48 protein-coding genes and 2 riboswitches (1 of these 50 running past the window's edge) are annotated in these 57,671 nt (G+C 64.9%); of the genes, 25 read left to right on the forward strand and 23 right to left on the reverse strand.

The features are described 5' to 3' along the window. The first annotated feature begins 779 nt into the window (after positions 1–779). Entirely contained in the window at positions 780–2,075 is a 1,296-nt protein-coding gene (locus ACT6QG_RS03570; RefSeq protein ID WP_444976233.1) for a carbohydrate porin, read from the forward strand. 83 nt (positions 2,076–2,158) lie between these two features. On the opposite strand, the gene ACT6QG_RS03575 is transcribed toward ACT6QG_RS03570, so the two are convergent. The 11 genes from ACT6QG_RS03575 to cobO form a co-directional block, all read right to left on the reverse strand. Then, entirely contained in the window at positions 2,159–3,199 is a 1,041-nt protein-coding gene (locus ACT6QG_RS03575; RefSeq protein WP_444976234.1) for a glycosyltransferase family 2 protein, read from the reverse strand. A gap of 119 nt (positions 3,200–3,318) precedes the next feature. Beyond that, a complete protein-coding gene (locus tag ACT6QG_RS03580; RefSeq protein ID WP_444976235.1) occupies positions 3,319–5,526 on the reverse strand; it encodes a 3'-5' exonuclease in 2,208 nt (735 codons plus the stop codon). Further along, entirely contained in the window at positions 5,523–5,912 is a 390-nt protein-coding gene (locus tag ACT6QG_RS03585; protein ID WP_444976236.1) for a response regulator transcription factor, read from the reverse strand. Before ACT6QG_RS03585 ends, ACT6QG_RS03580 begins: the two co-directional genes overlap by 4 nt. A gap of 93 nt (positions 5,913–6,005) precedes the next feature. Continuing rightward, a complete protein-coding gene (locus tag ACT6QG_RS03590; protein WP_444976237.1) occupies positions 6,006–8,732 on the reverse strand; it encodes an ATP-binding protein in 2,727 nt (908 codons plus the stop codon). A 42-nt stretch (positions 8,733–8,774) separates the two neighbouring features. Then, on the reverse strand, positions 8,775–9,194 hold the full coding sequence (locus ACT6QG_RS03595) for a hypothetical protein (protein ID WP_444976238.1): 420 nt from the start codon (positions 9,192–9,194) through the stop codon (positions 8,775–8,777). A 26-nt stretch (positions 9,195–9,220) separates the two neighbouring features. Then, on the reverse strand, positions 9,221–10,678 hold the full coding sequence (locus ACT6QG_RS03600; RefSeq protein WP_444976239.1) for a DUF294 nucleotidyltransferase-like domain-containing protein: 1,458 nt from the start codon (positions 10,676–10,678) through the stop codon (positions 9,221–9,223). 109 nt (positions 10,679–10,787) lie between these two features. Beyond that, positions 10,788–12,515 carry a cation acetate symporter gene (locus ACT6QG_RS03605; protein WP_444976240.1) on the reverse strand — a complete coding sequence of 576 codons (1,728 nt, stop codon included), beginning with the start codon at positions 12,513–12,515 and terminating at the stop codon, positions 10,788–10,790. Further along, positions 12,512–12,820, reverse strand: a complete 309-nt coding sequence (locus ACT6QG_RS03610) for a DUF485 domain-containing protein (RefSeq protein WP_444976241.1) — start codon at positions 12,818–12,820, stop codon at positions 12,512–12,514. The genes ACT6QG_RS03605 and ACT6QG_RS03610 overlap by 4 nt, the downstream gene beginning before the upstream one ends. Before the next feature lie 518 nt (positions 12,821–13,338). Further along, on the reverse strand, positions 13,339–14,121 hold the full coding sequence (cobF, locus tag ACT6QG_RS03615) for a precorrin-6A synthase (deacetylating) (protein WP_444976242.1): 783 nt from the start codon (positions 14,119–14,121) through the stop codon (positions 13,339–13,341). Continuing rightward, entirely contained in the window at positions 14,121–15,590 is a 1,470-nt protein-coding gene (locus ACT6QG_RS03620; protein ID WP_444976243.1) for a cobyric acid synthase, read from the reverse strand. Before ACT6QG_RS03620 ends, cobF begins: the two co-directional genes overlap by 1 nt. Further along, positions 15,590–16,210, reverse strand: coding sequence for a cob(I)yrinic acid a,c-diamide adenosyltransferase (gene cobO / locus ACT6QG_RS03625; protein ID WP_444976244.1), 621 nt, complete (start codon positions 16,208–16,210; stop codon positions 15,590–15,592). The genes ACT6QG_RS03620 and cobO overlap by 1 nt, the downstream gene beginning before the upstream one ends. 94 nt (positions 16,211–16,304) lie before the next feature. Further along, positions 16,305–16,489, forward strand: a riboswitch (cobalamin riboswitch). A 181-nt stretch (positions 16,490–16,670) separates the two neighbouring features. On the opposite strand from cobO, the gene cobW reads away from it, so the two are divergent. The 6 genes from cobW to cobJ all read left to right on the forward strand — a co-directional run bounded on the left by cobW (position 16,671) and on the right by cobJ (position 24,989). Then, positions 16,671–17,705, forward strand: coding sequence for a cobalamin biosynthesis protein CobW (gene cobW / locus ACT6QG_RS03630; protein ID WP_444976245.1), 1,035 nt, complete (start codon positions 16,671–16,673; stop codon positions 17,703–17,705). 269 nt (positions 17,706–17,974) lie between these two features. Further along, the gene (cobN, locus tag ACT6QG_RS03635; protein ID WP_444976246.1) at positions 17,975–21,319 is read left to right on the forward strand and encodes a cobaltochelatase subunit CobN; all 3,345 of its coding nucleotides are present in this window, start codon (positions 17,975–17,977) and stop codon (positions 21,317–21,319) included. Further along, positions 21,316–22,764 (forward strand): precorrin-3B synthase, encoded by a 1,449-nt coding sequence (gene cobG / locus ACT6QG_RS03640; RefSeq protein WP_444976247.1) that lies wholly within the window; start codon positions 21,316–21,318, stop codon positions 22,762–22,764. Before cobN ends, cobG begins: the two co-directional genes overlap by 4 nt. A 4-nt stretch (positions 22,765–22,768) precedes the next feature. Then, entirely contained in the window at positions 22,769–23,422 is a 654-nt protein-coding gene (locus ACT6QG_RS03645; RefSeq protein WP_444976380.1) for a precorrin-8X methylmutase, read from the forward strand. 5 nt (positions 23,423–23,427) lie between these two features. Beyond that, on the forward strand, positions 23,428–24,192 hold the full coding sequence (locus tag ACT6QG_RS03650) for a precorrin-2 C(20)-methyltransferase (RefSeq protein WP_444976248.1): 765 nt from the start codon (positions 23,428–23,430) through the stop codon (positions 24,190–24,192). Then, positions 24,189–24,989 carry a precorrin-3B C(17)-methyltransferase gene (cobJ, locus tag ACT6QG_RS03655; protein ID WP_444976249.1) on the forward strand — a complete coding sequence of 267 codons (801 nt, stop codon included), beginning with the start codon at positions 24,189–24,191 and terminating at the stop codon, positions 24,987–24,989. The genes ACT6QG_RS03650 and cobJ overlap by 4 nt, the downstream gene beginning before the upstream one ends. 23 nt (positions 24,990–25,012) lie before the next feature. Here the strand turns inward: cobJ and ACT6QG_RS03660 are convergent, their stop codons facing one another. Continuing rightward, positions 25,013–25,756 carry a cobalt-precorrin-6A reductase gene (locus ACT6QG_RS03660; protein ID WP_444976250.1) on the reverse strand — a complete coding sequence of 248 codons (744 nt, stop codon included), beginning with the start codon at positions 25,754–25,756 and terminating at the stop codon, positions 25,013–25,015. Between ACT6QG_RS03660 and cbiE the strand changes: the two genes are divergently transcribed. The 5 genes from cbiE to ACT6QG_RS03685 are packed head-to-tail and all read left to right on the forward strand — an operon-like array spanning position 25,755 to position 30,572. Further along, the gene (gene cbiE / locus ACT6QG_RS03665) at positions 25,755–27,044 is read left to right on the forward strand and encodes a precorrin-6y C5,15-methyltransferase (decarboxylating) subunit CbiE (RefSeq protein WP_444976251.1); all 1,290 of its coding nucleotides are present in this window, start codon (positions 25,755–25,757) and stop codon (positions 27,042–27,044) included. The two genes, ACT6QG_RS03660 and cbiE, sit on opposite strands and share 2 nt — an antisense overlap. Next, positions 27,031–27,495, forward strand: a complete 465-nt coding sequence (locus tag ACT6QG_RS03670; RefSeq protein WP_444976252.1) for a cobalamin biosynthesis protein — start codon at positions 27,031–27,033, stop codon at positions 27,493–27,495. Before cbiE ends, ACT6QG_RS03670 begins: the two co-directional genes overlap by 14 nt. Next, positions 27,492–28,307: a precorrin-4 C(11)-methyltransferase gene (cobM, locus tag ACT6QG_RS03675; RefSeq protein WP_444976253.1), complete on the forward strand. Its 816-nt coding sequence runs from the start codon at positions 27,492–27,494 to the stop codon at positions 28,305–28,307. The genes ACT6QG_RS03670 and cobM overlap by 4 nt, the downstream gene beginning before the upstream one ends. Positions 28,308–28,321: 14 nt before the next feature. After that, positions 28,322–29,146 (forward strand): uroporphyrinogen-III C-methyltransferase, encoded by an 825-nt coding sequence (gene cobA / locus ACT6QG_RS03680; protein ID WP_444976254.1) that lies wholly within the window; start codon positions 28,322–28,324, stop codon positions 29,144–29,146. 52 nt (positions 29,147–29,198) lie between these two features. Beyond that, the gene (locus ACT6QG_RS03685; RefSeq protein WP_444976255.1) at positions 29,199–30,572 is read left to right on the forward strand and encodes a cobyrinic acid a,c-diamide synthase CobB; all 1,374 of its coding nucleotides are present in this window, start codon (positions 29,199–29,201) and stop codon (positions 30,570–30,572) included. A gap of 95 nt (positions 30,573–30,667) precedes the next feature. Here ACT6QG_RS03685 and ACT6QG_RS03690 read toward each other — a convergent pair whose 3' ends face one another. The 4 genes from ACT6QG_RS03690 to ACT6QG_RS03705 form a co-directional block, all read right to left on the reverse strand. Beyond that, positions 30,668–31,801 carry a ribonucleotide-diphosphate reductase subunit beta gene (locus tag ACT6QG_RS03690; RefSeq protein WP_444976381.1) on the reverse strand — a complete coding sequence of 378 codons (1,134 nt, stop codon included), beginning with the start codon at positions 31,799–31,801 and terminating at the stop codon, positions 30,668–30,670. 22 nt (positions 31,802–31,823) lie between these two features. Continuing rightward, entirely contained in the window at positions 31,824–34,703 is a 2,880-nt protein-coding gene (locus ACT6QG_RS03695) for a ribonucleoside-diphosphate reductase subunit alpha (RefSeq protein WP_444976256.1), read from the reverse strand. Positions 34,704–34,803: 100 nt separating this feature from the next. Beyond that, a riboswitch (cobalamin riboswitch) is annotated at positions 34,804–34,982 on the reverse strand. A 388-nt stretch (positions 34,983–35,370) separates the two neighbouring features. Further along, positions 35,371–36,747, reverse strand: a complete 1,377-nt coding sequence (gene mgtE, locus ACT6QG_RS03700) for a magnesium transporter (RefSeq protein WP_444976257.1) — start codon at positions 36,745–36,747, stop codon at positions 35,371–35,373. A gap of 129 nt (positions 36,748–36,876) precedes the next feature. Next, positions 36,877–37,494, reverse strand: coding sequence for a carbonic anhydrase (locus ACT6QG_RS03705; RefSeq protein ID WP_444976258.1), 618 nt, complete (start codon positions 37,492–37,494; stop codon positions 36,877–36,879). A gap of 342 nt (positions 37,495–37,836) precedes the next feature. Here ACT6QG_RS03705 and ACT6QG_RS03710 point away from each other — a divergent pair, with 342 nt between their 5' ends. Beyond that, positions 37,837–39,258: a transporter substrate-binding protein gene (locus ACT6QG_RS03710; RefSeq protein ID WP_444976259.1), complete on the forward strand. Its 1,422-nt coding sequence runs from the start codon at positions 37,837–37,839 to the stop codon at positions 39,256–39,258. A 170-nt stretch (positions 39,259–39,428) separates the two neighbouring features. After that, positions 39,429–39,965, forward strand: coding sequence for a Dps family protein (locus ACT6QG_RS03715; RefSeq protein WP_444976260.1), 537 nt, complete (start codon positions 39,429–39,431; stop codon positions 39,963–39,965). Positions 39,966–40,043: 78 nt separating this feature from the next. Here the strand turns inward: ACT6QG_RS03715 and ACT6QG_RS03720 are convergent, their stop codons facing one another. Next, complete coding sequence (locus ACT6QG_RS03720) at positions 40,044–40,877, reverse strand: class I SAM-dependent methyltransferase (protein ID WP_444976261.1); 834 nt, start codon at positions 40,875–40,877, stop codon at positions 40,044–40,046. 166 nt (positions 40,878–41,043) lie between these two features. Between ACT6QG_RS03720 and ACT6QG_RS03725 the strand changes: the two genes are divergently transcribed. After that, positions 41,044–41,766: a TlyA family RNA methyltransferase gene (locus tag ACT6QG_RS03725; RefSeq protein WP_444976262.1), complete on the forward strand. Its 723-nt coding sequence runs from the start codon at positions 41,044–41,046 to the stop codon at positions 41,764–41,766. Between the two features lie 5 nt (positions 41,767–41,771). Next, positions 41,772–43,025 carry a class I SAM-dependent RNA methyltransferase gene (locus ACT6QG_RS03730; protein ID WP_444976263.1) on the forward strand — a complete coding sequence of 418 codons (1,254 nt, stop codon included), beginning with the start codon at positions 41,772–41,774 and terminating at the stop codon, positions 43,023–43,025. A 47-nt stretch (positions 43,026–43,072) separates the two neighbouring features. Here ACT6QG_RS03730 and ACT6QG_RS03735 read toward each other — a convergent pair whose 3' ends face one another. Next, entirely contained in the window at positions 43,073–43,255 is a 183-nt protein-coding gene (locus ACT6QG_RS03735; RefSeq protein WP_444976264.1) for a hypothetical protein, read from the reverse strand. Here ACT6QG_RS03735 and cysD point away from each other — a divergent pair. From cysD to ACT6QG_RS03765, 6 genes are all read left to right on the forward strand, one after another. After that, a complete protein-coding gene (gene cysD, locus ACT6QG_RS03740) occupies positions 43,239–44,147 on the forward strand; it encodes a sulfate adenylyltransferase subunit CysD (protein WP_444976265.1) in 909 nt (302 codons plus the stop codon). The two genes, ACT6QG_RS03735 and cysD, sit on opposite strands and share 17 nt — an antisense overlap. Then, positions 44,147–46,042 carry a sulfate adenylyltransferase subunit CysN gene (gene cysN / locus ACT6QG_RS03745; RefSeq protein WP_444976266.1) on the forward strand — a complete coding sequence of 632 codons (1,896 nt, stop codon included), beginning with the start codon at positions 44,147–44,149 and terminating at the stop codon, positions 46,040–46,042. Before cysD ends, cysN begins: the two co-directional genes overlap by 1 nt. 177 nt (positions 46,043–46,219) lie before the next feature. Continuing rightward, positions 46,220–47,299 carry an aminotransferase class V-fold PLP-dependent enzyme gene (locus ACT6QG_RS03750; RefSeq protein ID WP_444976267.1) on the forward strand — a complete coding sequence of 360 codons (1,080 nt, stop codon included), beginning with the start codon at positions 46,220–46,222 and terminating at the stop codon, positions 47,297–47,299. A 34-nt stretch (positions 47,300–47,333) separates the two neighbouring features. Next, the gene (locus ACT6QG_RS03755; RefSeq protein WP_444976268.1) at positions 47,334–47,954 is read left to right on the forward strand and encodes a YcgN family cysteine cluster protein; all 621 of its coding nucleotides are present in this window, start codon (positions 47,334–47,336) and stop codon (positions 47,952–47,954) included. Positions 47,955–48,184: 230 nt separating this feature from the next. Beyond that, entirely contained in the window at positions 48,185–49,423 is a 1,239-nt protein-coding gene (gene fmdA, locus ACT6QG_RS03760) for a formamidase (RefSeq protein ID WP_444976269.1), read from the forward strand. 68 nt (positions 49,424–49,491) lie between these two features. Beyond that, positions 49,492–49,848: an FmdB family zinc ribbon protein gene (locus ACT6QG_RS03765; RefSeq protein ID WP_444976270.1), complete on the forward strand. Its 357-nt coding sequence runs from the start codon at positions 49,492–49,494 to the stop codon at positions 49,846–49,848. 117 nt (positions 49,849–49,965) lie between these two features. On the opposite strand, the gene ACT6QG_RS03770 is transcribed toward ACT6QG_RS03765, so the two are convergent. From ACT6QG_RS03770 to ACT6QG_RS03790, 5 genes are all read right to left on the reverse strand, one after another. After that, complete coding sequence (locus tag ACT6QG_RS03770; RefSeq protein ID WP_444976271.1) at positions 49,966–50,838, reverse strand: transporter; 873 nt, start codon at positions 50,836–50,838, stop codon at positions 49,966–49,968. A 109-nt stretch (positions 50,839–50,947) separates the two neighbouring features. Further along, positions 50,948–51,997, reverse strand: a complete 1,050-nt coding sequence (gene dmpG / locus ACT6QG_RS03775) for a 4-hydroxy-2-oxovalerate aldolase (RefSeq protein ID WP_444976272.1) — start codon at positions 51,995–51,997, stop codon at positions 50,948–50,950. Next, entirely contained in the window at positions 51,997–52,914 is a 918-nt protein-coding gene (locus tag ACT6QG_RS03780) for an acetaldehyde dehydrogenase (acetylating) (protein WP_444976273.1), read from the reverse strand. The genes dmpG and ACT6QG_RS03780 overlap by 1 nt, the downstream gene beginning before the upstream one ends. Positions 52,915–52,937: 23 nt before the next feature. Then, positions 52,938–53,726 (reverse strand): 2-oxo-3-hexenedioate decarboxylase, encoded by a 789-nt coding sequence (gene dmpH, locus ACT6QG_RS03785; protein ID WP_444976274.1) that lies wholly within the window; start codon positions 53,724–53,726, stop codon positions 52,938–52,940. After that, positions 53,716–54,522 (reverse strand): fumarylacetoacetate hydrolase family protein, encoded by an 807-nt coding sequence (locus tag ACT6QG_RS03790; RefSeq protein ID WP_444976275.1) that lies wholly within the window; start codon positions 54,520–54,522, stop codon positions 53,716–53,718. Before ACT6QG_RS03790 ends, dmpH begins: the two co-directional genes overlap by 11 nt. 242 nt (positions 54,523–54,764) lie before the next feature. Between ACT6QG_RS03790 and ACT6QG_RS03795 the strand changes: the two genes are divergently transcribed. The 3 genes from ACT6QG_RS03795 to thmT all read left to right on the forward strand — a co-directional run. After that, a complete protein-coding gene (locus ACT6QG_RS03795; RefSeq protein WP_444976276.1) occupies positions 54,765–56,225 on the forward strand; it encodes a 2-hydroxymuconic semialdehyde dehydrogenase in 1,461 nt (486 codons plus the stop codon). 96 nt (positions 56,226–56,321) lie between these two features. Beyond that, positions 56,322–57,233 carry a LysR family transcriptional regulator gene (locus ACT6QG_RS03800; protein WP_444976277.1) on the forward strand — a complete coding sequence of 304 codons (912 nt, stop codon included), beginning with the start codon at positions 56,322–56,324 and terminating at the stop codon, positions 57,231–57,233. 220 nt (positions 57,234–57,453) lie between these two features. Then, positions 57,454–57,671, forward strand: the 5' portion of a protein-coding gene (thmT, locus tag ACT6QG_RS03805; RefSeq protein ID WP_444976278.1) for a 2-hydroxymuconate tautomerase. It continues 31 nt past the right edge of the window; 218 of the gene's 249 nt are visible here — the first part of the coding sequence; its start codon is at positions 57,454–57,456; the stop codon falls past the right edge of the window.

The following is a 57,671-nucleotide window of genomic DNA, read 5'->3' on the forward strand; positions in this document are numbered from 1 at the left end:
AGACGCGCTGCGTGAGACGCTCGCGAAGGGCTTCACCGATGTCGATATTCTTTCCGGACACGCGTAGGGCCATATGATCTGATCCCCCTTGAGCTCTGGCTGCGGGACAGCACAAACTCTGTTTTTACAAGCCGGCCGGCACCTTAAGAGGTAGGGTTGCTTGAGCGAACTGTCAACGCACTTGCGCAGGCCCGCTCTTGTGCAATGCAAAACATAGAGTATACACCATTTGATATAATCCAGACTGCAACAGGCACCGGGCATCGCCTCCAACACCTTGGGAATGCCCTCTCACGCCCCACCATTACCGGTGCCGGGACACCATGATGACACTTCAATGACCCCGTAGGCAAGCAACCGGCAGATCAGAAGCGCTCTAAACTGCCATAATGAGGAAGCAGATTCCCAATAGGGAATATTTCTCATCATTACAGTCTGAAATCAGGATTATACCTTTAGCCATTACAACATCATTCGTCACACCGCACACCCGTACCACTTGTATCAATTTCAAAATCAATGTGACGTAATTTCCTTGTTCTCGGACGAAGACAGCGATATGCGAAAACCTGGAGGTGCAAGACGCACTTTTCCGGGAATGTTGAAGAGATGACGCGGGGGCGGCAATGGGCTTGCAGTTTTCAAGGGGCAGTGCAGCACCATATGAAATCAGGCCCCGCACCCGCAGTTCCTGGGCACTGCTCACTGGCGCCAGCCTGATTGCTCTCGGCTGCGCAGTCTCGCCGGCCCTTGCACAGGAGCAGGCCTCCTCCCGCCCCATGACCTCCTTCACCCTGCCGCCTTCCGCCAAGGCGCTGCTGGCGCAGGACCAGCTCTTTGGGGACTGGGGCGGCCTGCGCACCCTGCTGGCGGACAAGGGCATCACCTTCAACATCACCCAGACCATGGATATTCTGGGCAATCTCAATGGCGGAACGCGGCAGGGCGGCGCCTATGACGCCGCGTTCGAACCCGAGATGACGATTGATCTCGACACCTTCATGGGCTGGAAAGGCGGCACCTTCTATGCCGCCGGCTATGTCATTCAGGGCCATGGCCTGTCGACCTACTATCTCGACAATATCCTCACCATCACCTCGATCGAGGCCGATCCGCAGGTCCGTCTTGGTGAAATCTGGCTCCAGCAGAGCCTGTTCGATGGCAAGCTGAAGCTGAAGGTCGGCCAGATTCTGGGTGACCAGAACTTCACCATCAGTGATACCGCCGGCCTGTTCATCAACTCCACCTTTGGCTGGCCCGGCAGCTTTGCGGTGGACCAGCCCGGCGGCGGCCCGGCCTACCCTATGGCCACGCCCGGTGTGCAGATCATTATCCAGCCGGATGATGCATGGCTGTTCCAGGCCGCCATATTCAATGGCAACCCCACCGGAAACGGCAAGAACGAGAATGGTCTGGCCTTCCCCATCGGCAATGGATACTTTGCCATTGCCGAACTGGCCTATACATATACTCCGGAAGGAGCGCAGGAATTCCAGTCCAGCACCTACAAGTTCGGTGCCTATTATGATTCAGAAGAATTCGACAATCTGAACATCTCCGAAAATGGCTGGCCGCTGGGCACCCCCAAGGCCTCTTCAGATCCCATGAAGGAGAAGGGCAACTACGCCATCTATGGCATCATCGATCAGGCCCTGTGGACCGAGCCGGGCACGACCGATCAGGGCCTGCGCGGCTTTTCCCGCTTCACCTTCGGCCCCCAGCAGAACCGCAACCAGGTGAACTGGTATTTCGATGTTGGCCTGGCCTATACCGGCCCCCTGCCGGGGCGGGATCAGGATGTGTTCGGCGTGGCCTTCGCCTATGCCAATATCAGCCCCTCACTCGCCAAAAATGCGCGGATCAACAATCTGCTTTCCAATGCGCATGATCCTGTGCCGAATTATGAGGCGGCGCTTGAAATCACCTATCAGGCGGCCGTTGCGCCCTGGCTCTCGGTGCAGCCCTTCTTCCAGTATATTTTCCATCCGGGCGGCAATATCGCCAATCCGCTCAAGCCCAACAGCACCATTCCGGATGCCGCCGTCGTCGGCACCCGCGTGGCGATGACCTTCTGAACATCCCGGGCAGGGCGGGCATCCAGCATCGCCCCTGCCCGCCCGTTTCAGGAAGCCGGACAGACGCCCTCAGACATCAGGCGTCAGGCGTCAGGGGCCTTTTGCGTCATCTTTCTCCAGCGCCGGGCAATAGAGCGGAAGTTCTTTTCCAGAAACCGCGCCCATGGAGACAGGTTTGCCCGCTCGGCGGCAAGCAGTTCATTATTCTGAACCGCCGCCCCCACCCGCGCCGCATCGATCAGCCCGTCAACGGCACACAGAATGCTCCTGTAGGGATAGAAGCCTGCCAGATCGAGATGGCGCATGGTGCCGCGGCATTCGCGGAAGGGCCGCTTCACCAGCTCTCCTGCCGCGCCGGCATGGTAGCTTGCATAGAATGAGCTGAAATCATCGACAGTCAGGCTCTTCTCACGCCGCAGGAAATCCGCGGCCCGGATCGGCCATTGCGCAAACTTGTCATTGTAATCGTGGCGCGATTTCCAGCGCATATAGGCGCACAGGCATTTCGCCACGAGCTGCTCGCGCGAGCGGACGGGGAAATGTGCAAGAGCAATGGTCTTCAGCACGACATCGGGGATCTTGATGCCATTTTGCGTTGCCGAATGGCTGCCATCGGCAATCAGCACATCGGCCGTGCGCGCCAGCTTGCGCGGCAGCGCAACCTTGAACACGGTGCCGGCGCAAGGGGCCGTATAATGCATGCGTGTCAGCGGATTGGGATCGGACAGATCATCCTCCGCCGTCATGATGTAATCAATATTTGTCAGGCCGGCGACGCGGCCTTCGCCGATCCCCGAAAGCTCCTGCTCCAGCGCTTCCCGGCTTTCCGCAATCAGGCACTCATCGCCATCGAGCGGGAAGATGAAATCCCAGTCCTGCTCGGCATAGGCATGGGCCATCAGCCGGGTCATGCTCCTGCCCTGATAATAGCTGCGGGCCGGCGCATGGGGCACAAGTTCCACCGGCAGCCCTTCCGCGCGCAAGGCTTCCAGTATTTGCGGTGTGGAATCGCTGCTTTGATCGTCGATTACGAAGATCTTGTCAAAGAAATGAAGATTATGCCGCGCCCAGGCCTCGATGATGTCCCCTTCATCACGAACGATGGAGATTGCGGCGATTTTCATTCTGAATCCATTTTGCTTGGCTTTTCACGGCGGAAGCGCAGGCCGCCTATAGCAACAAGGCTTTGCCTGCGCAACGCCGCGCCCGGCCCCATACAGGCCCGGGCGCATGGCCGGCTGCCTCAGTAGCGCAGGCGCGCATAATAGCTTTCAGCCGCCGCCTCCCGCGCCTGCCGCAGGGTGAGAATGCCCCGCTGGCGCAGCAGCGGCACCAGCTTCAGGAAAACCTCACCTGTCATGATCGCATCGCCCAGTGCCCGGTGGCGCGCCTCCACCCGGATGCCGAGCCGCTCGGCCAGCGCCTCCAGCCCGTGACGCTCCTCATTGGGATAGACAACGCTCGCCAGCAGCAGGGTATCGAGCACCGGCTGGTCGAACACGATACCGGTGCTGTCCTCCTTCAGCTTGAGAAAGCGCATGTCGAACGCCACATTGTGCCCCACCAGAACCGTATCGGCCACATAGGCGCGAAAGCGCGGCAGCACTTCCGCAATGGTCGGCTGGCCGCGCACCATCTGCGGCGTCACCCCATGCACCGCAATTCCGGCCTCCGGTATGGAGCGCTGCGGGTCCACCAGCTGGTCGAAGCTTTCCCCGCGCAACAGCTTGCCATTGACGATGCGTGTTGCCCCGATCTGGAGGATTTCATCTCCCCCGCGCGGGTCGAGGCCGGTGGTTTCGGTATCGAACACCGTGAAACTGATCTCGCCCAGCTCGCGCTCATCCAGATCCCGGTGGCCGGCACGGGCGGCCAGCAGATCGAAATCATAATATTCCGGACGACTGTCCGATGGGCTGAGCAGGTCCACCGCCTCACCGGCCTCCACCGGCAGGAGAAAGCGGAAGAAGCTGCACGCGCCGCCCTCTTCCCGCTCCAGCCACACCTCGCCGCCATGTCTTTCGGCAACATCGCGCACGCAGAGCGGGGGCATCGCCGCTCCTTTCGGCAGATCCCCCGCCATGGGCAGAGCGGGCCATGTGGTGAGCTTTTCCGCCGGCAGATCAGCCCCCCGCCACATCAGGTCCAGATGCACCCGCCCGCCGGCCGGGGAAAGCCGCAGGGCCAGTTCCAGCCCCGGCTGCTCCGCCTCCAGCTTTCCGGCAAGGAAGGTCAGGGCGCGGATAAGGGAGAAACTGTCCACGCTCAGCCATGGCGCACCCTCCACCTGCGGCGGCGGCATGGGCGCGCCGGTGGCGGCATGAATATGCTCCATGGCCGTGGAGAGCAGATCCGCCCCCGCCATGTTCTGCAAGGGCCAGCGCGTTTTCAGATCCTGCGCCGCATCGACAGCGAGCGCGGCAAGGCGGATGCTCATGGCCCGCACCTCATCGCGCACGATGCTGTGGAAGCCTTCCCTCTCGGCAGGCGCAAGGTCCGGATAATCCAGCATGTCCAGCGCGGCCTGCATGCTGGCGAAGGAGGCCCGGCTGGCTTCCGTCAGCTCCAGCAGCCGCTGGTCGCGCCGCACATGGGCCTCATATTCCTCGGTGATGTCATCCAGCAGCAGCACGAAGCCGGAGATGCGCCCCTCGCCACTGCCCACCACCCCGGTTTCCCCGGCCGGACGCACCGGCGCCATGGAAACCTGCAACAGATGCCCTGCCGGTGTGGTGATGACAAAACGGGCGGAAGAACCTGCTTCCCCGCGTGCAATGCGCCGCTCCACCTCGGCCCGGGCATGGTCGAGATAGGCCGGCTCGATCATGGCATGTATGGAGCGGCCAAGCCCGATGGCGGCGCTGGCCTGAATGCCCGGCGACTCATCGGAATGGAGCACCCGGCGAAACAGGGCCCGCGCCCGCGCATTATAGAGCAGGATGCGCCCTTCCAGATTGCACACCACCACGCTTTGCTCCAGCTCCGCCATCAGGGCGGCAAGCTGGTCCCGCTGCTGGGCCACGCTGCGGCTGGCCTCCGCCACACGGCTTTCCATATCCAGCGCCAGCGCGCGGCGCGTGTCCGCCAGCGCATTGATGGCCTGTGCCAGCTCCATCACCGGGCCGGCTGCATCCGTGCGCACATCCGGCGCGGCAGGGTCTTCCGCCAGAGCCCGCGTGCCATCGGTCAGACGGGCGACCGGCCTCACGGCGCGGGCATGAAAGCGCAGCATGGCGCCCGCCGCCAGCACGGCCGGCAGCAGCCACCAGGCAAAAAGCAGCACCCCATGGCTCTCCGCCAGAGGGCCCAGAATAGCCGTGAGGGCCGCCTGCTGCGCGCCCGAGAGCGTGAGCCAGCCGACAAGGGCGCCAAGCCCGATCCACAACGCCAGCGCAAGGCCCGGCAGGCCGGCCAGAAACAGGTGTCGCCTTTCCGTGCGCGAACCGCTCATGCCATCAGTTCCTCAACCTTCTGCACCAGTTCACGGGTCGAGAAGGGCTTGGTGACATAAAGATCCGCACCGGCCCCCATGCCGCGCGCCATATCGCTCTCGCGCCCCTTGGCGGTGAGCATCATGATCCGGGTGTCACGAAAGGTGGCATCGGCGCGCACGGCAGCGCACACATCAAAGCCGCTCATGCCCGGCATGGTGGCATCCAGCAGAACGAGGCGGGGATGCTCGGCGCGGATCTTCTCCAGCGCCTCCAGCCCGTCCCGCGCCACCAGCACCTCATAGCCGGCGCGCTTCATCATGAATTCGAGGGAGATGACGATATTGGGCTCGTCATCGGCAATCAAAACCTTGCGGCTGGCGGCAGGGCTGGCGTTCAGGCTCATGGTCTCCCCCTCTGTCTCCGGTTGCACCTGCGGCGGCGAGACGACGCGGCGCAATCCTTCTTGTTCTTGCACGTCAACTGGCGCGGGGCGGCCTCACCCCTGCACCCTGAGCGGCAAACGGAAGGCGAAGCAGGCTCCACCTCCGGTTGCCTTTTCATGCCACATGCTACCACCAAAATGGTCCACAATCTGTCGGCTGATCGGCAGGCCCAGCCCTGTGCCGGGGGGCCGGTTGCCATCCTCCCCGCCCTGACGGAATTTCTGGAAAATGGTTTCGGCATCCTCCGGCGGAACGCCCGGCCCATTATCGCTCACCCGCACCACCAGCGCGTCATCCTCCACGCTCAGGCGCAGCTCCACCCGCCCGTTTTCCTCCGGCACGAACTTGGCGGCATTGGAGAGCAGGTTCAGCAGCACCTGTGTGAGCCGGTCCGGGTCCGCGCGCAGCAGCGGCACATCCTGCGGCACATCCAGAACCAGTTGCGCACCGCGATTGCGGAACAGCTCGCTGGTTGTGGTCGCGCTGTTCTGGATGAGGCCCACAATGTCCACATCCACGCTGTGCCATTCGGCAAGGCCCGATTCCAGCTTGGCCATGTCCAGCACCTGATTGACCAGACGCCCCAGCCGCTCACTCTCCTGCACGATGATGCGCAGGAACTCGTCGCGCTGCTCCACCTCCATGTCCGGCGTGTCGTGCATCAGCTCGGACAGGGCGCGGATGGAGGTGAGCGGCGTGCGCAGCTCATGGCTGACGGAAGAGACGAAATCATCCTTCATCTGGTCCAGCGTTTTCAGCTGGGCATTGGCGGCGCGCAATTCGGCCGAGGCAACCTCCAGCGAGCGGGACTTGTCCTCCAGCGCCCGGGCATAGATGCGCAGCTGCGAGGCCTCATTCAGGATCTCGACCACATCATTGATGCCGAGAGGCTCCTCTTCCACCACCGCCGCCACCATCACCCGGGCCGAGGCGCTGCCCACCGCGCCGGCAATCTGCCGTTCCACCAGATCCACAAGGCGGGCATCGGCCTCCAGATTCCGCGCATCGGCCACGCCGGTTTCCCGGGCATGCTGGGCAAACAGGCGCTGGGCGCGCTCTGTTCCCAGCAGACGGGCGGCAAGGGCCATCAGGTCATCCAGCCGTGCCCGCCCGCGCCAGAACACCGGCGCGCCCTCGCCCGTGCGCTCGAAGACATCGACAAACAGCAGCCCCTGGCTGGCATCGCGCGCCGCAGGCGCCCGCCACAGCGAGAGGCCCACATAGAGCGAGATATTGACCAGCAGGCTCCAGAACAGCGCATGGGTGAGATTATCCAGCCCCGAAAGGCCGAAGAGCTGCTCGGGCGCAAGCAGGGTCAGGCCGAACGGGCCATGGGCGAGGAACGCATCGGAAATCCAGCCCGATTTCGCCACCGAGGGCAGCATGAGCGTATAGGCCCACACCAGAAAGCCGCCACACAGCCCGCCCAGCGCCCCGGCTTTCGTCGCCCCGCGCCAGTACATGCCGCCAAACAGGGCCGGGGCAAACTGCGCCACCGCGGCAAAGCTGATAAGGCCGATGGAGACCAGCGCATAAGCCTCGCCCGCCACATGAAAATACAGATAACCCAGCAGCAGGATGGCCAGAATGGCCACACGGCGGATATTGAGCAGAAGACGTGAAAGGTCTCCCCCCGCCTGCGCGGAGAAACTCTTCATCCGCAGCAATGTCGGCATCACCAGATCATTGCACACCATCGTGGATACGGCGATCGTCTCCACGATCAGCATTCCGGTGGCGGCGGAAAGCCCGCCAATATAGGCAAACAGCGCCAGAACCGGAGCGCCATAGGCCAGCGGCAGGGAGAGCACGAAGGTTTCCGGGTCTTCCCCGCCGGGGCCAAACAGCACCAGACCACCAATGGCGAGAGGCAGCACGAAGATATTGATGAGCAGCAGATAGGCCGGAAAGACCCATGCCGCACGGCGGATATGCTGCTCATCCACGCACTCCACCACCATCACCTGAAACTGGCGCGGCAGCAGCAGAACAGACAGCAGGGACAGCAAAGTGAGGGTGAACCACTGGGCATAGCCGAATGCCTCCTGCCCCTCTCCCCCGCCCAGGCGCAGCAGCTCATCCATGCCCGGCAGCGCCTGCGCCTTCTGCCAGATATCTCCCATGCCATTGAACAGGCCATAGGTGACAAAAATCCCCACCGCGAGGAACGCCACCAGCTTGACGACACTCTCGAAGGCGATGGCCGCCACCATGCCTTCATAGCGCTCCGCGCTATCGAGGTGACGGGTGCCGAAAATGATGGTGAAGGCGGCCAGCGCCACCGCCACCACCAGCGCCCCATCCCCCCACCAGGCCGGCAAGGCATGGGCGGCGGCATCCTGTGTCAGAATCTGGAAGCCGGCGGAAACCGCCTTGAACTGCAAGGCGATATAGGGAACGATCCCGACCACGGTGATGAGCGTGACCAGCGCCGCCAGAAGCGGGCTCTTGCCATAGCGGCTGGCGATGAAGTCGGCGATGGAGGTGATGCGATAGGTCTTGGCGATGCGCACCATCTTGCGCACCACCACCCATGCCAGGATCATCGCCAGCATGGGGCCGAGATAGATCGGCAGAAACCAGATTCCGCTCGCCGCCGCCCGCCCCACCGAGCCGAAATAGGTCCAGGCGGAACAATAGACCGCGAGCGAAAGCGCGTAGATCCACCCGTTCGAGATGACCGAGCGCCCCTCTGCCGCGCGCCGGTCGGCATAGGCGGCAATGGCGAACAGCACCAGCAGATAGCCGATACAGGCCCCGATGACGAGGAAGGGACTCATGCCGCCCTCCTTCCCGCCGGCCGGCGGAAACGGGAGGCTGGTTCAGCTCTCGCGACCATGGCGCGCGCCCTCCGCCTCCATACCTGCCCCGGAGACGGAAGCGGCCGACGGCCCCGTCAAGACAGGACGCAGGGCAGGGTGTGCGGATGGAGACGGCCCCTCCCCCTCCATCACCGGCTGTTCCGGCCAGACGGAGGGTATGGCTAACCCTTCTCCCCCGGCTCCCCCCGCCCCGTTCTCCTCTTCCAGCACGCGCCCGCCCGTCCCCCTGCGCGGCCCTGCCTCACAGACAAGCGCCAGCGCCACGATCAGCACCGCCCATACCGCAAACAGCGCCACGGGCAGCAGTGGCAAGCCGAACAGGGTGACAGGATTGTCCCACACCATCAGCAGCGGAAAATTGAACAGCACCACACCAGCCGCGCACAGGGCCAGAAGCACCTGCGGCCGGGGCCCCCTCATGGCGGGGCTTTCATGGCGCTGCCGGTTCATAACCGGTCAAACCGGTAATGCCAGGCCAGCCAGGCCTTGAACTCCCGCACGATGGCAAGGGAATCCTTCAGCGCCTTCCTGTCCAGCGTGCCCAGATCACTCAGGCGGATGGCATTTCCGGGGGCGCGCCCCTGCGCCATCTGCCGCAGATTGTTGGAGAGCTTCAGCCCCATGAGGAAATGCAGGGCGTCGGTCAGGTCCCGCGCGAGGGGAGCCTCGATCCGCCCCTGCTCCACCAGTTCATGCAGGCGTGCCGTGGTGCTGCGCATGGGCAGACGAAACTCGAAGGCCAGCGCGCGCACCCCGTGCACGATGGGGAACAGACCCAGCTTCTTCAGGTCGATCTCCGCCGCCTCGCGCCCTCTCAAGCCCGGCAGGCGCGACCACCAGCCTCCCCCTTCCGCGAACTGCTCCACCGCCCGCGCGAAACGCGCATGGTAGCCGGCATCGTCATTGAGCATGTGGTTCAGCGCGGCGCGGGCCTCGTTCAGCAGCGCCTCGTCACCCGCCACCATCTCCGCATCCAGAAAAATGGCGATATTCATGGGGCCGTCACTGGCTCCCGCCTCATAGATCCAGCGGCGCAGGGTGGCCCGGAACTCGCGGAGGGACTGCCGCCACAGCGGCCGGCTGACCATGATCCCCCCGGGGCAGGGCGGATAGCCGAAGGAGATGAGCGCATCGGTGAATGCCTGTGTCACCTCCTCCAGTTGCGGACAGGTGAAGCCATCACGCAGCAGCAGAGCATTGTCCTGATCGGTCTTGATGATCTGCTCGCCGCGCCCCTCGCTGCCCATCACGATCAGGCAGCTGTTCTCGCGCAGATCATCCGGCGCGAGCAGTTCCCACAGGCGGCGGAACAAATGGCGATTCAGTTCTCCCACCAGCCCGGCAATGATATCCACCCGCACGCCATCGTCATTCAGCACGCCGATGAGGCTGTCGATCTGCCCGGCGGCAACGCGCAATGCCTCCTGATCCCGGGCATTCTCGATTTCCAGCGCGATCAGATGGGAATGGCTGGCGACAAAGGCCATGAGGTCGAGCTGGCCCAGAAGCCCCACCACCTCCTCGCCATCGCGCACCACAACCCGATGGATGCGATGGCGCAGCATGAGGATGAGCGCGCTGTACAGCTCATCATTGACGCTGACGGACCATGGCTCGAAGGTCGCCACCTCACGCACGGCCAGTTGCTCGGGCGGGACGCCGCGGATCAGGGCATCGCGCAGATTGGTGGTGGTAAACACCCCAAGGCGCTTGCCGTCGCGCACCAGCGCATCACTGATGCCCTTGCTGGACAGGGCCCGGCACAGGGTGACGAGATCGGTATCGCCATCCACGAAAAAGGGTTTGCGCAGATAGGCCTCACCGACCCGGGATGACATGAGCGAGATGAACTCGCGCTGTTCCTGTCCCTGTCCCGCCTGCGGCTTGTCGGATGTGGGGCGCATGACACCCTCGTTCTCATGCGCATCAGCCCGCCCCTTGAGGGACGAGCCGCGCTGTTCCGGTTGGTCCCGCGCCGGATACGGACCCGGCGCGGGAAATGTCTGGGTTCGATCAGTGCGAGGACGCCTGCGCCGCACCGATACCCGTCTCGGAGCGCACCTGCTGGGCCACGAAGCCTTCACGGTCCTTCTTGGCACGCGCGCTGCTGTCCGTGATGGAGAACAGCCAGATGCCGACAAAGCCGATGGTCATCGAGAACAGGGCCGGAGAGGTGTAGGGGAACGGCGCCGAACCGGCAGGATTGCCGAGGGTCGCTTCCCACACCGACGGCGACAGGATCGTCAGCACCACCGAGGAGATGAGGCCAAGGAAGCCGCCGATCACCGCACCGCGCGTGGTGCAGTTCTTCCACAGAACCGAGAGGAACAGCACCGGGAAGTTCGCGGAGGCGGCGACCGCGAAGGCCAGCGACACCATGAACGCCACGTTCTGCTTCTCAAAGGCGATGCCGAGGATCACCGCGAGCACACCCAGGGCCAGGGTGGTGATGCGGGTCACGCGCAGCTCCGAGGCGCTGTCGGCCTTGCCGCCCTTGAACACGGTCGAGTACAGGTCATGCGACACGGCAGAGGCACCGGAGACCGCAAGACCGGCCACCACCGCAAGGATGGTCGCGAAGGCCACGGCCGAGATGAAGCCGAGGAACACATTGCCACCCACCGCATTGGCCAGATGCACCGCCGCCATGTTCGACCCGCCGATGAGACCGCCACCGGGCTCAAGGAACTGCGGATTGGTCAGCACGAAGGTGATGGCGCCAAAGCCGATGATGAAGGTGAGCAGGTAGAAGTAGCCGATCCAGCCCGTGGCCCACATCACCGACTTGCGCGCTTCCTTCGCGGAAGGCACGGTGAAGAAGCGCATCAGGATGTGCGGAAGGCCGGCGGTGCCGAACATCAGGGCCATACCGAAGGAGATGGCCGAGATCGGGTCCTTCACGAACGAGCCGGGGCCCATGATGGACTGGCCGGCGGCCGCAGCGGCCGCGGGATCAGCACCCTTCTCGGCGGCCAGATTGGCCTTCACCTGCACCGCGCCGGCAAACAGGCGCTCAGGGCTGAAGCCATAGTGCAGCAGCACCATGAACGCCATGAACGATGCGCCGCCGAGCAGAAGGCAGGCCTTGATGATCTGCACCCATGTGGTGGCGGTCATGCCGCCGAACAGCACATAGACGATCATCAGCACGCCGACGATCACCACCGCGATCCAGTATTCGAGACCGAACAGCAGCTTGATGAGCTGGCCTGCACCCACCATCTGGGCGATGAGGTAGAAGGCCACCACAACCAGCGTGCCGGAGGCCGCGAACACGCGCACCGGAGTCTGGGCGAAGCGGAAGGCGGCCACGTCGGCAAAGGTGAACTTGCCAAGGTTGCGCAGGCGTTCCGCCATCAGGAAGGTCACGATCGGCCAGCCGACAAGGAAGCCGATCGAGTAGATCAGGCCATCGAAGCCGGACGCCATAACGGCAGCGGAAATACCCAGGAAGGATGCGGCGGACATATAGTCGCCCGCGATCGCCAGCCCGTTCTGGAAGCCGGTGATGCCACCGCCGGCGGTGTAGAAGTCCGCCGCCGACTTGGTGCGGCCCGCCGCCCATTTGGTGATATACAGCGTGGCCAGCACGAACACGCCGAACATGATGATGGCGGTCCAGTTCGTCGCCTGCTTTTCAGCGACACCAAGGTCGCCGCCAGCGGCATGAACGAGGGACGGCACGAGGGTGGCGGCGGCGAGAACCGAGGCCAGCCCGAAAAGCTTCTGAGCGGTCTTCACTTGAGAACCTCCCGCTTGATCTTCTCGGAAAGGGCGTCGTACTCGCTGTTGGCGCGCTGCACATAGATGCCCGTGATGATGATGGTGAACAGGATCACGCCGAAGCCGATCGGGATACCGTAAGTCATCACCCCATCACCGATACGGGTGGAGAGGAACTCCTTGTTGAAGGCCACCAGCAGGATGAACCCGTAATAGACGATCAGCATGAGAATCGTCAGGATCCATCCAAAACTTGAGCGCTTTGATTTCAACAATTGATAATCAGGGTTTGCCGAGATTTTCTCGACCAGTGATGTTTCCATCTGATGCTCCCTAGATCGCCCGGTTTTCCAGACGTGTGTTCTTTTTTCTATTGAACCGCAGCCACCCAGCCCCTCCGGCCGGCAGTCTGCCAAGATCTCAAGTATTAGCAGACCTGCGCACAGCGCATACCGTACTTTTGGCGATATAGACTAAAGCTGCGGATTCATGCCTGCCGGAAAGCGCGATGCGCGGATGACGTTTTTTCCCGCCATTCCCCAGCGAAATGGGGCGCTTGCGCCCTTCCTGAGAGGTATAATTTTTACAGATACAATCAATTATGGAATATAAAATAAAATATTAACTGCACCAGATCATGGCATTCAGTCCATATTAACCATGATTTTCGAAGATGACCGAAAATACCAAAAGATATTGGCCAACCTTCTTCAGAAACAGAAGCAAGGTTACATATCTGAATTCACCCTGATTTCCGCTTCAGGGAAGCCGCCCGCCCCATTGCGGGAGCAGGACAGGCGGAAAAAGATCGGTCACCGGGTGCAGCCGAATGCGGGCCGGATCAAAATGCCCGATCAGCCATCCCGGCGGGGATACGGCGCAGCAGATAGATATCCATGATCCATCCATGGCGCCGGCGCGCCTCCTCCCGCGCGGTGCAGATGCGCGCGGCCAGCAGGTCCAGGGGGCCGTGCATGAGGATCTCCTCCTCCATGCCCAGATAGGCCCCCCAATAGATTTCAAGGCCCTGTGGATCGATCCGGCTGAAGGTCTGCTCCCCATCCAGCATCACCACCACGCTGTCGGCATCGGCGGGAAAGCCATCCCGCAGCTTGCGGCCCGTGGTCAGCAGCACCGGCTCGCCGATCCGGTTGAGCGCGATGCGATGGCGGGCGGCCAGCATCTGCACGCTGGAAATGCCGGCGATCACCTCATGCTCGAACATGACCGAACCGCGCGCCTGCATCCGGTCGAGAATGCGCAGCGTGCTGTCATAGAAGGCCGGGTCACCCCACACCAGCATGGCCCCGCACCCGTCCTCCGCCAGTTCCCGCAGGAAGGCACCGGCATAGGCCTCCTCTATGCGGGCATGCCAGTCGGCCACGGTGGCGGTGTAATCGGAAGGGTTGGGCGCGCGGGCGGGAATGTCCACATCCACGAAGCGGTAGGCATCATGGCGGATATACCGCTTGCAGATGTCCTCGCGCACATGGGCCAGCGTCTCCTTCTGCGGGCCCTTGCGCGGAATGAAGAACACCTGCGCCTGATTGAGCGCCTCCACCGCCTCCATGGTCACATGGGCCGGGTTTCCGGTGCCGATGCCGATGACCAGAATCCTGCGCATCACATTCCCTTTCCCGCATCGGCCAGATGCAGCAGCGCCGCACAATCCAGATGGGCTTCCAGATGGTCGGCGAAGCGGTCCAGAACCGCATCCACCATCGCCTCATGGGAAAAGGCCGAAGCCTGCGCGCCAAGCTGCGCCAGCACATGGCGCCGCAGGGCCGCGCCGGCGAACAGCCCGTGCAGATAGGTGCCGCTCACCTGCCCGCCGGCAGAGCGCGCGCCATCTGTCCGCCCTCCCTCCAGCAGGGCGAAGGGCCGGGCGGTATCCGGCCCGGTGGTCACTCCCATATGCATTTCATAGCCCTCGACCGGCACATCATTCTGCACCAGAAGCCCCCGGGCCAGGGCCAGCCGCTTGGTTGTCTCCATGCGCGTTTCCACATCGAGCAGGCCCAGCCCCTCCACGCGGCGCGGCGGGCCTTCCAGCCCGGCACTGTCATCAATGAAACGCCCCAGCATCTGGTAGCCGCCGCACAGGCCCATCACCCGGCCACCGCGCCGCAGATGGGCCTTGATGTCGATGTCCCAGCCCTCGGACTTCACAAACAGAAGGTCATCGATGGTCGCCTTGGAGCCGGCCAGCAGGATCAGCGCCGCATCCGCCGGCAGGGGCGTGCCGGGGGAAATGAAGCGCACCTCCACCCCCTCCTCCTCGCGCAGCGGATCAAGATCATCGAAATTGGACAGGCGCGGCGTCACCGGCACCACGATGAGGGGCTTTCCGGGCCTGCGGGGCGAACTGGCAAGCCCCAGCGCATCTTCTGCCGGCAGGCGGCGGGCCTCATCGAAATGGGGCACCAGCCCCAGCGCGGTCCAGCCCGTGCGCTCGGCAATGATGTCCATTCCTGCGGAAAACAGCGCCGGATCTCCCCGGAAGCGGTTGACGATGAAACCGCGGATCATCCGCGCATCCTGCGGATCGATGACCGCCTTTGTGCCCACCAGCGCGGCGATCACCCCGCCGCGATCAATATCGCCCACCAGAATGACGGGCGTGCCGGTGGCGCGGGCAAAGCCCATATTGGCGATATCCGCGGCGCGCAGATTCACCTCCGCTGCTGAACCGGCCCCTTCCACCAGCACCAGATCGGCCTCGGCTCCCAGATGCGCGAAGCTTTCCTGCACTGCCGCCATCAGCCGGGGCTTCAGGCCCTGATACTCCCGCGCGCGGGCGGTGCCGAACACCCTGCCCTGCACCACGATCTGCGCGCCGATATCGCTCTGGGGCTTCAGCAGAACCGGGTTCATGTGCACGCTGGGCGCCACTCCTGCCGCCCGCGCCTGAAGGGCCTGCGCCCGGCCGATCTCGCCCCCGTCCGCCGTGACGGCGGCATTGTTGGACATGTTCTGCGGCTTGAACGGCCGCACCCTCAGCCCCTGCCGCATGAACACCCGGCACAGCCCCGCCACCAGCAGCGACTTGCCCACATTGGAACCGGTGCCCTGCACCATGAGGGCGCGCGCCATCAGAATTCTATGCCCTTCTGCGCCTTCACCCCGGCTTTGAAATGATGCTTCACCAGCCCCATTTCCGTCACCAGATCCGCCGCCTCGACCAGTTCCGGCCTGGCGTTGCGCCCCGTCACCACGATGGTCAGGTCCGGCCGGCGGCTGGTGAGGGCGCAAAGCACCTCATCCAGCGGCAGATAATCATAGCGCAGGGCGATGTTCAGCTCGTCGAGCACGAGGAGGCGGATCCCGGGATCATCCATCAGCTCGCGCGCCTTTGCGAAGGCGGCCTCGGCGGCGGCGATGTCGCGGGCCTTGTCCTGCGTTTCCCAGGTGAAGCCCTCGCCCATGGTGTACCAGCGGATCTGCGGGCCGAACCGTTCGAAGGCGGTGCGCTCGCCGGTTTCCCACGCCCCCTTGATGAACTGGACGATGCCCACCTTCCAGCCATGGCCCAGCGCGCGCAGCAGCAGCCCCATGGCGGCGGTGGACTTGCCCTTGCCCGGCCCGGTATGGACCATAAGGAGACCCTTCTCGATGGTCTTTTCCGCCACCTCCCTGTCCTGCACCTCCTTGCGCTTCCTCATCTTCTCGCGGTAGCGCTCGGCTTCGCGCTCATCCTGTCCAGGGTTGTCCATGGGGCTCTCCTGCAAATGGCACTGAAAAGGCGGGAGGACGTGCACAGGTCTGGCTCTGCGGCATGCCGCACGCTTGCGCAGCGCAGCGCCGCCCTTTAACCCTATAAGCGACGGTGCCTCGAAGTTCGAGGTGAAAAGGGAATGCGGTGGAAAAGCCGCGGCTGCCCCCGCAACTGTAGGCGGCCCTGCCTTGCGCAACCGGCCACTGGGCGCAGGCCCGGGAAGGCGCGCAAAGGATATGCCGCAAGCCAGGAGACCTGCCGTCATGCCCTGCTTCCATGGGCCCATCCGCCGGGGTGGCGGCTGGCGCTGTGCCGGACGAATGTCCGCTCCGTCCGTGGAAGTTGACCGGCGCCTGCCGGAGCCTGACGGAGCAGATGATGTCGCGCCTTTCACACGCCTGTAGCGCCCCCGGTGCGCATGTGCACGCTGTAGAGACCATGTGCGTGGAGGCGCGCTCATGAGCACCCTTGCCAAAGTCCCCTGCACCATCGTCACCGGCTTTCTCGGGGCGGGCAAGACCACGCTGGTGCGTCATGTGCTGGAACAGGCCAATGGCGCGCGCATCGCCGTGCTGGTGAACGAGTTTGGCGATGTCGGCTTCGATGGCGCGTTTCTCGAAGGCTGCGGCATAGAGGGCTGCGATGAGGGCCGGGTGGTGGAGCTGCCCAATGGCTGCATCTGCTGCACCGTGGCGGATGACTTTGTGCCCGCGCTGGACCAGCTTCTGGGCTCGGACAACCCGCCCGACCATATCCTCATCGAAACCTCCGGCCTCGCCTTGCCCAAGCCGCTGGTGCAGGCGTTCAACTGGCCGCAGATCCGCTCGCGCGTGACGGTGGATGGGGTGATCGCGGTGGTGGATGGCCCGGCCGTTGCCGCCGGCTTCTTTGCCGATGACCCGCAAGCCCTCGCCGCACAGCGCGCGCAGGATCAGGCGGTGGATCATGACAACCCGCTGGAGGAGGTGTTCGAGGACCAGATCCTGTGCGCCGATCTCATCCTTCTCAACAAGGCGGACCTGATGGATGCCGCCGGCAAGGCGCAGGCCAGGGCGGAGATTTCCGGGCATCTGCCGCGCGCGGTGAAGATCGTGGAAACCGCCCATGGCGTGGTGGAGCCGGCCCTTCTGCTCGGCCTCAATGCCGCCGTGGAGAATGATCTCGACGCCCGCAAGACCCATCATGACGGCGAGGAGCCGCATGATCATGATGACTTTGAAAGCATCGCCCTGCCGGTGGCCGAGGCCGCCTCGCCCGAAGAGCTGGCGGCCCGCGTGGCGCGCGCGGCCGAGGCGGATGGCGTACTGCGCATCAAGGGCTTCGTGCCTGTCGCCGGCAAGCCCATGCGGCTGGTGGTGCAGGGCGTGGGGCGGCGCATTTCCCACCATTTCGACCGTCCATGGGCGGCGGGTGAGGCACGCGAGGGCCGGCTGGTGGTGATCGGCCTGAAGGACTTCGACAAGGATGCCGTGGCGCGCGCTTTGGCGGGCTGAACGGGCCGGGCAGCAGAAGGGGTGGCAGGCAGCCATGCATGCGCCGCCTGCCCCCTCCGCCCGACAGGGTCTGGTCATGTGGATGGGCCAGAAAACATCATCCGGTCATCCGGCCGCAATTCAGGTGCACGGTGAGAAACAGGCAGGCAGGGGCGATCAGTTTGCGGAGGCGGCAGTCCTGCGCGGGGCGCAGGCATACACGCGGCCTGCAGGCGCATGGGGCCAGCCGGCCCCGCACCCGCACGACCGAAGCCGCAGGATAGACGATCATGCATCTTCTGCCGGTCAGCACTGTCAGCCTGGATGATGGCGAAGCGGCCATTGATCTTGACCAGCCCCCCGGTGACGTGGTGGTGCTCTCCTTCGCGGACAGCGACCTTTCCGCCCTTGCCATGGCCCATCTTGCCATGACGCGCGCGCCCATGCCCCCCGCCGGTGCACTGCACGCCCCGCCCACCCTGCGCCTTGCCAGCCTGAAGAAGCTGCGCCATCCGCTTTCGGTGGATTTCCATGCGGAAAAGACCATTTCCGCGGCTAAGGCGGTGGTGGTGCGCTGTCTGGGCGGGCTGGACTACTGGCGCTACGGGGTGGAAACACTCAGCGCCCTGTGCCGCGCACGCGGTATTGCACTGTGCATTCTGCCGGGTGACGAGCGCGAGGACCCGCGCCTTGCCGCCCATGACACGGTGCCGCCGGAACTGCGCGCAAGGCTTGCGGCCTGTTTCCGCGCGGGCGGGGTGCAGAATATGGAGATTGTGCTGCGGCTGGTGGCCCGCGACATTCTGGGCCTTCCGGTCCCGGTGCCGTCGCCGCAGCCCGCGCCGAAACTGTTCCAGTGGGATGCCGCCCGCGGCATCTGCCCCCTGCCCGCCGCGGAAGGCACCACATCGTGCCCGCGCGCCCTCATTCTCGCCTATCGCTCCGCGATCCTTGCCGGAGAGACGGCGCCGCTGGAACATCTGGCGCAGGCTCTTGAGGCGGAGGGCCTGTCCCCCTTCATTCTCGGCCTCACCAGCCTGAAGGACGAGGATGTCGCCAGCGCCCTGGCAGAGCATCTGCGGGCCTTTCCGCCGGATGTCATCTTGTCCACCACCGCCTTTTCCGCCCGTCAGGATGAAGGCTTCGTGCTGGATGAGGCCGATTGCCCCATTCTTCAGGCCATCCCCTCGGGCAGCACATGCGCGGCATGGATGCAATCCGGGCGCGGGCTTGCGGCAGCGGATCTGGCCATGCAGGTGGCCCTGCCCGAATTTGACGGCCGTCTTTCCGGCTATCCCGTCTCCTTCCGCGAGGAGCTGGAGGAAGACCCGGCCCTTGCCTTCACCCGCCGGGTGCAGGTGCCCTATAGGGAAGGCATCGCCGCCCTGGCCCGGCAGGCCGCGTGCTGGGTGCGCCTGCGCCACACGCCTCCCCATGAACGGCGCCTCGCCATCGTCCTGCCCGATTATCCCGCGCGGGGCGGGCGGGCCGGTTTCGCCGTGGGGCTGGATACACCCGCAAGCACCTGTTCCATCCTTGATCTGCTGGCGCAGGCCGGCCATGACACCGCCCGGACATGGGATGGACAGGCCCTGATGGCCCGGCTCACCGGCGCGCGGACCGCACAGGCCCTCACTTTGCCGCTGGCGGAGTATGAAAGCTGGCTGGCCGCCTTGCCGGATGCGCCGCGCACCGCCCTGCTGGAACGATGGGGCCGGCCGGGCGATGATCCGGCCTGTGTTCGCGGGGCATTCCGCTTTGCGGCCCTGCGCGCGGGCAAGGCGCTGGTCGCCCTGCAGCCGGACCGCAGCCGCGGCGTGGATCGCAAGGCCATCTATCACGACCCCGAAGAACTGCCGGTCCACGCCTATCTGGCCTTTCACCTCGCCCTCGCGCGACAGTTTGATGCACTGGTCCATCTGGGCACCCATGGCACGCTGGAATGGCTGCCGGGCAAGGCCGTGGCCCTCTCCCCCCTGTGCTGGCCGCGTCTTGTGCTGGCCGGCCTGCCGGTCATCTATCCCTTCATCGTCGATGATCCCGGCGAGGCGGCGCCGGCGAAGCGGCGCATCGGCGCTGTCACGCTCGGCCATCTCACCCCGCAGGTGGGCGAGGCAGGGCTGCATGGCGAGGCGGCGGCCCTGCGGGCGCTGGTGGAGGAATATGCCAGCGCACAGGTGCTCGACCCGCGCCGGGCCGATCTCGTCGCCGCCGACATTCTGGAGCGCGCCGAGCTGTGCGGCCTTGCCGCCGAATGCGGTGTGACGCGGGACATGGCGCTGACCGGGGCCGGCATGAGCGATGCACTGAGCGCGCTGGATGCGCATCTGTGCGATATTGGCGAAGCCTCGGTGCGCACGGGCCTGCATGTCTTCGCCGCCGCACCGGCCGGTTATGAGGATTGCTCCGCCGGAGAGCGGGAGGGGCTGCTGCGGGCGGTCAATGGGCGTTTCGTCATCCCCGGGCCGGCCGGGGCGCCGGCGCGCGGGCGGCGCGATGTTCTGCCCACCGGGCGCAATCTGGCGACGCTGGACCCGCGCGCGATTCCCACCCGGGCCGCAACCCTTCTGGGCGAACGGGCGGCGCATGAGGTGGTGCGCCGCCATCTGCAGGACCATGGCGACTGGCCACGCCGCATCGTCATGGATCTGTGGGCCTCCCCCACCCTGCGCACGGGCGGGGAAGACATGGCCCACGCATTGGCCCTGATGGGCGCGCGCCCGCGCTGGGATGATGGCTCCACCCGTGTCACCGGGGTCGAGATCATCCCCCTGCCCAAGCTCGACCGGCCGCGCATCGATGTGACTTTGCGCATTTCCGGGGCGTTTCGCGATACCTTCCCCGGGCAGATCGCCCTGCTGGATCAGGCCATCCACGCCATCGCCGCGCTGGATGAGGATGCGGAATGGAACACACTGGCCGAAAGCCGCCGCAAGGGCGAAAGCCTCCAGCGCATTTTCGGGGCGGCATGGGGGCGATATGGGGCGGGTGTTTCCGGCCGGGCACTGGATGGCGCATGGGAAGACAGCGCCGATCTCGCCCGCATGTATCTGGCCGAAAGCGCCCATGCCTTTGGCGGGCGCGAGGGACAGGCCGAACACAGCGACGCCTTCGCCGAACGCATCCGCGCCGCACAGGCTTTCATCCATGCAACCGATGTGGCGGAGCGTGACATACTGGATGGCGATTCCATCGCCGACAGCTTTGGCGGGTTCGCGGCCGCCGCCCGCCTGCTGGGGGCCAGTCCCGCCCTCTACAGCCTTGACACCTCCCGCCCCGAGCAGCCCAGAAGCCGCACCCTGCGTGAGGATCTCGGGCGGATCGTGCGGGCGCGCCTGACCCATCCGGCATGGATAGAGGCCCAGCTCGCCCATGGCTGGCGCGGGGCGGCGGAGCTGGCGCAGGGGCTGGATGCGCTCTGCGTGTTCGCCGCCACCACGAAAGAGGTGCCCCCGACAGCTTTTGATGCCATCTTTACCGCCTGGATCGGGGATCAGACGGTGAACAGGGCATTGCGCGCAGCCAATCCGCAGGCAGAGGCGGCCATTCGTGAACGGTTGCAGGACATGCGCAGGCGCGGCCTGTGGCAGACCCGGCTCAACTCCATCGCCCTCCTGGACGGGGACGCCCCATGAGCGCTCTCACCCAGAAGGGGGTTCCGGCAGGCGCGGCGCCGGCTTCATCCCTGTCCTGTCCGCCTGCCCCCGCCCTCCGCGCGCCCTCCTGCCCCTCCCCGGTGGTGGAGGCCATGGCGCGCGGCTGGTGCCCTGGCCTGTCGCGGCCCATGGCCTCGGGAGACGGGCTGCTCGCCCGGGTGCATCCGCCAAACGGCATTCTCTCGCCACGACAGGCGCTGGCATTGGGGGAAGCGGCGCGCATCTGCGGCAACGGCCTGCTGGACATCACCAGCCATGCGAACCTGCAAATCCGGGGCGTGCGGGCCGAGACACTGGGGCCACTGCGTGCCCGCCTCACCCCTCTGGGGCTCGACGATGCCGGCCGCCGCGCACCCTATCGGGCAACGGTCATCTCCCCTCTTGCCGGGCTGGATGAGAGCGAGCAGGTGGATGGGCGCACTCTGGCCGATCTCGTGGAGGCCATTGTCCGCACTGTCCGGCTGCCCCCCAAATTCCTGATCGGCGTGGAGAGCGGCGGACGCATCGCCCTCGACCATCTGGCCCCGGACCTGCGCCTGATCGCCAGCGCGCCGGGGCAGGTGCGGCTGGTGCTGGCGGGCGTGCCGGCCCTGACCAGCCCGCCCCTTCCGGTGGCGCACATGCTGGAGCTTCTGCCCCGGCTGCTGCAGGCCATTTCCGCCATGCAGCATGCGGTGAACCGGCGCCGGGTGCGGATGCTGACAGGCAATGCCCGGCGGGCCCTGCTGGTGCAGGCCGGCTTCGCCTCAACCGCCCGCCTCTCTCCCGATGACGGCAATGGTGATGGGCAGCCCCGCCTTGCCGCCGGCATGTCCCTGCTCCAGGGCATGTCCCTTGCCCCCCACCTCTCCCGGCCGAAAATGTCGCGGGCCGGCACATGCCGGCTGGCCAATGGCACCTTCGCCCTGTTCGCCGCCCCGCCCTTCGGGCAGATGACCGCACGGGCGCTGGAGAGCATCGGCCTGCTGGCGCAGGAGCTGGGACTGGAGGAGATCCGCCTCACGCCCCTGCGCGGCTTGCTGCTGCCGGGCCTGAACGCCGCACATCTCGCCATGGCGCAGACGCGTCTTTCCGCCCATGGTCTCATCACCCGCGCCGAGGACCCGCGCCTGCGGATCATCACCTGCGCGGGCGCACCGGCCTGTGCCCGCGCGCGGTGCAACAGCCATGCCCTCGCCAGCCAGCTTGCCCGCCATCTGGCACCCGCGCCGGGCAGGGAGGCCGACATCCATCTTTCCGCCTGCATGAAGGGTTGTGCCAGGCGCGGACGCTCCCCCCTGACCGTGGTGGCGCAGGGCGAGCGCTTTGCCATCATCCCGGATGGCGGCCCGCTGGATGCGCCACGCCAGCACCTGTCCTTCCCCGAGCTTCTGGCGCAACTGGCCACCCTTGTCCCACACAGCCCCCATGACGAAAGCAGATGAACCGATGGACCTGAAGCGCCCCGCCACGCGCGAGACCTATGAGAAATCCGGCGCGCAGATCTACCGTCGCTCCTTCGCCATCATCCGCGCGGAGGCAGATCTCTCCCGCTGGCGCAACCAGCCGGCGGCCGAACGGGTGGTGGTGCGCATGATCCATGCCTGCGGCATGACCGACCTGCCCGCCGACATCGCCATGTCCGACGATTTCGCGCAGAAGGCGGAGGCGGCCCTGCGCGATGGCGCCCCCCTGCTGTGTGATTGCCGGATGGTGGCCGATGGCATCACCCGCGCCCGCCTTCCGGCGGAAAACGAGGTGCTGTGCACGCTGAATGACCCGCGCGTGCCAGAGCTGGCGCTGGCGCAGGGCACCACCCGCACCGCTGCCGCCATGGCCCTTTGGGGGCAAAGGCTGGCCGGCGCCGTGGTGGTGGTGGGCAATGCCCCCACCGCCTTGTTCCGCCTTCTGGAGATGCTGGATGAAGGCTGCCCGAAGCCTGCGGCCGTCATCGGCATTCCGGTGGGGTTCGTCGGGGCGGCGGAATCGAAGACGGCGCTGGCGGAAGACGGGCGCGTGCCCTTCCTCATCGTTCGGGGGCGGCGCGGCGGCAGCGCCATGGCGGCGGCGGCGGTGAACGCCCTTGCCAGCACGCAGGAGTGAGAGGCATGGAACAGCCTGCAATCCGCCCGGCCCATACAGACGCCCCCACCTTGCTCTATGGCATCGGTCTTGGCCCGGGAAACCCGGACTACATGACCCTGAAAGCCCGCCGCCTGCTGGATGAGGCCGATCTGCTGGTCCATTTCTGCAAGGCGGGCGAGCGCGGCAATGCCCGGCGCATCGTGGATGCCATTCTCCCGCCCCGGCCGGAGCGGGAGCTGGCCCTGCCCTATCCGCTCACCACCGAACTGCCCCCGACCGACCCGGAATATCGCGCCCGCCTTGCCGCCTTCTATGAAGACGCGGCTGCGCGACTGGCCGGGGAGATGGCAAAGGGCCGTCGCATCGGCGTGCTGTGCGAGGGAGACCCCTTCTTCTATGGTTCCTTCATGCATCTGTGGCGCCGCCTCGCTCCGCGTTTTCCCACGGAAGTGGTGCCTGCCGTCTCCGGCATGTCCGCCGCATGGACCCATGCCAATGCCCCCATCACATGGGGCGATGACATTCTCACCATATTGCCCGCCACCCTGCCGGAGGATGTGCTGGCAGAGCGCCTGAAGCTGACGGATGCCGCCGTCATCATGAAGATGGGCCGCCATCTACCCAAGGTGCGCCGCGCCCTGCGACAGGCCGGGCTGGAGAAGCGCGCCATCTATGCCGAGCGGGTGAGCATGGCCGGGGAAAAACTGATGCCCCTTCAGGACAAGGTCTCGGATGAGGCGCCCTATTTCTCCATGATCATCGTCCCCGGCGAGGGGCGGCGGCCATGAGCACATCCCGCATGGCCCTGCAGCCGGGCGGCTGCCTCACCATCATCGGCCTCGGCCCGGGCGATGCCCGCTATCTCACCCCTGCCGCCCGGGCGGCGCTGGATGCCGCCACGGACCTGATCGGCTATTTCCCCTATGTGGAGCGCGTGCCGGAGCGCCCCGGGCTGAAGCGCCATGCCAGCGACAACCGGGTGGAGCTGGACCGCTCCCGCCATGCGCTGGAGCTGGCGGCGGCGGGCGCAAGGGTGGCGGTGGTTTCGGGAGGAGATCCCGGCGTGTTCGCCATGGCGGCCGCCGTTTTCGAGGCGATGGACACCGGACCGGACCACTGGCGCGCCCTCCCGGTTGCGGTGGAGCCGGGCATCACCGCCATGCTGGCGGCAGCGGCAAGGGCGGGTGCGCCACTTGGGGGTGACTTCTGCGCCATTTCGCTTTCCGACAATCTCAAGCCCTGGGCACTGGTGGCAAAAAGGTTGGATGCAGCGCTGGGCGCGGATTTCGCGATTGCGCTTTACAACCCCGTCTCGAAAGCCCGCCCGCACCAGCTCGATGACGCCTTCGCCATTGCCCGCACCCATCGCGCGCCGGATACGCCGGTGCTTCTGGCGCGGGCTGTCGGGCGAGCGGAGGAAAGCTTGCGGATCGTGCCTCTTGGCGATGTGCGCGGGGCGATGGCGGACATGTCCACCCTTGTGCTCATCGGGGCCAGCACCACGCGGATGATCCCGAAGGCAGATGGCGGGGCCTATCTCTATACACCGCGCTTCCACAAGGGGCTGGAGACACAGCCCGCATGATGTGCCGCCCGGCCTCCCCGCTTTCACATGCCGCCATGGGCCGCCACGAAGGCCAGCGCCTCGTCCACGCTCTGGGTCGCCGGCATGTGTCCCGTCGCGGGGCGGGCGATCATCACCACCGGCAGGCCCAGCATGCGCGCGGCCTCGACCTTGCCATAGGTGGAGGCGCCGCCCGAATGCTTGGTGACAAGAACATCCACCTGTGCGCGGGCCATCAGCTCCGCTTCCGCCCGTGCGTCGAAGGGGCCGCGGGCATTGAGTTCCGCCAGATGGGGCACGGCCAGCGCATCCCCCACCGGCTCGATGGTGCGCACCAGATAATGGTGCTGCGGCGCGGCGGCGAAAGCCGGCAGGCCCTGCCGGCCAATGGTGAGGAACACCCGGCGCGGCCGGATGCCCAATGCCGTGACAGCCGCGGCCAGATCCGCCACCTCCAGCCAGATGTCCCCGGCCTGCTTCACCCATCCCTGACGATGCAGGGCGAGGGCGGGAATACCGGTCTGCGCGACCGCCTGCACGGCATGGGCGGAGATGCGTGCGGCGAAGGGGTGCGTGGCATCCACCAGCCCTGTCACCCCCTCCGCACGGATGAAGCGCACCAGCCCCTCCACCCCACCGAAACCGCCGATGCGCACCGGCAGGGGCAGGGCCTGCGGCGCGGCGGTGCGCCCGGCGAGGGAGACAAGGCAATCCCTCACCCCGGCATTGGCACAGGCGCGGGCAAGTGTTGCAGCTTCGCGGGTTCCACCCAGAATGAGTACGCTCATGGACAGGTTTTCCCCCATGCCGGATGAGATGTCGAGCGTCCAGCCGGCCCGCCCCTGGCTCACGCTTGTGGGCATGGGCGAAGATGGGCGCGCCGGCCTTTCCGCCACGGCCCTGCGCGCGCTCGAAGAGGCCGGGCTGGTGGTGGGGGGCCGCCGGCATCTCGCCCTTGCAGCTCCCTTTTCCGGCACGGCGCTGGCCTGGCCCAGCCCGTTGGAGGAGGCCATTCCCGCGATTCTGGCACGGCGGGGGCATCCTGTCTGCGTGCTGGCGAGCGGCGATCCCTTCCATCATGGAGTGGGCAGCGTGCTGACACGCCATATGGCGGTGGAGGAGATGACCTGCCTGCCGCATCCCTCGGCCTTTTCACTCGCGGCGGCAAGGATGGGATGGGCCTTGCAGGAAAGTGTGTGCATCAGCCTGCATGGACGCATGCTGGAGCGCATCATCCCCGCTCTCGTGCCCCGCGCGCGCATATTCGCCCTCTCCTGGGATGGGACGACGCCCGGCAAGCTTGCGGCCCTGCTCACGGACCGCGGCTTCGGCCCCTCCCGCATCACGGTTCTGGAAGCATTGGGCGGCCCGCGGGAGAAGATCCGCGGCGCGCAGGCGCAAGACCTTGCACTGACGGATATCGATCCGCTCAACATCATCGCGCTCGAGATTGTCGCCACGGCGCAGGCCCGCATTCTGCCCCTCACCTGCGGGCTGGATGAAGCCTGGTTTGCCCATGACGGGCAGATCACCAAAGCGGAGATCCGCGCCCTGACCCTTTCCGCCCTCGCGCCCAAACCGGGCGAACTGCTGTGGGATATCGGCGCGGGGTCCGGCTCCGTTTCCATCGAGTGGTGCCTGCGCCACCCTGCCAACCGCGCCATGGCCGTGGAGGCGCATGCGGAACGCGCCAGCCGCATGGCCCTGAACCGTCTGGATTTCGGCGCGGAGGGGCTCAGGATCATTCAGGGCCGCGCCCCGCACATTCTGGACGACCTGCCCGTGCCCGATGCGGTTTTCATCGGCGGAGGGCTCACCTGCCCCGGTGTGTTCGAGGCCGCATGGGCGGCCTTGCGCGAAGGGGGACGGCTGGTGGCCAATGCGGTGGCGCTGGAAAGCGAGGCGCGCCTTGCCAGCCTGCTGGCCAGCCATGGCGGTACGCTCAGGCGCTTTTCCATCAGCCGGCTCGAACCGCTCGGCACCCTGCATGGCTGGCGCCCGGCCATGCCTGTCACCCAGTGGTGTGTGGTGAAACAGACCAACAGACATGTGAAGGTGAGCCATGACGAAGTCTGAAATACAGGTGGATGCCCATGTCATCGCCGGCTTTGGCATGACACGGACGGTGACGCCGGAAATCCTTCAGGAGCTGTTGGGCGAGGTGCTGGCGGCGGCCGCCATCAAGCCCGGCTCCATTACCGGCATCGCCACCCTTTCCGCCCATGCGGACCTTCCGGCCTGTACCGCGCTGGCCACCCATCTGGATGTGCCGCTCTACACGGTGGAAGAGGCAGAGCTGCCAACCGTGGATGCCCATGTCATCACCCGCTCCAGCCGCATCCTGAAGCGCTTCGGCACCGGCTCCGTGGCGGAGGCGGCGGCCCTGCTGGTGGCCTCGCGTCTGGCCCATGGCGCGCAGGCCCGCCTGCTTCTGCCGCGCATGCGCGCCCGCACCGAGCGCTGTTCGGCCACATGTGCGCTGGCGGTGGTGGCACGCATCGGGGAACAGGTGGAGGACCGGAAATGAGCATTCATTTCATCGGCGCGGGGCCGGGCGCGGCAGATCTCGTCACCGTGCGCGGACGCGATCTCATTTCCCGTTGCGGCATGTGCCTGTTCGCCGGCTCCCTCGTCGCCCCGGAAATGCTGCGCTGGTGCCCGCAGGATGCGGAAATCATCGATACCGCGCCGCTCGATCTGGATACCATCATTGCCCATATGCAGCGCGCCCATGCGGCGGGGACCGAGGTGGCGCGCCTGCATTCCGGCGACATCTCCATCTGGAGTGCGGCGGGCGAGCAGATGCGGCGGCTCGATGCCCTCGCCATTCCCTACAGCATCACCCCCGGCGTGCCGGCCTTTGCCGGTGCGGCAGCAGCGCTCGGACAGGAGCTGACCGTGCCGGAACTGGCGCAATCGCTCATCCTCACCCGCACATCCGGCCGGGCCAGCGCCATGCCGGAGCGCGAAACCCTCGCCGCCTTCGGGGCAACCGGGGCAACGCTGGCCATACATCTGTCCATCCATGTGCTGGAACAGGTGGTTGCCGAGCTGACCCCTCTCTATGGGGCGCAGTGCCCGGCCGCGGTCGTGTTCCGCGCCTCCTGGCCGGAGGAAAGGCTGATCCGCGCGCCCTTGTGCGATCTTGTGGCCGCGGTGGCAGAAAATGGCGGGGTGGAACGCTCCGCCCTCATCTTTGTCGGCCCCGCGCTGGGCGAGGTGAAGGCGCGGGAAAGCGCGCTCTATTCCACCGATTATGACCGCCGCTTCCGCCCCGGCTACCAGCCCTCTCCGGCAGGTGCGCAAACGGCCGCATCCGGGGCACCCCCCCGCTCATGACGCACATATCCTCCATGTCCGACACATGCCATGGCCCTTCAGGCGCCCCACTTCCCGCCCATCTTTTCCCGGAGTTCACGGCCGGCACGGTCTGGCTGGCCGGCGCGGGCCCCGGCGATCCGGGCCTGCTGACCCTGCATGTGCTGCATGGCCTGAACAGCGCCGATGTCATCGTGCATGACGCGCTGGTGGATGCGCGCATTCTCGCTTTGGCCCATTCCGGCGCGATACTGGAATTTGCCGGCAAGCGCGGCGGCAGGCCCTCGGCCACGCAGGATGACATTACCCACCGCCTCATCACCCTGGCCGGAGAAGGCCGGAAGGTGCTGCGGCTGAAAGGGGGTGACCCGTTCATCTTCGGCCGGGGCTTTGAGGAGGCCGAGGCGCTGACGCGGGCGGGCATCGCCTTCCGCATCATGCCCGGTGTCTCCAGTGGTCTGGCCGGGCTGGCCATGCATGGCGTGCCCGCCACCAGCCGGGACACCAACCACGCCGTCATTCTGGCCACCGGCCACGGGGCGGAAGGGCAGGAGCTGGATTTCAGGGCGCTGGCACAGGCCGGTGCACCGCTTGTGCTCTATATGGCCGTGGCGCGGATGCCGGAGATTGTCGCCGGGCTGCTCGCCGGCGGTCTTTCCCCGCACACTCCGGCGCTCGCCATTCATGCTGTCTCCACCGCGGCCGAGGATGTGGTGGAAACCACGCTGGCGCAATTGCCCACCCGCGCGGCGGAAGGCGCGATCCGCTCGCCCAGCGTGGTGGCCATTGGCGCCATCGCGGCCTTGCGTCCGCGCATTCTGGCGGGTCTTGAGAAGGCCGCCACCCCGCCACCGGGCTGAATGCCTTGCGCCGAGCCTCAATTTCAGCATCCGCGCCTGAAAGAATGGACAGATGAATCCCAGCGCCAACACCCCCTCCCTACCCCCCGGCCTGCTGATAGCGGCCCCGCGCTCCGGCTCCGGCAAAAGCACGGTCACGCTGGGGCTTCAGCGCGCCTTGCGGCGCTGGGGCCTTGCCGTGCAGGGCGTGAAATGCGGGCCGGATTATATCGACACCGCCTTCCACGCCGCCGCCACGGGGCGCGCCTCCATCAATCTGGACAGTTTCGCCATGCCGCCCCAGATGATGGCGGGGCTGGTGGAGGGTGCGGCGGCCGGAGCGGACATCATCATTGCTGAAGGCTCCATGGGGCTGTTCGATGGGGTGCGGGCGGATGCGGGGCGCACCGGAGCCTCCGCCGATGTGGCGGCGATTTTCGGCTGGCCGGTGGTGCTGGTGGTGGATGTGGCGGGCGCGGCGCAATCTGCCGCCGCCGTGGCGCTGGGCTGCGCCAGCTATGATCCGCGCATCACCGTTGTCGGCGTCATTCTCAACAATGTGGCCAGCGACCGCCACCAGAGGCTGGTGGAGGAAGGGCTGAAGGTCATCGGCCTGCCGGTTCTGGGTGTGGTGCGGCGTGATGGCGCGCTGCTTCTGCCGGAGCGTCATCTGGGGCTGGTGCAGGCCCATGAGACCGATCATCTGGACGCCCGGCTGGACAGGCTGGCCGACTGCTGCGCCGAGAGCGTGGACATCGAGGCCCTGCGCCGGATGGCCTTCACAAGGCCCGCAGATGAACTGACCGGCCTCCTGCCCGACCATCTGACGGCCGGCAGCGCCTCGCCCCTGCCCCCGCCCGGCCAGCGGATCGCGCTGGCGCAGGACCGCGCCTTCTCCTTCATCTATGCGCATATTCTGGAAGGCTGGCGGCAGCAGGGCGCCGAGATGGTGCCCTTCTCACCCCTCGCCAATGAAGCGCCTGACGACAGCTGCGACAGCTGCTGGCTGCCGGGCGGATATCCGGAACTGCATGCGGGCACCCTTTCCGGCGCCACGCATTTTCTGGAAGGCCTGCGCCGCTTTGCCCGCACCCGCCCGGTGCATGGAGAATGCGGGGGCTATATGGTGCTGGGCCGCACCCTGGAAGATGCGGAAGGCGTGGTGCACCCCATGGCCGGGCTTCTGCCGGTGAACACCAGCCATGCCCGGCGCAAGCTGCATCTGGGTTATCGCGTGGCGCATCTGGTGCATGATTGCGCGCTGGGCCCGGCGCAGAGCCGCCTTGTGGGCCACGAGTTCCATTATGCCAGCGTGGTGGAAACCGATGCCGCCCCCGAACATGCCTTCGCCCATGTGAGCGATGCGGAGGGGCGCGAACTGGGCCTTGCGGGCCACAGGATAGGTCAGGTTTCCGGCAGTTTCTTCCACGTCATCTGCGCGGGCTGAGGCCAGGCGCGACATGAGGCGGGAATGAGGGGTGCGGCAATCCTTGCTGCCGCACCCTCTTCAGGCACAGGCGCCGGCTGCCCGGCGCGCAACACTCAATCCCAGGCGAGCGCGCCGCCATTCTGGTATTCGATGACGCGCGTCTCGAAGAAGTTCTTTTCCTTCTTCAGGTCCATCGTCTCGCTCATCCACGGGAAGGGGTTTTCCACATCCGGGAAGACCGGGGCAAGGCCGATCTGCGCGCAGCGGCGATTGGCGATGAAATACATATACTGCTCGCACAGCGCCGCATTCAGGCCCAGAAAACCGCGCGGCATGGTATCGCGCCCGTAAGCGGCCTCCAGCTCGGCCGCCTCCTTGATCATCTGCCGCACCTCCTCCTGGAAGGGGACGGTCCACAGATGCGGGTTCTCGTGGCGGATCTGGTTGATGACGTCGATGCCGAAATTCAGGTGAATGCTCTCGTCGCGCAGGATGTACTGATACTGCTCGGCAATGCCCACCATCTTGTTGCGGCGGCCCAGCGAGAGGATCTGCGCAAAGCCGGTATAGAACCACATGCCCTCGAACACGACATAGAAGGCCACGAGATCGCGCAGGAAGGAACGCGCGCCCTCTTCCGTCTCGGTGGAGAAGGTGCCCTCGGCAAGGTCTGATGTATATTTCAGAGCCCACGCCGCCTTGTCGGTAATGGAGGGCACCTCGCGATACATGTTGAAAAGCTCGCCCTCATCAAGGCCAAGGCTTTCCACGATATACTGGAAGGTGTGGGTGTGGATCGCCTCCTCGAAAGCCTGGCGCAGCAGATACTGGCGGCATTCGGGATTGGTGATCTGCTTGTAGATGGCGAGCACGATATTGTTCGCCACAAGGCTCTCGGAAGCGGCGAAGAAGCCGAGATTGCGCTTCAGCATGCGCCGCTCGTCCTCTGTCAGCCCGTCGCGGGATTTCCACAGGGCGATATCCGCCTGCATGGAGACTTCCGTCGGCATCCAGTGATTGTTACAGCCGGCCAGATACTTCTCCCAGGCCCACTTGTATTTCATGGGCAGGAGCTGGTTCACGTCGGCGCGCGCATTGATCATGCGCTTCTCATCCACGGTGACGCGGGCACCGGAGCGATCAATCTCGCCCAGACCCGTGGAGTCCGCCTCCTGCGCCGGGACGGAGCCGGGCGCGGGCGGGACGGCGGGGTTTGCCTTCACAGGCGTGTCAGACCAGTCGAGCATCATTGTTCTTCTCCACCTGCACTTACTGGCAGGCTTCACAATCAGGATCATTGATGGAGCAGGCCGCCGGGGCAGCCATGGGCGCATCCACCAGAATGGGAGCTGCGGCCGAGACCGCATTGAGACGGCCATCCGTGCCCTTCAGCGTGGACTTCTCCACATGGGTGGCCGAGCGGGCGCGCAGATAATAGGTGGTCTTCAGCCCCTGCCGCCACGCATACAGATAGGCCTCATGCAGCTTCCGCCCGGAAGGCTGGTCGATATAGAGATTGAGCGACTGGGCCTGATCGATCCATTTCTGCCGGCGGGCGGCGGCGCGGATCAGCCATTCCGGCGCAATCTCGAAGGCGGTGGCATAGAGCGCCTTGAGATCCTCCGGCACACGATCAATAGCGCTGACCATGCCGTCATAATATTTCAGATCGGAGATCATCACCTCGTCCCACAGGCCGCGCGCCTTCAGGTCATGCACCAGATTGGCGTTCACCACGGTGAAGTCGCCCGACATGTTGGCCTTCACATAAAGCTGGCTGTAGGCCGGCTCGATGGACTGGGACACGCCGACAATGTTGGAGATGGTGGCGGTGGGAGCAATGGCCAGCACATTGGAATTGCGCATGCCGATGGATGTCACCCGCGCGCGCAGGCTCTCCCAGTCGAGGCGCTGGGTGCGGTCCAGTTCCACATCCCCGTCACGGGCATCGGAGAGCAGTTCGAGGCTGTCGATCGGCAAAATGCCCCTGGACCACAGCGAGCCCTCGAACGAGGCATAGCGCCCGCGCTCGGCCGCCAGATCCACCGAGGCGGAAATGGCGAAATAGCTGATGGCTTCCATCGAGACATCGGCAAACGCCACCGCATCTTCGCTGGCCGTCGGCAGGCGCAGCTTTTCCAGCGCATCCTGATGGCCCATCAGCCCCAGCCCCACCGGACGGTGACGCAGGTTCGAGCGGCGCGCCTCGGGAATGGTGTAGAAATTGATGTCGATGACATTGTCGAGCATCCGCATGGCGGTGCCAACCGTGCGCTTCAGCCGCTCGAAATCCAGCCCATTGGGGCCGATATGGGCGGCCAGGTTCACCGAGCCGAGATTGCACACCGCCACTTCATCGGCATTGGTGTTGAGGGTGATCTCGGTGCACAGATTGGAGGAATGCACCACACCGGCATGCTGCTGCGGCGAGCGCAGGTTGCACGGGTCCTTGAAGGTCACCCACGGATGGCCGGTCTCGAACAGCATGGTCAGCATGCGCCGCCACAGGTCCAGCGCCTTCACCGTGCGATACACCTTGATCTCGCCCCGCGCCGCACGGGCTTCCGCCGCCTCATAGGCTGCCTTGAAGGGCTTGCCATAGAGGTCATGCAGCTCCGGCACCTCGTCGGGTGAGAACAGGGTCCAGTCGGCGCCGGCTTCCACGCGCTGCATGAACAGGTCGGGGATCCAGTTGGCGGTGTTCATGTCATGGGTGCGGCGGCGGTCATCGCCGGTATTCTTCCGCAGATCGAGGAACTCCTCGATATCGACATGCCAGGTTTCGAGATAGGCGCACACCGCGCCCTTGCGCTTGCCGCCCTGGTTGACGGCGATGGCGGTGTCGTTCGCAACCTTCAGGAAGGGCACGACACCCTGGCTCTGGCCATTGGTGCCCTTGATGTGCGCGCCAAGGCCACGCACCGGGGTCCAGTCATTGCCGAGGCCGCCGGAATATTTCGCCAGAAGGGCATTGTCGCGCACGGCCTTGAAGATGCCGTCCAGATCATCCGCCACGGTGGTGAGGAAGCAGCTGGAGAGCTGCGGGCGCAGCGTGCCGGAATTGAACAGGGTCGGCGTCGAGGCCATGAAGTCGAAGGACGACAGCAGATTGTAGAACTCGATGGCCCGCGCCTCGCGGTCGATCTCGCGAATGGCGAGGCCCATGGCGACGCGCATGAAGAAAGCCTGCGGCAGCTCGAACCGGGTGCCCGAGACATGCAGGAAATAGCGGTCATAGAGGGTCTGGAGACCGAGATAGTCAAACTGGAGATCGCGCTCCGGCTTCAGGGCCGCGGAAATGCGGGCCAGATCGAACCGGCCCAGTTCCGGGTCCAGCAGCTCGGCCTTGATGCCGGCCTGCACATAGGCCGGGAAATATTCCCCATAGCGGGTGTCCATCTGCGCCTGTGTGGCCTCATCCGCATAGCCGGCAATGAAGCTGAGGGCCTCGCGGCGCAGCTTGTCTGTCAGCAGGCGGGCGGAAACCTTGGCGTAGTTCGGCTCGGTCTCGATCAGGGTGCGGGCGGCGAGGATGGGCGCCAGCGCCAGCTCGTCACGGGTGATGCCGTCATACAGATTGCGCTTCGTCTCGGTGAGGACCGGATCGGGCGAGACGCCATCGAGCCCGGCGCAGGCTTCGCGCACCACGGTATCAAGGCGGGCACGGTCGAGCGGCACAAGCGTGCCATCGGCCTCACGCATCTGCAACTCGGGCACGGCCTGAACCTGCGCCTTCTGGGCCAGTGCGGCGGCGCGCTCACGGGCGCGGTCCTCGCGATAGAGCACATAGGCGCGGGCGACCTTGTGGTGCTCGGAGCGCATGAGCGCGAGCTCCACCTGGTCCTGAATGTCCTCGATATGGAAGGTGCGGCCCGTATCCACACGACGGGTGAGATTGGCCACCACCTGCGCGGTGAGATCGGCCACGATGTCATGCACCCGGCGCGAGGCCGCGGCATTGCCGCCTTCCACCGCCAGAAACGCCTTGGTGAGCGCAACGCCGATCTTGGAAGGGTCGAACGGCGTCACCGCGCCATTGCGGCGGATCACCTGATAACCCGGCTCAGCATTGCGCGACGTCTGGACGGCAGCCGGGGCCGGCGTGCTTCCCACCATGGACGGACGTTCTGACTGTGCCGAGAGTGACATGTGTGCCTGCTTTCCTGATTTCCATAATCGAGGGTGCAGCAGGCAACGGGAGACGAGGGGCAGCCCTTCTCCACTTTACCCGCCGGACACCCCGCCCGAGGTCTCTTTTCCGGTCACGGCAGGTCTCCTGGCTCGCGGGTCAGCGCACTTTGCCGGCCTTCCCGGTTTCCCAGTGACCCAGTTGGCAAGAGCTCGTCGCTTACAGTTGCGGGGGCAGCCCCGGCTTCACACCGGCTTCCCTCTTGGCTCTCGAAAGAGACCGTGACCGCTACATGTAGTAGGCTGACAGGGTTTCCAGTCAATATGCTGTTTCTGCAACAGGCTCGGCCCTTCTGGAGGGCTGCTTTGAAAAAGCTGGTGGATCAACTCATTAGAGCGAGTGCACCGCAAAAGGAATGTCTCGCGGATCACATTCTGCCGACTTTTGAAAAACGGGGGATTATGTGGACAAGCCCCGCCCCGCTGAAGGCAACAGACTGAAAAGACAGGCGCATCGCATTTCATCAGAGGCTTGGCAGGGCCCGCCGGCCCCTCGAATCGTTGCCCGGCTTTCCTCCGGGTGCAGGGCGCGCGCCGCACAACCGGAACATGAAAAGGCCGCGCATGTTTCCATGCGCGGCTCCTGTTCCACCCGCTCAGCGGGCCGGCTGCACCCGGTGCCGCACCATTACAGGATGGTGCCGGACAGCAGCAGCCAGGCCACCGAGAAATAGATGACGATACCGGTCACATCGACCAGCGTGGCGACAAAGGGCGCCGAGGCGGAGGCCGGATCGAACCCCACGCGCTTGATGATGAACGGCAGCAGCGAGCCGGTGATGGAGCCGAACGTCACGATGCCGACCAGCGCCACGCCGATGGTGACGGCCAGAATCACCCAGTGCTCGCCATAATCGAAGAAGCCGATGCCCTGCCACACCGCGATGCGGACAATACCGATCATGCCGAGAATGGCGCCCAGCACGATACCTGTCGGCAATTCACGCAGCGCCACGCGCCACCAGTCCTTCAGCGTCACCTCCCGCAGCGCCAGGGCGCGGATGATGAGGGAGGTGGCCTGGGAGCCGGAATTGCCGCCCGAGCTCATCACCAGCGGGATGAACAGGGCCAGCACGATGGCCTTCTCCAGCTCGTCCTCGAACACCTGCATGGCCGAGGCGGTGAGCATTTCCGCAAGGAACAGCACGCACAGCCAGCCGGCGCGCTTCTTGATCATGTGCGCGAAGGAGATCTCGAAATAGGGCATGTCGATCGCTTCCATGCCGCCCATGCGCTGCACGTCCTCGGTCTGCTCCTCGATCATGGCGTCGATGACGTCATCCACCGTGATGATGCCCAGCACATGATTGGTGCTGTCCACCACCGGCAGGGCCAGCACGTCATATTTGGAGATGACGCGGGCCACATCCTCGCGCGTCATCGCCGGCGTGAGGGTGATGACCGGATGCGAGAGAGAGGCGACAAGCACATTGTCGTCCGGCTCGGCCGCGATCAGCCGGCGCAGGGTCACCATGTTCTCGAGGCGGTGCGTGGAGGGGTTCAGCACATAGATGGCATAGACCGTCTCGCGCGAGCGCTCGACCCTGCGGATATGCTCGATGGTCTGCTGCACGGTCCAGGTAGAGGGCACGCTCACGAACTCGGTGGTCATCATCGAGCCTGCCGTACCCTCGGCATAGGACATGAGATGATCGACAGAGGCGCGGGTCTCGGGCGAAAGACCCTGATGCAGGCGGGCCCGGTCATCCTCCTCCACCCAGCGCAGCACATCCACCGCGCGGTCGGCGGACATGCCTTCCAGCAGGGCGATGGCCTTGTCCTGCGGGAGGGTGGCCAGAATCTCGCTCGCATCCTGGAACTGGGGCTGGTCGAAGACCTCCACAGCCCATTCCAGCGGCATGCGTGTAATGATCTCGATGACATCCTCATTGCTCTTCTCATTGAGCAACTCAACGATGTCCGCGACATGCTCATGCGCCATGGGCGCGCCAATGGCAGTGTTCACTGCATCCACCACCTTCCTGGGATCATTCACAACCGACATGCAACCACCTCTCTCGCGGGAGCGCACGCGCCCAGCCCCCAACCGCGTTCAGGCCGGGCATAAGCGAGCCCGGCAGACATGATCCGAGATCATATCTCTCAGGGCCATGACAGAATTAAATCAATGTCCTCAGATCGGCACACACTGGAAGCGGCCATCGGCGCCCAGCAGTTCGAGCTGGCCGGTTGCCACACCGAAATATGCCCCGTTCAGGGTCAGGTCTCCGGCCTTCACACGTTCGGCGATCCAGGGGAAGGAATGAAGGTTCTCGAGGGAAAGCTGGACGCAGCACTGTTCACAGAAGCGCTGGCGTTCGGCCGGAGGCAGATTGGAAGCCATAGCACGTTCACGCGCCGGTTCGGCAATCTCCATCCATCCGGGCACGAAGTCCCGTGCACCGGGAGGGGCGCCATCCAGCAGCGCGCTCACACCGCCGCACTGGGCATGGCCCATCACCACGATATTCTTCACCTTCAGCACCCGCACGGCAAACTCGATCGCGGCCGAGGTACCGTGATGGTTCGCATCCGGGCCGAAGGGGGGCACCAGATTGGCGACGTTGCGCACGATGAACATCTCGCCGGGGCCGGCATTGAAGATCATCTGCGGGTCAACGCGGCTGTCCGAACAGGCAATGACCAGTGTTTCCGGCTTCTGCCCCCTGGCGGCGAGCTGCTCGAAAACCTGCTTGCGTTCGGGCCACGCAATTTCACGGAACCTTTTGTAACCGGAGATCAGTTCGTCCACGCGGGTTGCTCCCTGCTGCCTGCATCGGATCGGGTAGCGCACCGAATGTCGGGCGGACGCTTTCGTCAAGACACTTTCCGGCGCGGCAGGATCTTTTTTGCCGGAGCAGGATTATTTGGCCGCCCGGCGCAGCATGAAGGACACAAGCTTCGGCAGGAGCGATGCAAAAATGCACCAGTCCGGCCGGGAAACGGCCGGCAGGGTGAAATTCCTTAATCCAGCCATGTGAAAAGCACCCCGCTGCCATAGCCGACAGCACACAATGAACATCCCTGAAGCCCGGAGAGCGGCGCCTGCGCCTATGGCTTGCCTTGCCCGGGTGGCACCAGAAAGAGATGAGGCATGAGTAAGGTGCACAGATGGACACGTGGCAAACTGGGGCTTCTGGCCACCCTGCTGGTGGTCGCGGCGGCAGGAGCGGCTCTTCTCGTTGCGGCGCCGGCCACGGCGAATGCGAAGAAGAAGACGCCCATCCGTATCGGCATTCTTGAGCCTGCTCTCGACACCACCGGCAATGCCGCGATGCTGAAGGACATCATCGTGATGCTGATCGAGGAGCAGAACCGCAAGGGCGGCCTGCTCGAACGCAAGCTCGAGGCGGTGGCCGTCTCCCCCACCAGCCTGCCACAGGCACAGGCCGAGGCGGCGCAGGAACTGCTCAACCGGGATCATGTCTCCGTCATCTTCAGCGCGAATCTGGACGAGAGCGGACCGGACGTGCAGAAGCTCTTTGCCGGCTCCAATGCCCTGCTGTTCGATTCCGCCCCCACCAGTGGCGATGACAGCCCCCCGAAGGTGCTGCACACCGGCGCGGCCCCCAACCAGCAGGCGCTGCCGGCGGTCGACTATCTGGCCTCCGGCAAGGGTGTGGAGCGCTGGGTTCTGCTGGGAACGGACGGCAAATGGCCCCGCGCCACCAACCGCATCATCGAGGCCGAGCTGAAGGCCCGCGGCGTGCCCGCCCGCAACATCCTCATCATCGACACCCCGCCCGACATCTCGGACTGGTCCGGCATCCTTGCCGATATCCGGGCCTTTGCCGGGCACGGGGACAAGACCGCTGTCATCTCCACCCTGATGGGCGACCAGGCCAATAACGGCTTCTACAAGGCGCTTGCCGCACAAGGGCTCTCCGGCCAGATGGCGGAGGCTGCCCCGCAGGCGGTGCCGGCCGATGCCACACCTGCTCCCCTTGCCGCGCCCGCCCCCCCTGCCACATCTGCCGGCACATCCAACCAGCTCATCGTGCTCAGCCTCTCCCTCGGCGAGGAAGACCTGACCCGGCTCGACTGGCGCGCCATGACAGGCACGCTGATCGCCGGCAATTATGTCACCTCATCCCCCACCCCGGACAACAAGGCGTTTCTGGAACGCTGGAGGGCCTTCAGCAAGGACCCGGAAAGACTGGCGAGCGACCGGGTGGAGGCCCACCGTCTGGGCTTCAGCATCTGGGCGAAGGCTGTCGCCAAGGCAGGCACCACCGATGCCGCCCCGGTGGCCGATGCCATGACCAATATCCGGCAGCTCAGCCTCACCGGTGACATCGTCCAGATGCTGCCCAACCGGCATATCACCCGCGCGGCCTTTATCGGCGAGGTGAATGGCGAAGGCACGCTGACCCAGGTCTGGAAGAGCCCCGGCCTCATTGCCGGCGCAAGCTGGGCGGAGCTGCGAAAGGAAATGGCCACTCCGGAGAGCGCCGCCCCGGCAGGCAAGTCTACCGCAAACACACAATCGGACGATGTGAATACTGCACCGCAATAACTTTGAACTACATCAGACTGGACCCAAGCCTTTGTCACATATGTATTAAGAAGAGGCGCTAAACTCATTCCATTTCAGATCTGCCCCTGAAACAGAAAAATGATGCACGAAAACTTTGCGTTTTGGTAAACATGAGTCATCATGAGGGCAGAAACACAGGAGTACGCCCCATGACTGTCGTTCGTTCCCTCTCCAAAAAGTCGGGCGGTGGCGCATTGGCGACGCCCACGGACCTTGAGCCGGCCCAGGTCGCCAAGGTCGCTGCCGCTCTCAACCAGGTGCTGGCGGATGCCTTCGTCCTTTATCTGAAGACGAAGAACTTCCACTGGCATGTCAGCGGCAAGCATTTCCGCGACTATCATCTGCTGCTGGATGAGCAGGCGGGCACCATCTTCGCCACGTTCGATGATCTGGCGGAGCGGGTCCGCAAGCTGGGCGCGCCCACCATCCACTCTTTCGCGGAAGTGCTCAAGCTCACCACGCTGAAGGAAAACAATGATGGCTTCATCACCCCCGAAGCCATGTTCGAGGAACTGATCGCCGACAACAAGGCGATCATCAAGACCATCCGCAATGCCCACGCCATCTGCGATGAGGCCGATGACATCGCCTCGGCCGGGCTGCTGGAAGGCTATATCGATGAGGCTGAAAAGCGGCTGTGGTTCCTGTTTGAAACCAACCAGAACCGCACGGACAGCGCCAGCTGAGCCCTTTCGCCCACCGGCCTGAACCATGGAAGCCGCCGGCCCTCACCGGCGGCTTCCCGCATTTTGCAAGCGCGCTTCTCAGCCGGCGCGCACGCACACAAGGCGCACCACCGCAATGCGCCGCTCCTTCAGATTGCGGATCTGGTTGCGCATCATCTGCGGGAAATCCGGCCCCAGCAGCAGCGCCAGGTTCGGCAGTTGCGCCGGCCCGGCCGGGGCGGATGGCATCTGGCTGAACCAGTCCGCGCTTTCCTGCGTGGTATCGACCATCTCCAGAAGGTCGAAGCCCGCCGCCTCCAGCAGGCTCCCCATCTGTGCGGCCGTGGCCAGATGGCTGATGGCAGGGGTACGCGCCCAGGGCACCGGATAGAGCACCTCTCCCCCCTCGCCCTGCAAGATGTCATAGATGACGAACCGCCCGCCATGCTTCAGCACCCGGTGCGCCTCGGCATACATACGGTCCTTCGCGGCGATATTCATCGCCACATGAATGGTGAAGGCGGCATCGAAACTGGCGTCGGCAAAGGGCAGGCAGGTTGCATCACCGGCCTGAAAGGCCACCTTGTTCCCCAGCCCCACCCAGTCGCTCAACTCGGCGGCGGCGGCGCAATAGGCCGGGCTGAGGTCAATGCCGGTGACATGGCAGCCATGCAGCTCCGCCAGCGCCCGCGCCGGGCCGCCCAGCCCGCTGCCAATGTCCAGCACCCGGCTTTCCGGCGCAAGCGCCAGATGCGCGGCGATTTCAAGCGTCGCCGCATGGCCGCGGATATGAAACTCATCCACCGCGCGCAGATCCCTCGTGGTGAGATGGGCCATGTCCTTCCCGGCCGCCTCAAGACGCGCGGCGATGCGCACGGCCAGAGGCGGCGCGGATGGAAGATCATCTCCATAATGGCGGGCCACATCATCCATGCTGCGCTCTCCCTTCCTGTCTTTCACCCCCACAATGGCACTGCCCCCGCCTGCAAGGCCAGAGCCGGGAGGATTTGCGCTCGCTCCCACCTTGCCCTATGCACAGCCCGAACGCCTCTGGAACCATTCGAAGCTGAACCGGGGCGGCATCGCAGCGGGCCGAGGCATGCGCATAGATCGTCTTCTGGTGGAACGCGGGCTCTTTGAAAGCCGCGCACGGGCGCAGGCCGCCGTGCAGGCGGGGCTGGTGCGCGTGAATGGCGCTGTCATCTCCAAGCCCTCCGCCGATATTGCCGAAGATGCGCGGATCGAGGCGCAGGACATTCATGACTATGTCTCGCGCGGGGCGCTGAAGCTGGAGGCCGCGCTCGCAGCCTTTGACCTGGACCCGGAAGGGATGCGCGCGCTGGATGTCGGCTCATCCACCGGCGGTTTTACGGAAGTGCTGCTGCGGCGGGGCGCCGCGCATGTCTTCGCCGTGGATGTGGGGCATGACCAGCTGCACCCACGCCTGCGCCGGAACCCGGCCGTGACGGTGATGGAGGGGACGGACATTCGCACCGTGAGCCCGCAGGCCCTTGGCGGGCCGGTGGATATGGTGGTGATGGATGCCAGCTTCATCTCCCTTTCCCAGATCCTGCCGGCGGCCCTCGCCTGCGCCGGGGCGGGGGCGCATCTGGTGGCGCTGGTGAAGCCGCAGTTCGAGGCCGGCCGCAGCGCCCTCAAGAAAGGCATCGTGCGCGACCCGCAGGTGCATGAGGAGGTGTGCGCCGCCGCGCGCGCCAGCGTGCAGGCACTGGGCTGGCAGGTGCAGGGCATCATCCCCTCTCCCATTGCCGGCGGCGATGGCAACCGTGAATTTCTGCTGGGAGCCGTGCGGGCGCAATGACAGCCATGACAGACACCATGGGCCGCGAGGCCCTGCACACGCTCACCATCGCCCGCATGGGCGCGCAGGGAGACGGCATCGCCCAGACGGGGAACGGTCCGGTCTTCGTGCCCTATGCCCTGCCGGGCGAGGAGGTGCGTGGCACGCTGGACAAGGACCGTTTCCGGCTGGAGGCCATCCTCACCCCCAGCGCGGAACGCACGGACCCGGCCTGCACCCATTTCGGGCGCTGCGGCGGCTGCCTGTTGCAGCACTGGCAGGCCGAACCCTATCTGCGCTGGAAACATTCTCTCGTCGCCGAAGCGCTCGGGCGGGAGCGGATCGAGACCGATATCACCCCCGTCATCGATGCCCATGGTGCGGGGCGGCGGCGGGCCATCTTTCATGCCCGGCGCTATGGCCGGCGCACAGTTGTGGGCTTTGCCGAGCGACGCTCCCACACCATGGTGGACATGGCGCAGTGCCCGGTCCTCGCCCCGGAGCTGGACAAGGCGCTGCCGGCCGCGCGCGCGGTGGCGGAGATGCTGGCATCCATGAACAAGCCGCTGGATCTCCAGCTCATCGCCACGCAAACCGGGCTGGATATGGATGTCCGTGGCTCCGGCCCGATTCCCCCGACCGCACTGATGGATCTGGCGGAGATTGCCGAGCGCTTCAACCTGGCCCGTTTCACCCGCCATGGGGAACTGCTGCTGCAACGCGCCGCCCCCACGCTCACCATGGGCCGGGCGCGGGTGGAACTGCCCGCCGCCGCCTTCCTTCAGGCCACCGCCTTGGGCGAGGAAACCCTGGCGCGGCTGGTGAATGAGGCGGCAGCCGGCGCCAGGAAGGTGGCGGACCTGTTCTCGGGCGTCGGCACCTTTGCCCTGCGTCTGGCCGAAACCGCACAGGTCTTCGCCGCCGAAAGCCATGCCGGCGCCATCAAGGCCCTTCAGGCCGCCAGCCACACCGCCCCCGGCCTGAAGGCCGTGAAGGGCGAGGTGCGCGATCTCTTCCGCCGCCCGCTGCTGGCCCCGGAACTGGCGGCCTTCGATCTGGTGGTAATGGACCCGCCCCGGCAGGGGGCCGAGGCGCAGGCGCGCGAGCTGGCGGGCGCAAAGCTCTCCCGGCTGGTCTATGTCTCCTGCAATGTCGCCAGCTTTGCGCGCGATGCCCGCATTCTTCTGGATGGCGGCTGGGTGCTGGAAAGCGTGACCCCCGTGGACCAGTTCCGCTACTCGCCCCATGTGGAACTGGTGGGCCGTTTCGTGCGACGGTGAGGGTGCCCGCCCATAATCACATTCACAATCTGTTTTATAAATAAAAATCACAAGGAATATTGATTAAAAGCTGGCAACGCGCTAACCCCTAGGCGCAGCAGGCTGGGCTTGCCGGCCGCGCGCACCAGGGATGGCTGCCGCGTGGCGCACGCTTCCGCATGTTGAATATCCGCATTTTCACAGCAGAGAATGCCCCAAGGAGTTGCCGCGACGATGTCGTCTGATCGCATGACGCACCTCAAGCGTCTGGAGGCCGAATCCATCTTCATCATGCGGGAGGTGGCGTCCGAATTCTCCAACCCGGTGATGCTCTATTCCATCGGCAAGGATTCGGCCGTGATGCTGCATCTGGCGGTGAAGGCCTTCTATCCTTCCAAGCCGCCCTTCCCGCTGCTGCATGTGGACACCACCTGGAAATTCCGGGAGATGATCTCCTTCCGTGACCGGATGGCGCGGGAGCTGGGCTTCGAGCTGCTCACCCACACCAATCCGGACGGGCTGGCGCAGAACATCAATCCGTTCGATCACGGCTCCAATCTCTACACCCATGTGATGAAGACCGAGGCGCTGAAGCAGGCGCTGACCAAGCACGGCTTCGATGCGGCCTTCGGCGGCGCGCGGCGCGACGAGGAAAAGAGCCGCGCCAAGGAGCGCATCTTCTCCTTCCGCACCGCCAATCACGGCTGGGACCCCAAAAGCCAGCGCCCGGAGCTGTGGAATCTCTACAACACCCGCGTAAAGCCGGGCGAGAGTATCCGCGTCTTCCCGCTCTCCAACTGGACCGAGCTGGATATCTGGCAATATATCCTGGCCGAGAACATTCCGATCGTGCCGCTTTATTTCGCCGCCGAGCGCCCGGTGGTGGAGCGGGGTGGCCAGCTCATCATGGTGGATGACGAGCGCCTGCCGCTGAATCCCGGCGAGGTGCCGCAGAAGAAGCGCATCCGTTTCCGCACGCTCGGCTGCTATCCGCTCACCGCCGCGGTGGAGAGCGATGCCGACACGCTGGAGGAGATTGTCGGTGAAATGCTCACCGCCCGCACCTCCGAGCGCGCCGGTCGCCTGATCGACCATGACGAGGCCGCCTCCATGGAAAAGAAGAAGCGGGAGGGCTATTTCTGATGACCCGTCAGCCTGAAGCCTCGGCTTTTTCCGAATATCTGGCCGCGCAGGAAAACAAGAGCCTGCTGCGCTTCCTCACCTGCGGCAGCGTGGATGACGGCAAGAGCACGCTCATCGGCCGCCTGCTCTATGACACCAAGCTGCTGTTCGAGGACCAGATCGCCACCCTTTCGGCGGATTCGCGCAAGCATGGCACGGCGGGTGAGGATCTGGACTTCGCCTTGCTGGTGGACGGGCTTGCCGCCGAGCGCGAGCAGGGCATCACCATTGATGTGGCCTATCGCTTCTTCGCCACCGACAAGCGCAAGTTCATCGTCGCCGACACCCCCGGCCATGAGCAATATACGCGCAACATGGCAACGGGCGCCTCCAACTCGGATCTCGCCATCATTCTGGTCGATGCCCGACAGGGCATCCTGACCCAGACCCGCCGCCACTCCTACATCGTCAAGCTGCTGGGCTTGCAGCATGTGGTTCTGGCGGTGAACAAGATCGACCTTGTGGACTTCTCGCAGGAGCGGTTCGACGAGATCGTGAAGACCTATTCCGAATTCGTCGCCGATTTCGGCTTCGATACGCTGGTGCCGATTCCGCTTTCCGCCCGCTTTGGCGACAATGTCATCGCGCGCAGTGAAAACACGCCCTGGTACAGCGGCCCCACTTTGCTCCAGCATCTGGAGAATGTGGCGGTGGAAAACGAGGCGCTGGCCCGCCCCTTCCGCCTGCCGGTGCAGTGGGTGAACCGGCCGAATCTCGACTTCCGCGGCTTTTCCGGCACCATTGCCTCCGGCATTGTGCGCCCCGGTGATGCCGTGGTGGTGGCCGGTTCCGGCGCGACCAGCCGCATCAAATCCATCGTCACCGCCGATGGCGAGCTGGAGGAGGCCTCAGCCGGCGAGGCCGTGACACTGACCCTGACGGATGAGGTGGATGCCTCGCGCGGCGACATCCTCGCCGCCGCGTCCGACCGGCCGGAGGTCTCCGACCAGTTCGCCGCCCATCTCATCTGGATGCATGATGAGGCGCTGCTGCCGGGCCGGCCCTATCTCATCAAGATCGGCACCCGCACAGTGGGCGCGACCGTCACCGAGATCAAGCACAAGGTGGATGTGAACACCTTCCAGCGCCTCGCCGCCAAGACACTGGCGCTGAACGAGGTGGCGGTGGTGAACTTCTCCACCCATGAACCGGTCGCCTTCGATCCGTTCGCGGACAATCCGAAGACCGGGGCCTTCATCGTCATCGACCGGATGAGCAATCTGACGGTTGGCGCGGGCATGGTGGATTTCGGCCTGCGCCGTGCCACCAATGTGCACTGGCAGGAGCTGAATGTCTCCAAGCAGAGCCGCGCGGCGCTGAAGGGGCAGAAGCCCGCCGTGCTGTGGTTCACCGGCCTTTCCGGAGCGGGCAAGTCCACCATCGCCAATCTGGTGGAGAAGAAGCTCAATGCGGAAGGCCGCCACACCTATCTGCTGGATGGCGACAATGTGCGCCACGGGCTGAACCGGGATCTGGGCTTCACCGATGCCGACCGGGTGGAGAATATCCGCCGCGTGGCCGAGGTGTCGAAACTCTTTACCGATGCCGGCCTGATCACCCTCGTCTCCTTCATCTCCCCCTTCCGCGCCGAGCGCCGTCTGGCGCGCGAGCTGCTGGGGGCGGGCGAGTTCGTGGAGATCTTCGTCGATACCCCGCTGGAAGTGGCGGAGGCGCGGGACGTGAAGGGCCTCTACAAGCGGGCGCGCGCCGGGCAGATCAAGAACTTCACCGGCATTGACAGCCCCTATGAAAAGCCGGAAGCCGCCGAGATCACCCTTTCCGCCGGCGCCGAAAGCCCGCAGGCCATGGCCGATGCCGTGGTGTCCTGGCTCAAGGCCAATGGTTATGTGGACTGATCTTCAAAGGGGCTGAAAGCGGTATCTTGAAGAGCGGAGCGTTTGCCTGTTTCATCGCAGGCAGGCAAACGCTCCCGGGCTTGTGCGGGTGCCCTGTTCCGGTGCAAACCGCCATTCCGGGCGCCATATCGCCTCACCTGTTTGCTGCATGTCAGCGCCCAGCGGGAGCATCCGGCCTTGCCTGTCTATCTCAATGCCGCAAGCCATGGCCTGCCGGAGCGGGCAACGCGGGAGCGTCTGGCGCTGGAGGCCCGGCGGGAACTTGAGCATCCGTCCCTCATCACCACACCGCAGATGCAGGCCGCGCTGGATGATGTGCGCCAGAGCGCGGCCCGGCTTCTGGATGCGCCGGCCGGACAGATCGTGCTGGGCCACACCACCACCCAGACATGGCTGGGCGCCATCGCCCGCCTGCCGCTCGCCGGGCGACGCATCATCGTGGCCCCGCATGAATGGGGCGCGCATGTGCGCATCCTCCGGCAGATGACCCGCATTTACGGCCTTGTGCTGGAGGTGATACCGGAAGAGGAGGCCTTTGCGCCCGAGGCATGGGCAGCGCGACTGGATGAGGATGTGGCCGCGCTCATCCTGCCCATGGTCACCAGCGCGGAGGGCCTGCGCTATCCCGTGGAGGGTATTGGGGCCCTGCCCCGCCCGCCGCACACACTGCTTGTGGTGGATGGGGCGCAGGCCTTCGGGCGTATTGCGGTCTCCATGGCCGCTCTCGGCTGTGACCTGCTGGTTGGCACCGCCCGCAAATGGCTGCGCGCCCCGCGCACCACGGCACTTGCCGCCCTTTCGCCCACGGGCACACGGATTCTGGGCATCACCGCGGCGGATCTTGAGCCTTATGACGCCCATACCGGCCTGAGGCTCGCGCTGGGCGTGGCACTGGACAGGGCGCTTGCCCACGGGTTGGAGCGCATCTCCTGCGGGCTGGCGGGGCGCGAGGAAGCCTTGCGCGCCGCTCTTGTCGCGGCACAGCTGGAACGCTGGCTCATCCGGCCCGGAGAAGGGCGGCAGGCACCGCCCCGCGCGCCCGGGCAGGTGACGCTGGCGATTCCCGCAGCCGAGCGCCCCCGGCTGGAGCAGAACCTTCAGGCCGCGCGGATCATTGCCAAATGGTGCCATCCCCCGTTCGAGGAACCCCTGTCCGGCCGCGCCACCCAGCCGCATCTGGCCCTTCTGCGCCTGACCCCGCATCTGGACAACACCGACCACGAATTTGAAACCGTGGCGCGCGCCCTGCGCGGGTGAGGCCAAACGCGCGCATTTATGCTAAGGCATGCCCATGACCGCGACGCTGACAGCCCCAGACCAGCCCTCCCCTTCATCCCCCGCCGCCCCGGAAACACCCCCGGCCGAGCCTTTCTGGCGCACCACCCCGCTGGCCGCCATGAGCGCCGAGCAGTGGGAAAGCCTGTGCGACCAGTGCGGGCGGTGCTGCCTCGTGAAGCTGGAGGATGAGGATAGCGGGCAGATTGCCTATACGGATGTGGCCTGCCGCCTGTTCGACATGGATACCTGCCGCTGCGCCGATTACCCCAACCGCAGCCAGACCGTGCCCGAATGCGTGCGCCTGACCCCGGAGGTCGTGGAAACCCTGAGCTGGCTGCCCCCCACCTGCGGCTATCGCCTGATCCGCGAGGGCAAGGATCTTCCCTTCTGGCATCCGCTGGTCTCCGGCACACAGGAAACCGTGGTCACATCCGGCATCTCTGTCGCCGGCCGCGTGGCCGGGCTGGAAGGTGATTTCGGCCTGTTCGAGCTGGTCGATCATCTGGCCTCATGGCCGGAGCGCTGGCCCAGGGCGGCAAAGCCAACCCAGCCGGGCAAGGCGGGACGCAACACGCGCACCAGCGCGGGACGACGCGCCGGGGCCGGTGGCGCAAAGGCCGGGCGCGCCCGCTGAAAGCCTGCGGGCACATGCATCCGGTCCCGCCGAAACCCTGCCCGGATGCCGCCGGTTCCACCAGCGTGCTCCATCATCCTGTTCAGGCCACTTCCATATTTCACTTTCCGATATTGCAGAATGCGACGGGCTGGTCGAGTATGGCCTTCTCGTCCACGAGGTCAGGCGTGCACAGATCGACGAGGCACAAGCGATAAGTTTCCTGTTCCACAGCACAGAGGAAATGCCCCATGCCAGAGACCCTTATATCGGTTGATCTCTCCCGGCCGGCGACGGAGAACGAACATCTCCACAATCGCTGGCATCCGGATATTCCGATCAATGTCTGGGTGGAGCCCGGCGCGGATTTCCGGGTCGAAACGGTGGACTGGACCGGCGGCGCGATCAAGAATGACGACAGCGCCGATGATATCCGCGATGTCGATCTCACCACCGTGCACTATCTCTCCGGCCCCATTGGCGTGAAGGGCGCCGAGCCCGGCGACCTGCTGGTGGTGGACATTCTGGACGCCGGCACGCTGGAAGGCCATGAATGGGGCTTCAACGGCTTCTTCTCGAAGAAGAATGGCGGCGGCTTCCTCACCGAGCATTTCCCCCTCGCCCAGAAATCCGTCTGGCACTATGAGGGCATGTTCACCCGCTCGCGCCACATTCCCGGCGTCGGCTTTGCCGGCCTCATCCATCCCGGCCTGATCGGCACCCTGCCCTCGCAGAAGCTGCTGGACCAGTGGAATGCGCGCGAACAGGCGCTGATCGACACCAACCCCACCCGCGTGCCCCCGCTGGCCAACCCGCCGCATGCACGCACCGCGCATCTGGGTTCGCTCGCCAAGGGCACCGACACGCACGCCAGGGTGGCGGCGGAAGGCGCGCGCACCGTGCCCCCGCGCGAGCATGGCGGCAATTGCGACATCAAGGACCTCTCGCGCGGCTCACGCATCTATTTCCCGGTCTATGTGGATGGCGGCGGCCTTTCCATGGGCGACATGCACTTCTCGCAGGGCGATGGCGAAATCACCTTCTGCGGCGCCATCGAGATGTTTGGTGCATGGCTGCACATCAAGGTGGATCTCATCAAGGAAGGCATGACGAAGTACGGGATCAAGAACCCCATCTTCAAGCCTTCGCCCATCACGCCCAACTACAAGGACTATCTCATCTTCGAGGGCATCTCGGTGGATGAGAGCGGCACCCAGCATTATCTGGATGCCAATGTGGCGTATCGGCAGGCCTGTCTCAATGCCATCGAATATCTGAAGAAATTCGGCTATTCGGGGGCGCAGGCCTATTCCATCCTCGGCTGTGCGCCCGTACAGGGGCACCTGTCCGGGGTGGTGGATATTCCCAATTCCTGCGCCACGCTGTGGCTGCCCACCGAGATCTTCGACTTCGACATCCGCCCCAGCTCCGCCGGGCCGCAGAAGTTCATCGATGGCTCGGTCGACATGCCCATTGCCTACGAGGACTGAGCCAACCCTGCGCCGCCGGAACAAGCGCCGGCGGCGCATCCAGAGCGTGTTGGCAGCGGAGATTCTGAATGCCCGTCTATGATTATCTGTGCGAGGACTGCGGCCCCTTCACCCAGATGCACCCGATGAGCGCCTGCGAGGAAGCGCAGCCCTGCCCGGAGTGCAAGGCCTTTTCGCCCCGCGCCTTCTTCACCGCGCCCCATATTGCCGGCATGGATGCCGGGCGGCGCAATGCCTTCTCCACCAATGAGCGCAGCTCCAATGCGCCCATGAGCGTGGGCGAATATGGGGAGAAAACCGCACGGGCGAAAAGCCATGGCTCCGGTTGCGGGTGCTGCGCCCCGAGGATGCAGAGCCGCACGCGGGTTGGGCCGGGCGGAGCAAAAAGCTTCCCGTCCGCACGCCCCTGGATGATCAGCCACTGAACGCCGCCCGGCCGCCCTTTCTGGCGGCGGCCCATCTGATGGCGCGCAAAACCGGTGAAGCGCGGTACGTTCGTGAACGTACCGCCGGCACCCGGCCCGGTGCGCGATGGGCGCGCCCTAGAAGAGCTGCATCAGCCGCAACTCCAGCACGGCACCGGACTTGAACCCGCCCTCAACATGGACATCGGTTCCGAACATGCCCTGAATCTGGGTCGTGGGGGTGATGAAGGTATTGGCATAGAGACGGACCTGATCCCGGTCCGTCTTCATTCCGTTCTCCACCCCGTTGACTTTCTGCACGCCGCCAAACTGCGATGAATAGGCGAGAGAAATGGATGTGGTCTGGGTGAACTGCTTGCGCAATGCCACCTGCACCTGATAGGCCGCCTCCCGCGAATATGTTGCGCCCCGCTCGTCATGGTCAAAGCTCAGGGCCACATCCGCCGTTGCATCCAGATAGAAGCCGGAACCCAGCCCCTGGATCAGGCCGACCTGCGGCGTCACCGCGCCGGCGCCCCCACCAATACTGACCATTTCCGGGTGATAATGTCCCATCGGGGCAGTGACGAACAGCGACAGCCCGAGCGTCGTTCCCGTTTCGGGGTTTGACGGGCTGATCGGCCAGAATGTGGCGGCGAACATGACATCACCCACACCCGTCGCCCGGCCCTGGTTCACATCGCCGATCCGTGCCGTATGGAAATATCCCATGGGCATGACCGTCTGGACCATGACAGGAAACCCCGCCACTTCGGAATAGTAAAGCCCGCGCAGAATGGCCACGGAAGCATCCAGCCGCGAATTCGGAACCTTGCCGACACCATCCAGATTCAGATTGGAGGCTGTTGAATACTGGTAATATACAAGCCCCACCTTGCTGTCTGGTGGAAGGATCGTATAATCACCCGGCGCGACATCAATCGCAAAGGCTGATGTCGAGACAAGCGCAAGGGTTGCGCCACAAAGAGTGGCGGCCAATGAGTGCTTCATGTTTCTCCCCGATTATTATTTCTATCCGTTCAGCGGATATGTCTTTCCTGCGGGCGGCCCGGCTGCATCTGCATGTGCCCGCGGCGGGCCGGGCCGCCCGTCTGAAGTCTCAGATCGTGTTGTCCAGCAGTCCGCGCGCACGGGCGAGGGTCATCGCCGTGTCCTGGATCATGTCTTCCTGACCGCCGATCATCTTCCTGCGGCCGAGTTCGACCAGAATATCGCGCGCGGGCACGCCAAAGCGCGCGGCCGCCCGCTTGGCAGGCAGAAGGAAGGTTGAATAGACGCCGGCATATCCAAGGGTGAGCGATTCACGATCCACCCGGACAATGTGATCCATGAATGGCACCACCACGTCTTCGGCCAGATCCATCAGCGCGAAGGTATCCACGCCCGTAACGATCCCCATCCGGTCGCAGACGGCCGACAGAACCTCGATCGGCGCATTGCCGGCCCCTGCACCGAGACCGGCCAGGGATGCATCGATCCGGCTCGCCCCCGCGGCAATGGCCGCAATGGAGTTGGCGATGCCAAGCCCCAGATTGTGATGACCATGAAAGCCGATTTCCGTTTCCGGCCGCAGCGCCTCACGCAGGCGGGAGACCACTTCGGTCACGTCGTCGGTCAGCATGTAGCCGGCTGAATCGGTCACATAGACCGTATTGGCGCCATAGCTCTCCATCAGAAGGGCCTGTCTGGTCAGGCCCTCGGCATCATTGAGATGCGACATCATCAAAAAGCCGCTCGTATCCATGCCGAGCTTGCGGGCAAAGGCGATGTGCTGGGGGGCGGTGTCGGCTTCCGTGCAGTGGGTCGCCACATGGACAGAACGCGCACCGCAGTCATACGCCTCCTCCAGTTCGCGCATGGTGCCAAGACCGGGGATCAGCAGCACCGAAATCACCGCCTGCTTCACCACGGAAGCGACCGCCGAGATATATTCGGCGTTCGAGGCCAGTGCCCGGCCATGCTGGATCGAGTTGCCCCCCAGCCCCGCACCATGGGTGACCTGCAGATAGGGCACACCCGCCGCATCGAGATCCGTGGCGATCTTCACCATCATCTCGACCGGAATCTGCTCGCGCTTGGCGTGCATTCCGTCGCGCAGCGACATGTCGTGAAGGGCGACCTTGCGCCCGTCGAGCCTGCTCTTCGCCATCACGCGACCTCCTGCCGGCTGAGTTGGACACTGCCGTCGAGAATGCCGTGCGCGAACATTTCGGCGGTGCGGGCGGCGGCAGCGGTCATGATGTCGAGATTGCCGGCATAGGTGGGCAGATAGTCGCCCAGCCCCGCCACCTCCATGAAGACGGCCACGCGGTTGCCCTCGAAATCCGGGCCGTTCACCAGCTTGTAGCCCGGCACATAGAGCTGCACCTGGCGGATCATCTCCAGAACGGAAGCGGTGATCGCCTCACGATCCGGCACCCCCTCGACCTCGCAATAGATGGTGTTGCGCATGATCAGCGGCGGATCGGCCGGATTGATGATGGCCAGCGCCTTGCCCCGACGCGCGCCACCCACCTTCTCCAGCGCATTGGAGGTGGTGTAGGTGAACTCGTCCAGATTGGCGCGCGTGCCCGGCCCGACAGAAAGGGACGAGAGCGAGGCGATGATCTCGGCATAGTCCACCGGCTGCACCGCGCCCACCGCACTGACGATGGGAATCGTGGCCTGCCCGGCACATGAGATCATGTTGACGTTCATCTGCCCGCCGCGCGCGGCGATCTGCTTCAGGTTCACCGGAGGCACGCACAAGGGCCCGATCGCGGCGGGGGTCAGGTCCACCATCAGCACGCCCAGCGCATTGAGCTTGCGGCTGTTTTCAGCATGGACATAGGCCGAGGTCGCATCAAAGGCGATCTGGATCCCATCTTTCAGAACATGGGGCAAAAGCCCGTCCACGCCGTCATGGGTCACTTTCAGCCCCATCTCGCGCGCGCGGGCAAGCCCCTCGGATGCCGGATCGATCCCGACCATCCACACCGGTTCCAGCACGTCCGAACGACGCAGCTTGTAGAGAAGATCGGTACCGATATTGCCGGAGCCGATCAGGGCGCATCTTATCTTTTTCATCTCATCCTCCCTTGCCGGACAGCTCATTCACCGAAGCGGACGGTGATTGAGCCCATGTCCAGAAAGCGCGCTGTCAGGGCATCACCGGCCTTCACCGGAATCGCCGCGGTGATCGCGCCGCTCATCACGAAACTGCCCGCCGGCAAGATCTCGCCAATCTCGTGCAGAACCCCGACCAGCATCACCACCGCATCCGCCGGGTGGCCCAGAACCTCGGCGGAGGCGCCGAGCGCGGCGATCTCGCCATTGAGCTCCATCACCACGCCAATGGTGCGCAGATCGATTTCCGCGGGCCGTCGTGGCCGGCCACCGGCGATGAACCGCGCGGACGAGCTGTTGTCCGCCAGCACGCTTTCCAGATCGAACTTGAAACCGGTGAAACGGCTGTCGATGATCTCGATGGAGGGCTGGATGTAATCCGTCGCCGCCAGCACCTCCTCGCGGGTGACATGGCCGGACAGGTCCGCGCCGGTCACAAAGGCGATTTCGCATTCCGCACGGGGGTGGATCAGATCGGAAACACTGATGACCGCATTGTCCGGCCGCGCCATCGCGTCGGTCAGGAAGCCGATACCGGGCTTGTCCACGCCCATCTGCACCATTTTGGGCCGCGAGGTCAGGCCGGCCTTCCAGCCGACGACCCGTTGCCCGCGCGCCTCATAGCTGCGGCGCAGCGCGGTCTGCACGCGATAGGCATCCGCCACCGTCATTGCGGGATAGTCATCCGTCAGCTTGCGGATGGGGGTTGCATAGGTCTGCGCCGTTTCCACCCGCTCGGCGAGCCGCAGGATTGCATCATGGTCAAGGCTCATGACGGGCCCTCCCTTCAAAGCGCGCGGTGCAGGTGCCGACACCGGCAATGGTGGCGACCAGCTCATCGCCATTCGCCAGCGGAATGAGCGGCGCCTGTGCCCCGGACAGGATGATCTCGCCCGCCTTCAGCGCAATGCCGTACCGGCCGAGCGTGTTGGCGAGCCAGGCCACGGCATTGGCGGGAGAACCCTGCACCGCCGCCCCGACCCCTGTTGCGTGCAGCGCGCCGTTTTTTTCGATGACGAGACCGGCCAGCCCGAGATCGATGTCACGCGGATCGGCCCGCCCCGCGCCCAGCAGGAACACGCCGCAGGAGGCATTGTCGGCCACCGTGTCCTGGATGCGGATGTTCCAGTCCGAAAAGCGCGTGTCCACGATCTCGAAACAGGGGCAGACATAATCGGTGGCCCGGATCACATCGACCTGCGTGATGCCGGGACCGAGCAGATCGCGCTTGAGAATGAAGGCCAGCTCCGCCTCGGCGCGCGGCTGCATGAGACGGCCAAGATCGATCACATCCTGATCCTGATGCAGCATCTGCCGGGTGATCTGGCCGAAATCCGGCTGATAGACCCCCAGCGCATCCTGTATCGCCCGGCTGGTCAGGCCGATCTTCTTGCCGATCACCTCATCCCCGGCCGCGATACGCCGCGCGAGCAGATGGCTCTGGATGCGATAGGCATCCTCGATCGTGCTTTCGGGCCAGAGTGTGCTGATCTTTTCGGCGGGTCTGCCCGATAGGAGCGCTTCATGGAGCGCATCGCCCAGTCTTTCGACCTCGTTATTATCGATCATCCGTCCTCCCGGAGCCGTTTCTACGGCGTTTCATGGAAGAACGGTAAAGAACACAGAAAGCACACACCAATACTTTGATGTCACCTGAACCATACGTAATCCGTATCGACCAGCCGCGTGTTCCATACGCAAATGGCATGGATCACATCATCCAAAAGCATTGGCCTGCATGAACGCGCCCTCCTAACCTGTCAGCAGGAATGCCGGCCGTGCATTCGGAGGAAACAATGAAGGGCGAAACCATGACACGCTTCGATCTGTTCATCGACGGAACCTTCCGGTCCGCAAAATCGGGGCACAGCTTCCAGAAGCACTCGCCCGTGGATGGCCGGCTGATCGGAACGGTCCAGGAAGCGCGGGCACAGGATGTGGATGATGCCGTGCGCGCCGCGCGCGCCGCACTCAGCGGCTCCTGGGGCACAATGCCCCTGCGCCAGCGCACGGATCTGCTGCTAGATCTCAGCCATGCGATTGCCCGCCGCAGCGCCGAATTTGTCGAGGCGGAAGTTCAGGATACCGGCCATACACGCCACTTCTCGAAAACCATCGAGATCCCGCGCGGCGCCGAAAACTTCGAGATCTTCGCCAATCTCCTGAAGAATAGCGGCGGCGAATTCTTTGCCATGGATACGCCCGATGGCACGGGCGCGATCAATATCGAGCTGCACCGTCCCAAGGGGGTGATCGCCGTCATCTCGCCCTGGAACGCGCCATTCCTGCTGATGACCTGGAAGGTTGCCCCGGCTTTGGCCTGCGGCAACACGGTCGTGGTCAAGCCCTCGGAGGAAAGCCCGGCCACCGCCACGCTTCTTGGCGAGGTGATGAATGAGGTCGGCATCCCGAAAGGGGTTTACAATGTCATCCATGGCTTCGGCCCGGGCTCGGCGGGAGAGTTGCTGACCCAGCATCCCGATGTCGATGGCATCACCTTCACGGGCGAAACCCGCACCGGCGAGGCGATCATGAAACAGGCCGCTGTCGGTCTGCGTGATGTCTCGTTCGAGCTTGGCGGCAAGAATCCCGCGCTCGTCTTCGCCGACTGCGACATCGACAAGGCGGTCGAGGTGGTGATGCGCTCGGCTTTTGCCAATTGCGGACAGGTCTGCCTCGGCACCGAGCGGATCTATGTCGAGCGCCCGATTTTCGAGGCCTTTACCGCCCGCCTGAAAGCCGGGGCCGAGGCGCTGCAGCCCGGCGGGCCGGACGATCCGGGCACGACGCTCGGGCCGCTGATCTCGAAAGAGCACCGCGACAAGGTTCTTTCCTATTACGCCAAAGCCCGCGAGCTTGGCGCAACCGTGGTGACAGGCGGCGGCATCCCGACCTTTGGAGATGACCGCGACAAGGGCTTCTTCATCCAGCCCACCATCTGGACCGGCCTGCCCGATGACTGCGCCATCCTGCGTGAGGAAATCTTCGGCCCATGCTGCCATATCCGCCCCTTCGACACCGAGGAGGAGGCGATCGCATGCGCCAATGACACGCGCTACGGCCTGTCAGCGACGATCCTCACGGAGAATCTGTCGCGGGCCCACCGGGTGGGGCGCCGGCTGGAGGCCGGGGTCATCTGGGTGAATTCGTGGTTTCTGCGGGATCTGCGCACAAGCTTCGGCGGCTCGAAATCGTCGGGGATCGGGCGGGAAGGCGGCGTGCACTCGCTGGAATTCTATACCGAGCGCAGCAATCTGTGCATCAAGCTCTAATCAGGCGCTGCAACCCCGCCGTGCTTTCCGGCACAGGCGGGTGTTGCCATTCTCGTCAAGCAGGCTCACCCGGCCGGAATGCGGGAAGGCACGAACATGAATATCCGGCAGCTGAAATATTTCATCGCCGTCGCCGAGGAACTGAACATAGGCCGCGCCGCCGCACGGCTGAATGTGTCCCAGCCGCCCGTCACCCGCCAGATCCAGCAGATCGAGGAGCAGCTGAAGGCGCAATTGTTCATCCGCAATCCGCGCGGGGTGGAACTGACCCGCGCGGGCGAGATCTTCCTGCATGAGGCCCGCAATATTGTCGGCCTGCTCGATCAGGTGGGCACCCGTGTGCTGCGGGCCTCGAAGGGAGATCTCGGGCGGCTGGATGTGGGAATCTTCGGCTCGGCGATCGTCGGGCTGATTCCCGGCATCATTCACGACTTCAAGCAGCGCTATCCGAATGTGCATGTGATGCTGCACGCCATGGACAAGATCAGCCAGCTTGAGGCCCTGCGGAACCGGTCTCTCGATATCGGCTTCAACCGGCTGGTCGAAGACCAGGCGGGCATCCGTATCGAGGAGATCGCCCGCGAGGAGATCCTGGCCGTCGTTGCAAGCGAGCGGGCCTGGCCGGAGCGCATCACCCTGGAAGAGCTGGCGCTAGAACCGCTCATCCTCTTTCCGGCCAGCCGCACGGCGGGCTTTGTCGATACCGTCATCGACCTGTTTCGCAACAACGACTTCAAGCCCAATGTGGGCCAGATCGTGGGGGATGCCTTCACGGGAATGGCTCTGGTTGCCTCCGGTTTCGGCAATTGTCTGGTGCCGGAATCCATGACCTCCGTGACCATGCCGGGTGTCACATTCCGCCGGCTGGCGGTGGATCATCCGGTCACGGTGGATCTCTCCTGCATCTATCGCGAGGATGACAGCGCGCCCATCGTGCAGAATTTCCTGAACGTGGCCAGAAACTGGGCTTCCCGCCGATTCAATACCGATAACACCACCGCAGAGTGAAGCAACTTCATTCCAAAACAGAATTAATCCTGAACACAACCCATACGTTTTCGGTATAAGTTTTCACATTAAATAGTATTTGAAAGAAAAATGTGGCGGATACACTCTTCACTCCATGGCGGACACATGATGGGGGAAAGACAGCCCGGCCGTTCATTCCGGTGCTTGCGGCGCACGGCGCGCCATTCCGCTCCCGCCACGGGATTGAAAGAGGTGTGAGATGCCGATCATTCAAGTCCATCTGATGGAAGGACGGACCGACAGCCAGAAACAGGACATGATGCGCCGCGTGACGGAAGCGGTGGTCGAGACGCTGGGCGTTCCCCCGTCCACAGTGCGCGTCCTGATCCAGGAACTCGCATCAGGGCACTTTTCTGTCGGCGGCGAACCCCGCTTTGCCGGAACCGTGAATGGCCAGAGCGCGCGCCATGGCCAGAA

The organism is Haloleucobacter ellipsoideus, assembly GCF_052491725.1.

What these genes read in the sequence shown, in the direction of transcription:
- ACT6QG_RS03590 (WP_444976237.1), bottom strand. Translation starts at nt 8,732, where the DNA reads ATGAGTCCCTTCCTCGTCATCGGGGCCTGTATCGGCTATCTGCTGGTG.
- ACT6QG_RS03670 (WP_444976252.1), top strand. Translation starts at nt 27,031, where the DNA reads ATGACGAAGTCTGAAATACAGGTGGATGCCCATGTCATCGCCGGCTTT.
- cobF (WP_444976242.1), bottom strand. Translation starts at nt 14,121, where the DNA reads ATGCGCAGGATTCTGGTCATCGGCATCGGCACCGGAAACCCGGCCCAT.
- ACT6QG_RS03730 (WP_444976263.1), top strand. Translation starts at nt 41,772, where the DNA reads ATGACAGACACCATGGGCCGCGAGGCCCTGCACACGCTCACCATCGCC.
- ACT6QG_RS03720 (WP_444976261.1), bottom strand. Translation starts at nt 40,877, where the DNA reads ATGGATGATGTGGCCCGCCATTATGGAGATGATCTTCCATCCGCGCCG.
- ACT6QG_RS03660 (WP_444976250.1), bottom strand. Translation starts at nt 25,756, where the DNA reads ATGAGCGTACTCATTCTGGGTGGAACCCGCGAAGCTGCAACACTTGCC.
- dmpH (WP_444976274.1), bottom strand. Translation starts at nt 53,726, where the DNA reads ATGAGCCTTGACCATGATGCAATCCTGCGGCTCGCCGAGCGGGTGGAA.
- ACT6QG_RS03570 (WP_444976233.1), top strand. Translation starts at nt 780, where the DNA reads ATGACCTCCTTCACCCTGCCGCCTTCCGCCAAGGCGCTGCTGGCGCAG.
- ACT6QG_RS03800 (WP_444976277.1), top strand. Translation starts at nt 56,322, where the DNA reads ATGAATATCCGGCAGCTGAAATATTTCATCGCCGTCGCCGAGGAACTG.
- ACT6QG_RS03645 (WP_444976380.1), top strand. Translation starts at nt 22,769, where the DNA reads ATGGACCTGAAGCGCCCCGCCACGCGCGAGACCTATGAGAAATCCGGC.
- ACT6QG_RS03710 (WP_444976259.1), top strand. Translation starts at nt 37,837, where the DNA reads ATGAGTAAGGTGCACAGATGGACACGTGGCAAACTGGGGCTTCTGGCC.
- dmpG (WP_444976272.1), bottom strand. Translation starts at nt 51,997, where the DNA reads ATGGCGAAGAGCAGGCTCGACGGGCGCAAGGTCGCCCTTCACGACATG.
- cobG (WP_444976247.1), top strand. Translation starts at nt 21,316, where the DNA reads ATGAGCGCTCTCACCCAGAAGGGGGTTCCGGCAGGCGCGGCGCCGGCT.
- ACT6QG_RS03650 (WP_444976248.1), top strand. Translation starts at nt 23,428, where the DNA reads ATGGAACAGCCTGCAATCCGCCCGGCCCATACAGACGCCCCCACCTTG.
- ACT6QG_RS03725 (WP_444976262.1), top strand. Translation starts at nt 41,044, where the DNA reads ATGCGCATAGATCGTCTTCTGGTGGAACGCGGGCTCTTTGAAAGCCGC.
- ACT6QG_RS03585 (WP_444976236.1), bottom strand. Translation starts at nt 5,912, where the DNA reads ATGAGCCTGAACGCCAGCCCTGCCGCCAGCCGCAAGGTTTTGATTGCC.
- cobN (WP_444976246.1), top strand. Translation starts at nt 17,975, where the DNA reads ATGCATCTTCTGCCGGTCAGCACTGTCAGCCTGGATGATGGCGAAGCG.
- ACT6QG_RS03765 (WP_444976270.1), top strand. Translation starts at nt 49,492, where the DNA reads ATGCCCGTCTATGATTATCTGTGCGAGGACTGCGGCCCCTTCACCCAG.
- ACT6QG_RS03755 (WP_444976268.1), top strand. Translation starts at nt 47,334, where the DNA reads ATGACCGCGACGCTGACAGCCCCAGACCAGCCCTCCCCTTCATCCCCC.
- ACT6QG_RS03685 (WP_444976255.1), top strand. Translation starts at nt 29,199, where the DNA reads ATGAATCCCAGCGCCAACACCCCCTCCCTACCCCCCGGCCTGCTGATA.
- cobM (WP_444976253.1), top strand. Translation starts at nt 27,492, where the DNA reads ATGAGCATTCATTTCATCGGCGCGGGGCCGGGCGCGGCAGATCTCGTC.
- fmdA (WP_444976269.1), top strand. Translation starts at nt 48,185, where the DNA reads ATGCCAGAGACCCTTATATCGGTTGATCTCTCCCGGCCGGCGACGGAG.
- ACT6QG_RS03770 (WP_444976271.1), bottom strand. Translation starts at nt 50,838, where the DNA reads ATGAAGCACTCATTGGCCGCCACTCTTTGTGGCGCAACCCTTGCGCTT.
- ACT6QG_RS03690 (WP_444976381.1), bottom strand. Translation starts at nt 31,801, where the DNA reads ATGCTCGACTGGTCTGACACGCCTGTGAAGGCAAACCCCGCCGTCCCG.
- ACT6QG_RS03695 (WP_444976256.1), bottom strand. Translation starts at nt 34,703, where the DNA reads ATGTCACTCTCGGCACAGTCAGAACGTCCGTCCATGGTGGGAAGCACG.
- ACT6QG_RS03620 (WP_444976243.1), bottom strand. Translation starts at nt 15,590, where the DNA reads ATGGCGCGCGCCCTCATGGTGCAGGGCACCGGTTCCAATGTGGGCAAG.
- ACT6QG_RS03795 (WP_444976276.1), top strand. Translation starts at nt 54,765, where the DNA reads ATGACACGCTTCGATCTGTTCATCGACGGAACCTTCCGGTCCGCAAAA.
- cobO (WP_444976244.1), bottom strand. Translation starts at nt 16,210, where the DNA reads ATGGACAACCCTGGACAGGATGAGCGCGAAGCCGAGCGCTACCGCGAG.
- ACT6QG_RS03715 (WP_444976260.1), top strand. Translation starts at nt 39,429, where the DNA reads ATGACTGTCGTTCGTTCCCTCTCCAAAAAGTCGGGCGGTGGCGCATTG.
- cobW (WP_444976245.1), top strand. Translation starts at nt 16,671, where the DNA reads ATGAGCACCCTTGCCAAAGTCCCCTGCACCATCGTCACCGGCTTTCTC.
- ACT6QG_RS03735 (WP_444976264.1), bottom strand. Translation starts at nt 43,255, where the DNA reads ATGCGATCAGACGACATCGTCGCGGCAACTCCTTGGGGCATTCTCTGC.
- ACT6QG_RS03595 (WP_444976238.1), bottom strand. Translation starts at nt 9,194, where the DNA reads ATGAGGGGGCCCCGGCCGCAGGTGCTTCTGGCCCTGTGCGCGGCTGGT.
- ACT6QG_RS03600 (WP_444976239.1), bottom strand. Translation starts at nt 10,678, where the DNA reads ATGCGCCCCACATCCGACAAGCCGCAGGCGGGACAGGGACAGGAACAG.
- mgtE (WP_444976257.1), bottom strand. Translation starts at nt 36,747, where the DNA reads ATGTCGGTTGTGAATGATCCCAGGAAGGTGGTGGATGCAGTGAACACT.
- cobA (WP_444976254.1), top strand. Translation starts at nt 28,322, where the DNA reads ATGTCCGACACATGCCATGGCCCTTCAGGCGCCCCACTTCCCGCCCAT.
- ACT6QG_RS03790 (WP_444976275.1), bottom strand. Translation starts at nt 54,522, where the DNA reads ATGATCGATAATAACGAGGTCGAAAGACTGGGCGATGCGCTCCATGAA.
- ACT6QG_RS03610 (WP_444976241.1), bottom strand. Translation starts at nt 12,820, where the DNA reads ATGGAAACATCACTGGTCGAGAAAATCTCGGCAAACCCTGATTATCAA.
- cysD (WP_444976265.1), top strand. Translation starts at nt 43,239, where the DNA reads ATGTCGTCTGATCGCATGACGCACCTCAAGCGTCTGGAGGCCGAATCC.
- ACT6QG_RS03575 (WP_444976234.1), bottom strand. Translation starts at nt 3,199, where the DNA reads ATGAAAATCGCCGCAATCTCCATCGTTCGTGATGAAGGGGACATCATC.
- ACT6QG_RS03780 (WP_444976273.1), bottom strand. Translation starts at nt 52,914, where the DNA reads ATGAAAAAGATAAGATGCGCCCTGATCGGCTCCGGCAATATCGGTACC.
- cbiE (WP_444976251.1), top strand. Translation starts at nt 25,755, where the DNA reads ATGGACAGGTTTTCCCCCATGCCGGATGAGATGTCGAGCGTCCAGCCG.
- ACT6QG_RS03580 (WP_444976235.1), bottom strand. Translation starts at nt 5,526, where the DNA reads ATGAGCGGTTCGCGCACGGAAAGGCGACACCTGTTTCTGGCCGGCCTG.
- cobJ (WP_444976249.1), top strand. Translation starts at nt 24,189, where the DNA reads ATGAGCACATCCCGCATGGCCCTGCAGCCGGGCGGCTGCCTCACCATC.
- cysN (WP_444976266.1), top strand. Translation starts at nt 44,147, where the DNA reads ATGACCCGTCAGCCTGAAGCCTCGGCTTTTTCCGAATATCTGGCCGCG.